Annotated in this window: 48 protein-coding genes, 2 tRNA genes and 2 pseudogenes (2 of these 52 running past the window's edge); 17 read left to right on the forward strand and 35 right to left on the reverse strand. The window is 68.1% G+C overall.

Annotation, left to right across the window (positions count from 1 at the left end):
• Window positions 1-486 carry the 3' portion of a diacylglycerol/lipid kinase family protein gene (locus OV427_RS01480; RefSeq protein WP_267854323.1) on the forward strand. 609 nt of this gene lie to the left of the window's left edge, so the window shows 486 of its 1,095 coding nt (coding positions 610-1,095); its start codon lies beyond the left edge, outside the window; the stop codon is at window positions 484-486.
• A gap of 61 nt (window positions 487-547) precedes the next feature.
• Here OV427_RS01480 and OV427_RS01485 read toward each other — a convergent pair whose 3' ends face one another.
• From OV427_RS01485 to greB, 5 genes are all read right to left on the reverse strand, one after another.
• Window positions 548-1,312: an SAM-dependent methyltransferase gene (locus OV427_RS01485; RefSeq protein WP_267854324.1), complete on the reverse strand. Its 765-nt coding sequence runs from the start codon at window positions 1,310-1,312 to the stop codon at window positions 548-550.
• Between the two features lie 91 nt (window positions 1,313-1,403).
• Window positions 1,404-1,709 (reverse strand): YbeD family protein, encoded by a 306-nt coding sequence (locus OV427_RS01490; protein ID WP_267854325.1) that lies wholly within the window; start codon window positions 1,707-1,709, stop codon window positions 1,404-1,406.
• A gap of 34 nt (window positions 1,710-1,743) precedes the next feature.
• Window positions 1,744-3,063: a PhoH family protein gene (locus OV427_RS01495; protein WP_267854326.1), complete on the reverse strand. Its 1,320-nt coding sequence runs from the start codon at window positions 3,061-3,063 to the stop codon at window positions 1,744-1,746.
• 253 nt (window positions 3,064-3,316) lie between these two features.
• Window positions 3,317-4,267 carry a deacetylase gene (locus OV427_RS01500; protein ID WP_267854327.1) on the reverse strand — a complete coding sequence of 317 codons (951 nt, stop codon included), beginning with the start codon at window positions 4,265-4,267 and terminating at the stop codon, window positions 3,317-3,319.
• Window positions 4,268-4,276: 9 nt separating this feature from the next.
• Entirely contained in the window at window positions 4,277-4,807 is a 531-nt protein-coding gene (gene greB, locus OV427_RS01505; RefSeq protein ID WP_267854328.1) for a transcription elongation factor GreB, read from the reverse strand.
• A 193-nt stretch (window positions 4,808-5,000) separates the two neighbouring features.
• Here greB and OV427_RS01510 point away from each other — a divergent pair.
• The 6 genes from OV427_RS01510 (at window position 5,001) to OV427_RS01535 (ending at window position 11,957) form a co-directional block, all read left to right on the forward strand.
• Window positions 5,001-5,073: transfer RNA gene (locus OV427_RS01510), tRNA-Lys, on the forward strand.
• A 23-nt stretch (window positions 5,074-5,096) separates the two neighbouring features.
• Window positions 5,097-5,169: transfer RNA gene (locus tag OV427_RS01515), tRNA-Glu, on the forward strand.
• Between the two features lie 752 nt (window positions 5,170-5,921).
• Window positions 5,922-7,868, forward strand: a complete 1,947-nt coding sequence (locus OV427_RS01520; RefSeq protein WP_267854329.1) for a RiPP maturation radical SAM C-methyltransferase — start codon at window positions 5,922-5,924, stop codon at window positions 7,866-7,868.
• Between the two features lie 18 nt (window positions 7,869-7,886).
• Window positions 7,887-8,243, forward strand: coding sequence for a hypothetical protein (locus OV427_RS01525; protein ID WP_267854330.1), 357 nt, complete (start codon window positions 7,887-7,889; stop codon window positions 8,241-8,243).
• A gap of 57 nt (window positions 8,244-8,300) precedes the next feature.
• Window positions 8,301-10,541 carry a TOMM precursor leader peptide-binding protein gene (locus OV427_RS01530; protein ID WP_267854331.1) on the forward strand — a complete coding sequence of 747 codons (2,241 nt, stop codon included), beginning with the start codon at window positions 8,301-8,303 and terminating at the stop codon, window positions 10,539-10,541.
• Window positions 10,542-10,565: 24 nt separating this feature from the next.
• Entirely contained in the window at window positions 10,566-11,957 is a 1,392-nt protein-coding gene (locus OV427_RS01535) for a SagB family peptide dehydrogenase (protein WP_267854332.1), read from the forward strand.
• Here OV427_RS01535 and OV427_RS01540 read toward each other — a convergent pair.
• Window positions 11,923-15,855, reverse strand: a complete 3,933-nt coding sequence (locus OV427_RS01540) for a serine/threonine-protein kinase PknK (RefSeq protein ID WP_267854333.1) — start codon at window positions 15,853-15,855, stop codon at window positions 11,923-11,925. The two genes, OV427_RS01535 and OV427_RS01540, sit on opposite strands and share 35 nt — an antisense overlap.
• Before the next feature lie 438 nt (window positions 15,856-16,293).
• Window positions 16,294-16,542, reverse strand: a pseudogene (locus tag OV427_RS01545) (transposase); the annotation flags it as partial.
• Between the two features lie 129 nt (window positions 16,543-16,671).
• Between OV427_RS01545 and OV427_RS50695 the strand changes: the two are divergent.
• A pseudogene (locus OV427_RS50695) lies at window positions 16,672-16,890 on the forward strand (transposase); the annotation flags it as partial.
• 7 nt (window positions 16,891-16,897) lie between these two features.
• Here the strand turns inward: OV427_RS50695 and OV427_RS01550 are convergent.
• On the reverse strand, window positions 16,898-17,287 hold the full coding sequence (locus OV427_RS01550; protein ID WP_324289913.1) for a hypothetical protein: 390 nt from the start codon (window positions 17,285-17,287) through the stop codon (window positions 16,898-16,900).
• A gap of 678 nt (window positions 17,288-17,965) precedes the next feature.
• On the opposite strand from OV427_RS01550, the gene OV427_RS01555 reads away from it, so the two are divergent.
• From OV427_RS01555 to OV427_RS01570, 4 genes are all read left to right on the forward strand, one after another.
• Complete coding sequence (locus OV427_RS01555) at window positions 17,966-19,348, forward strand: M23 family metallopeptidase (RefSeq protein ID WP_267854335.1); 1,383 nt, start codon at window positions 17,966-17,968, stop codon at window positions 19,346-19,348.
• 318 nt (window positions 19,349-19,666) lie between these two features.
• A complete protein-coding gene (locus OV427_RS01560; protein ID WP_267854336.1) occupies window positions 19,667-20,926 on the forward strand; it encodes a phosphatidylserine decarboxylase family protein in 1,260 nt (419 codons plus the stop codon).
• Window positions 20,927-20,988: 62 nt separating this feature from the next.
• Window positions 20,989-22,206: a hypothetical protein gene (locus OV427_RS01565; protein ID WP_267854337.1), complete on the forward strand. Its 1,218-nt coding sequence runs from the start codon at window positions 20,989-20,991 to the stop codon at window positions 22,204-22,206.
• A gap of 174 nt (window positions 22,207-22,380) precedes the next feature.
• The gene (locus OV427_RS01570; RefSeq protein ID WP_267854338.1) at window positions 22,381-22,989 is read left to right on the forward strand and encodes a cysteine hydrolase; all 609 of its coding nucleotides are present in this window, start codon (window positions 22,381-22,383) and stop codon (window positions 22,987-22,989) included.
• 159 nt (window positions 22,990-23,148) lie between these two features.
• Here OV427_RS01570 and OV427_RS01575 read toward each other — a convergent pair whose 3' ends face one another.
• The 14 genes from OV427_RS01575 to OV427_RS01640 form a co-directional block, all read right to left on the reverse strand.
• Window positions 23,149-24,480, reverse strand: coding sequence for a hypothetical protein (locus OV427_RS01575; RefSeq protein ID WP_267854339.1), 1,332 nt, complete (start codon window positions 24,478-24,480; stop codon window positions 23,149-23,151).
• 5 nt (window positions 24,481-24,485) lie between these two features.
• The gene (locus OV427_RS01580; RefSeq protein ID WP_267854340.1) at window positions 24,486-25,229 is read right to left on the reverse strand and encodes an outer membrane lipoprotein-sorting protein; all 744 of its coding nucleotides are present in this window, start codon (window positions 25,227-25,229) and stop codon (window positions 24,486-24,488) included.
• Window positions 25,230-25,248: 19 nt separating this feature from the next.
• A complete protein-coding gene (locus OV427_RS01585) occupies window positions 25,249-26,475 on the reverse strand; it encodes an ABC transporter permease (RefSeq protein ID WP_267854341.1) in 1,227 nt (408 codons plus the stop codon).
• Entirely contained in the window at window positions 26,472-27,221 is a 750-nt protein-coding gene (locus OV427_RS01590; protein ID WP_267854342.1) for an ABC transporter ATP-binding protein, read from the reverse strand. The genes OV427_RS01585 and OV427_RS01590 overlap by 4 nt, the downstream gene beginning before the upstream one ends.
• A gap of 17 nt (window positions 27,222-27,238) precedes the next feature.
• Entirely contained in the window at window positions 27,239-28,483 is a 1,245-nt protein-coding gene (locus OV427_RS01595) for a beta-ketoacyl-[acyl-carrier-protein] synthase family protein (RefSeq protein ID WP_267854343.1), read from the reverse strand.
• A gap of 43 nt (window positions 28,484-28,526) precedes the next feature.
• Window positions 28,527-29,762 (reverse strand): beta-ketoacyl-[acyl-carrier-protein] synthase family protein, encoded by a 1,236-nt coding sequence (locus OV427_RS01600; RefSeq protein WP_267854344.1) that lies wholly within the window; start codon window positions 29,760-29,762, stop codon window positions 28,527-28,529.
• 63 nt (window positions 29,763-29,825) lie between these two features.
• The gene (locus tag OV427_RS01605) at window positions 29,826-30,599 is read right to left on the reverse strand and encodes an SDR family NAD(P)-dependent oxidoreductase (RefSeq protein ID WP_267854345.1); all 774 of its coding nucleotides are present in this window, start codon (window positions 30,597-30,599) and stop codon (window positions 29,826-29,828) included.
• On the reverse strand, window positions 30,596-31,345 hold the full coding sequence (locus tag OV427_RS01610) for an SDR family NAD(P)-dependent oxidoreductase (RefSeq protein ID WP_267854346.1): 750 nt from the start codon (window positions 31,343-31,345) through the stop codon (window positions 30,596-30,598). Before OV427_RS01610 ends, OV427_RS01605 begins: the two co-directional genes overlap by 4 nt.
• On the reverse strand, window positions 31,338-31,766 hold the full coding sequence (locus tag OV427_RS01615; protein ID WP_267854347.1) for a 3-hydroxyacyl-ACP dehydratase FabZ family protein: 429 nt from the start codon (window positions 31,764-31,766) through the stop codon (window positions 31,338-31,340). The genes OV427_RS01610 and OV427_RS01615 overlap by 8 nt, the downstream gene beginning before the upstream one ends.
• A gap of 11 nt (window positions 31,767-31,777) precedes the next feature.
• Window positions 31,778-32,965, reverse strand: coding sequence for a beta-ketoacyl-[acyl-carrier-protein] synthase family protein (locus tag OV427_RS01620; RefSeq protein WP_267854348.1), 1,188 nt, complete (start codon window positions 32,963-32,965; stop codon window positions 31,778-31,780).
• Window positions 32,962-34,167, reverse strand: coding sequence for a beta-ketoacyl-[acyl-carrier-protein] synthase family protein (locus OV427_RS01625; RefSeq protein WP_267854349.1), 1,206 nt, complete (start codon window positions 34,165-34,167; stop codon window positions 32,962-32,964). Before OV427_RS01625 ends, OV427_RS01620 begins: the two co-directional genes overlap by 4 nt.
• Window positions 34,164-34,934, reverse strand: a complete 771-nt coding sequence (locus OV427_RS01630) for an MBL fold metallo-hydrolase (protein ID WP_267854350.1) — start codon at window positions 34,932-34,934, stop codon at window positions 34,164-34,166. Before OV427_RS01630 ends, OV427_RS01625 begins: the two co-directional genes overlap by 4 nt.
• Window positions 34,935-34,954: 20 nt before the next feature.
• Entirely contained in the window at window positions 34,955-35,440 is a 486-nt protein-coding gene (gene fabZ, locus OV427_RS01635) for a 3-hydroxyacyl-ACP dehydratase FabZ (RefSeq protein WP_267854351.1), read from the reverse strand.
• Window positions 35,433-35,744: an acyl carrier protein gene (locus OV427_RS01640; protein ID WP_267854352.1), complete on the reverse strand. Its 312-nt coding sequence runs from the start codon at window positions 35,742-35,744 to the stop codon at window positions 35,433-35,435. Before OV427_RS01640 ends, fabZ begins: the two co-directional genes overlap by 8 nt.
• Window positions 35,745-35,957: 213 nt before the next feature.
• Here OV427_RS01640 and OV427_RS01645 point away from each other — a divergent pair, with 213 nt between their 5' ends.
• The gene (locus OV427_RS01645) at window positions 35,958-37,733 is read left to right on the forward strand and encodes an FAD-dependent oxidoreductase (RefSeq protein ID WP_267854353.1); all 1,776 of its coding nucleotides are present in this window, start codon (window positions 35,958-35,960) and stop codon (window positions 37,731-37,733) included.
• A gap of 43 nt (window positions 37,734-37,776) precedes the next feature.
• Here OV427_RS01645 and OV427_RS01650 read toward each other — a convergent pair whose 3' ends face one another.
• Window positions 37,777-38,700, reverse strand: coding sequence for a hypothetical protein (locus tag OV427_RS01650; RefSeq protein ID WP_267854354.1), 924 nt, complete (start codon window positions 38,698-38,700; stop codon window positions 37,777-37,779).
• 234 nt (window positions 38,701-38,934) lie between these two features.
• Between OV427_RS01650 and OV427_RS01655 the strand changes: the two genes are divergently transcribed.
• Window positions 38,935-40,077: a hypothetical protein gene (locus OV427_RS01655; protein WP_267854355.1), complete on the forward strand. Its 1,143-nt coding sequence runs from the start codon at window positions 38,935-38,937 to the stop codon at window positions 40,075-40,077.
• Between the two features lie 233 nt (window positions 40,078-40,310).
• Window positions 40,311-42,113 carry an acetate/propionate family kinase gene (locus OV427_RS01660; protein ID WP_267854356.1) on the forward strand — a complete coding sequence of 601 codons (1,803 nt, stop codon included), beginning with the start codon at window positions 40,311-40,313 and terminating at the stop codon, window positions 42,111-42,113.
• A gap of 9 nt (window positions 42,114-42,122) precedes the next feature.
• On the opposite strand, the gene OV427_RS01665 is transcribed toward OV427_RS01660, so the two are convergent.
• The gene (locus OV427_RS01665) at window positions 42,123-42,479 is read right to left on the reverse strand and encodes a GFA family protein (RefSeq protein WP_267854357.1); all 357 of its coding nucleotides are present in this window, start codon (window positions 42,477-42,479) and stop codon (window positions 42,123-42,125) included.
• Between the two features lie 175 nt (window positions 42,480-42,654).
• Here OV427_RS01665 and OV427_RS01670 point away from each other — a divergent pair, with 175 nt between their 5' ends.
• A complete protein-coding gene (locus OV427_RS01670) occupies window positions 42,655-43,170 on the forward strand; it encodes a hypothetical protein (protein ID WP_267854358.1) in 516 nt (171 codons plus the stop codon).
• On the opposite strand, the gene OV427_RS01675 is transcribed toward OV427_RS01670, so the two are convergent.
• The 3 genes from OV427_RS01675 to OV427_RS01685 are packed head-to-tail and all read right to left on the reverse strand — an operon-like array spanning window position 43,163 to window position 47,308.
• Complete coding sequence (locus OV427_RS01675) at window positions 43,163-43,948, reverse strand: phosphocholine cytidylyltransferase family protein (protein ID WP_267854359.1); 786 nt, start codon at window positions 43,946-43,948, stop codon at window positions 43,163-43,165. The genes OV427_RS01670 and OV427_RS01675 overlap by 8 nt on opposite strands.
• Window positions 43,945-44,574, reverse strand: a complete 630-nt coding sequence (locus OV427_RS01680) for a gamma-glutamyl-gamma-aminobutyrate hydrolase family protein (RefSeq protein ID WP_267854360.1) — start codon at window positions 44,572-44,574, stop codon at window positions 43,945-43,947. The genes OV427_RS01675 and OV427_RS01680 overlap by 4 nt, the downstream gene beginning before the upstream one ends.
• A complete protein-coding gene (locus OV427_RS01685) occupies window positions 44,567-47,308 on the reverse strand; it encodes a PEP-utilizing enzyme (protein ID WP_267854361.1) in 2,742 nt (913 codons plus the stop codon). Before OV427_RS01685 ends, OV427_RS01680 begins: the two co-directional genes overlap by 8 nt.
• An 86-nt stretch (window positions 47,309-47,394) precedes the next feature.
• Between OV427_RS01685 and OV427_RS01690 the strand changes: the two genes are divergently transcribed.
• Window positions 47,395-48,183: a hypothetical protein gene (locus OV427_RS01690; RefSeq protein WP_267854362.1), complete on the forward strand. Its 789-nt coding sequence runs from the start codon at window positions 47,395-47,397 to the stop codon at window positions 48,181-48,183.
• 5 nt (window positions 48,184-48,188) lie between these two features.
• Here OV427_RS01690 and OV427_RS01695 read toward each other — a convergent pair whose 3' ends face one another.
• From OV427_RS01695 to OV427_RS01730, 8 genes are all read right to left on the reverse strand, one after another.
• Window positions 48,189-49,178 (reverse strand): nucleoside-diphosphate kinase, encoded by a 990-nt coding sequence (locus tag OV427_RS01695; RefSeq protein ID WP_267854363.1) that lies wholly within the window; start codon window positions 49,176-49,178, stop codon window positions 48,189-48,191.
• Window positions 49,175-50,875, reverse strand: a complete 1,701-nt coding sequence (locus OV427_RS01700; protein WP_267854364.1) for an alpha-amylase family glycosyl hydrolase — start codon at window positions 50,873-50,875, stop codon at window positions 49,175-49,177. Before OV427_RS01700 ends, OV427_RS01695 begins: the two co-directional genes overlap by 4 nt.
• The gene (locus tag OV427_RS01705) at window positions 50,872-51,783 is read right to left on the reverse strand and encodes a nucleotidyltransferase domain-containing protein (protein WP_267854365.1); all 912 of its coding nucleotides are present in this window, start codon (window positions 51,781-51,783) and stop codon (window positions 50,872-50,874) included. Before OV427_RS01705 ends, OV427_RS01700 begins: the two co-directional genes overlap by 4 nt.
• Window positions 51,780-53,030: an aminotransferase class I/II-fold pyridoxal phosphate-dependent enzyme gene (locus OV427_RS01710; RefSeq protein ID WP_267854366.1), complete on the reverse strand. Its 1,251-nt coding sequence runs from the start codon at window positions 53,028-53,030 to the stop codon at window positions 51,780-51,782. Before OV427_RS01710 ends, OV427_RS01705 begins: the two co-directional genes overlap by 4 nt.
• Complete coding sequence (locus OV427_RS01715) at window positions 53,017-53,826, reverse strand: ABC transporter permease (RefSeq protein WP_267854367.1); 810 nt, start codon at window positions 53,824-53,826, stop codon at window positions 53,017-53,019. Before OV427_RS01715 ends, OV427_RS01710 begins: the two co-directional genes overlap by 14 nt.
• On the reverse strand, window positions 53,823-54,722 hold the full coding sequence (locus tag OV427_RS01720; protein WP_267854368.1) for an ABC transporter ATP-binding protein: 900 nt from the start codon (window positions 54,720-54,722) through the stop codon (window positions 53,823-53,825). The genes OV427_RS01715 and OV427_RS01720 overlap by 4 nt, the downstream gene beginning before the upstream one ends.
• Before the next feature lie 208 nt (window positions 54,723-54,930).
• Window positions 54,931-56,181 (reverse strand): alpha/beta fold hydrolase, encoded by a 1,251-nt coding sequence (locus tag OV427_RS01725; protein ID WP_267854369.1) that lies wholly within the window; start codon window positions 56,179-56,181, stop codon window positions 54,931-54,933.
• 32 nt (window positions 56,182-56,213) lie between these two features.
• A protein-coding gene (locus OV427_RS01730; protein ID WP_267854370.1) for an NAD(P)-dependent oxidoreductase crosses the window boundary here: on the reverse strand, window positions 56,214-56,863 show its 3' portion. The gene runs 268 nt beyond the window's last position; only the last 650 of its 918 coding nucleotides appear in the window; its start codon lies beyond the right edge, outside the window; it ends in the stop codon at window positions 56,214-56,216.

The following is a 56,863-nucleotide window of genomic DNA, read 5'->3' on the forward strand; positions in this document are numbered from 1 at the left end:
GCGGTGGCCTGCAAGACGGTGCCCCACTACCTCACGAACTCCACCTGGGTGGAGTGCGAAGTCGTGAACGGCCCGTCCAGCGAGGCGTACCGCCTGGGCGCGGACGGCCGCGCGGTGGGTGACGCGCTCGCCCCCGGTGCCACGCTGTTCCGCGGCAAGCTGATGATGGCCGCGGCGGGCACCATGCCCTTCTACGGCTACGGCTTCCGCATGTTCCCCTTCGCCGGCGAGCGCCGCGGCTTCATGCAGCTGCGCCTGGGCCAGGTGAAGCCCGCGCAGGTGCTGGCGAACCTGCCGAAGCTGTGGAACGGCCGCTGGTTCCCGGAAGGGCTCCACGACTTCCACGCCCGCGAGGTGACGATTCGCTTCGCCCGCCCCATGCCCTTCCAGGTGGGCGGCGACGCGGCCGGCTACCGCGACCAGGTGAACCTGTCCGTCGCCCCCGAGTCCATCGAACTGGTGGACTTCAACGGCGCGATGAACTGACGCCAGCGGGACGGCTGCCCGGGTGCCGGCCCCTCGTCTTCCGAGGGGCGCCCCTGCCCTACTACCCGCGGTCTCTCGACGCCGGCGGCTTCTCGCCCGGCTCCTTGCGGCGGCCCACGACGAAGGCATAGCTGACGCTCGCCTTGCCGTTGCTCTCGCGGTGCAGCGCCAGCTCCTCGCGCAGCCCCGCCGCCTGCGCGGCCGCGGGGGCCGACGCCAGCTGCGCCTCGATGTCCCGGTAGTACGCGTCCAGCTCCGAGTCGTGGAGCGTCTCCGCGGACTCGGGCTCGTAGCCGGAGCCCTCCAGCGTCTGGAGCATCTCGCGCGGCAGCAGCAGCGGCCCGCCCACGCGCCGCTCCCAGAAGTCGAGCACCGCCTTGGGGGCGAAGCGCCCCACCCTCGCGGGGAAGGTCAGTCCCAGCCGGCCACGCTTCGCCAGCAACGGCCGCATCCCCGCCAGCGTCGGCCGCAGCGGATACAGCACATGGCCCTGGATGAGGATGGCGTTGAAGCTGCCCTCGGGCAGGCCGAGCGCCTCCAGCGCCACGCGCCGCACCTCGAGCCGGTCGCCCAGCCCCTGCCCCCTCACGCGCTCTCGCAGGGGGGCCAGCAGGGACTCGTCCGTGTCCGCGGCCACCACCGAGCAGCCCAGCTCCCGCACCAGCAGCAGGGGGGCACTGCCGTCCGGGCCGCAGCCGAGCACCAGCACCCGCGCGCCCGGCTCCAACTGGGCCACCTTCGCGAAGCGCCGCGTGGCTTCATCCGAGCCGAAGGCGCGCCGGACTCCTGCGGGGTGGAACAGAGGGAAGGGCTCTGCGGGGGTCATGGGATTCCTCATATACCTGCCCCGTCCGGACTTCCAGCCACGCACCCGCGCTCTGTATCACCCAGGCGCGGGGGCGCGCTGTGAGCTTCACTCAGAGGTAATAGACGACCCGCTCGTCCTGGTGGAGCTGGGCGTAGATGGCGCGCCGGTGTTCCTCGGACAGCAGGTACACCGACACGCTCAGCGAGACGTACTTGCCCTTGGTGCTGGGCTGCTCATGGATGGAGTCCGGGGAGATCTCCGTCCCCATCAGCTTCCGGAACAGCTCCCTCACGTGCTCGGTGAAGCCGGACTCCTGCTTGCCCATCACCTTGAAGGTGTAGACGGTGGGGTACTCGATGAGGGGCTTCTTCTCCTCCTCTGGGGGAGGAGTCTTCTCGGGGCTGTCCTTCGTCATGGCACGTCTCGTCGGGTTACGCGGGCGCAGGCGCTTAGAGCAGGTTGGCGGCAAGCTCGGCCAGGGCGCTGCGCTCACCCTTGGCCATGGTGATGTGCGCCGCGATCTTCTCGCTCTTGAAGCGGTTGACCACGTGCACCAGTCCGTTGTTGGTCGAGTCCACGTACGGGTTGTCGATCTGGAACGGGTCTCCGGTGAGGATGATCTTCGTGTTGTCGCCCACGCGGGTGATGATGGTCTTCACCTCGTGCGGCGTGAGGTTCTGCGCCTCGTCCACGATGATGAACTGGTTGGGCAGGCTGCGGCCGCGGATGTACGTCAGCGGCTCGATCTCCATCAGCCCCAGGTCCAGCAGCTCGTGGTAGCCGCGCCCGGCCTTCTTGTCGGCGCGGCTGAGGTTCATCAGGAACTCCACGTTGTCGAAGATGGGCTGCATCCAGGGGTTGAGCTTCTCCTCGACGCTGCCGGGCAGGTAGCCGATGTCGCGCCCCAGCGGGAAGATGGGCCGGCTCACCAGCAGCTTCTGGTAGAGCCCCTCCTCCGTCACCTTCTGCAGGCCCGCCGCGATGGCGAGCAGCGTCTTGCCCGTACCCGCCTTGCCCACGATGGTGACGAGCTTGATGTCGTCGTTGAGGAGCAGGTCCAGGCAGAAGGTCTGCTCCATGTTGCGAGGGCGCACGCCCCACGTGCCGTCCTTGATGGAGCGCAGCAGCGGGACGAGCTTGCCCTTCGTGCCGTGGAAGCGGCCCATGGCGGTGTGGGACGGGTTCGTCTCGTCCTTGAGCAGCACCACCTGGTTGGGGGAGAGCGTGTCCACGTCGGGCAGCTCCACCTCCGCGCCCTGCTTGTACATCTGGTCCACCAGGTCGCGCGGGACGAGCCGCTCGGTGAAGCCGGTGTACAGCTCGGTGATTTCCACCCGCTCGGCGTCGTAGTCCTCGGCGATGAGGCCGAGCGCGTCCGCGCGGATGCGGAGGTTGGTGTCCTTGGTGATGAAGACGGCCTGCGTCTCAGGCTCCTTCTCCATCAGGTCGATGGCCACCGCGAGGATGCGGTTGTCCATCAGGTTGCTGTCCGCCATGGACAGCGGCAGCTCGCGGTCGGTGAAGTTGACGCGGATCATGCCCCCGTGCGGCAGGGGCACACCCTCCTTCAGCGAGCCCTCCGCGCGGAAGGAGTCGAGGTAGCGGGCCACCAGTCGCGCGTTGCGCCCCAGCTCGGAGAGGTCGCGCTTGAACTGATCGATCTCCTCGATGACGTAGATGGGGATGATGACGTTGTTGTCTTTGAAGCCGTAGATGCTGCGCGGATCGTGGAGGAGGACGTTGGTGTCGAGGATGAAGTTCTTTCGCATCGTGGGTTGCGCGACCTGAAGGTTCGGGTGCGACCGCTCGGGACCGTGCGACGGGGCCTTCTTCGCCCAATATAGACACCGCCCCCGGGGGAAACAGCCAGCTTATCGCCTGGAAGGCCGGCTGTCCGAAACCCCACGCCCGACGCCCGCGAGCCTCGACTCCTGACCACGGCTTCGGGCCCTGGCCATTGAACGTCCGGAGCCCACGCCCCCACTCCCGTCCCGCCACAGGGCTGTAGCGGCCTGTCGCCCTCTAATGCGCGGCGACGGGCGCGAGCGGATCGTAACCGAGCAGCTCCACCACCCGCTCGGGCGGCGGGCCCGGAGGCATGCGCTCCCAGGGGAAGCGCTGCTGGAGCGCCTCCTCGTCCAGGGCGAGCGGCTGCCGGGCGTTGAGTTGCAGCGCGTCGTCCCAGGCCCGCGCGTCGAAGTGGTGGATCAGCCGGCGGCTGAGCGGGGACAACATGGGGGTGGGCATGAAGGGGACGGGACGGGCCCGGGCGTCGCGCATGCAGCCCAGCTCCACGGCCCAGGCGAGCAGCCAGCGGGGGCGCTGCTGCCCGGCCCCCTTCAGGGCGAGGAAGCGCCCCTGGGCGGCGCCGTCCACGAAGAGGAAGCGCCGCTCGTAGACGCAGGCGGCGGCGAAGGTGGCGGGGATGAGGGCCAGGGCCTCGGCGCCGATGCGGCGGGCCATGAGCAGGAGCAGGTCGAGGATCTGCGCGGAGAGGGCCAGGCCGGGGTGGCTCTGCCCGGGCAGCGGGGGCCGGTTCCAGTCGAAGGCGCGGCCCGGGTTCTGGAGGAGCAGCGAGTCCACGTAGAGCAGTGGCGCGGTGGCGAGCGCGTCGTCCAGGCCCACCTCGGCGCCGATGCTCTTGCGCAGGCTGACGTCGGCGACGGGGGCGTAGAAGCGGCGGCTCCAGAGGACGAGGCGGGGGCGGTACGGGTCCTCGCACTGGACGCGCAGCTCCAGCGGGCCCACGCGCTCCTCCACGCGCTGGAGCAGGCCGTAGGCGCGCAGGGCCCGCTCCAGGCCCTCGGGGCTGTAGGTGCCGAAGACGAGGTCCACGCGGGACTGCTTGGAGTCCCCCCCCAGGCCGAGGTCATCCAGGGAGAGGTCATTGTCCTCGGAGACAGCCAGGTCCGCCCCGCTCAGGTGTTGGTAGATGCGGCGGTAGCGGGGGTTGATGGGCTGCGTCCGAGGCATGACGGCCTCCTATTCGTATCGGATGTCCACCACGGTGAGCTCGATCTCACCCCGGGGACGGCGCACCTCGACGGAGTCACCCACGGCCTTGCGCAGCAGCGCCCGGCCGATGGGAGACTCCACGCTGATGCGGCCTCCGGCGGCGTCGATCTCATCGGAGCCGACTATCTGGTACGTGGTCCTCGCTCCGTCCTCGTCCTCCAGGGTGACAGTGGCCCCGAAGTAGATTCGTGCACGGTCGGTCTGTTCAGCGGGCGTGACGATGGTGGCGGTGTCCAGGCGCTTCGTCAGGAAGCGGAGGCGCCGGTCGATTTCCCGCAGGCGCTTCTTCCCGTAGATGTACTCGGCGTTCTCCGAGCGGTCGCCCTGGGCGGCGGCGGCGGAGACCTCGGCGGTGACCTTGGGGCGCTCCTCGTTGAGGAGGTGGACCAGCTCGCGGTGCATGCGCTCGGCGCCCGAGCGGGTGAGGTAGCGGCGGAAGGGGGCCTTCTCCTCGTCGTCCTCGAGGTCATCCATGTCGGGGTGTGCGTCCTGGGACATGCGCCCTGTATAGCGCCGGACGGTGACGGAGGAGTGCGGACGGCGGGCCGGACGTTCACCGGAAGTCGGGGGGCGGGTGTCAGGAAACGGGGCGTGTGCTCGCCAGTGGAAAGCGCTGGGGAGTGCTGGTAGGAAGCGCCTGCCCCGGGGGCTGCCGGGGGTTGTCCGCATGGTTACGAAAAAAGAATAGTGCGAGTCGCTAGCTCAGCTGGTAGAGCACCGGCCTTTTAAGCCGAGGGTCGGGGGTTCGATCCCCCCGCGACTCATGGAGTGGTAGAGAAGTAGAGCCGTCCCCGTCGTCTAGAGGCCCAGGACGCTGGCCTTTCAAGCCGGTAACACGGGTTCGAATCCCGTCGGGGACACTGAAGGCCGAGGCCGGAAGTCGCTGGAGACAGCGACTTCCGGCCTTGGTGTTTTCGGGGTGGGCTTGACCCGGTCTGCGCGCTCCCTCACTGGCGACGTGCCCTCCCTGGCCCCGTGCGTGACGTATCCAGGTGCACGATGGGGACGACGTCCTTCGCTCCACCGCACGTCATCCGCTCCACGCGACAGCAAAGAAGGGGGTGGGCGCAGCCTTTCCATGCCCAGGGTGTATTCGCACCGCAGGCAACGTGTCGCGTCCGCCCGGGTCCCGTAGGGCAACGGCAATGCCGAGCGCTTCCCCCGCCCCCTCAAAGCGCAGCTGCGCATTTCTCCACCGAGGAGTACCTCTGGAGTGCGCAGCTGGACTAGGCCCACCGGACAACGAGCACTGGCTGCTGGAGCGCCACAACTTCCTCTCGCCGAGTCAGGCCCGGCGAGAGCTGATGCAGTCGAAGCAGGCGGCCTGATTACGACCAACCCGGTGTCTCAACAATCCGGTGCGGTACAGGACACCCTTGGCAATCGCGCTCGTGGATGTCGATGCCAATGAGCTCCCATACCTGCTCCCCTTAATATAGTGCATGGCGATTCAGCCCACCTGCATACTACTCGGGTAACGGAGCTCGAACTCTTGTTGTGTTTGGCATGCGCCTCTACAGTTGGGGCGTGGTGGCTGCGCCCTGGTCCCTAGTCTCTGGCCGTGCTCTGGTATTGCTCACCCATGGGTAGATCACGAGGAGGGGTTCCGTACGTGAACATCGAGTCGTTGAACGCGTTGCTGCCGGGTGGGGACGCGTTGATCATCGTTCCTCCCTTCGGGAGCGTATTCCGTCCCTCCCTCGGGGCGCACCAGCTCCAGGCCTGTGGGCGGGAGCGGGGGTTCCGAGTCTCCATCCTCTACGCGAATATCCTTCTCGCCGAGGAGTTGGGCCGGGAACCATACCGTCAATTATGCGAAACGCCCCCCATGACGATGATGGGTGAAAGGTTTTTCGCGCGGGCAGCCCATGGCCTGCCACCTCTTGGGCTGAGGGCGGACCGACCATTCGAGCGACGGCATCTCTTCGGAGGTCCGGACATCCATGAGACCTCATTGAGCCTCCGCGCGGTGCCGTACGAAGCGTCAGGCTTCAACGCCTACGCACTGCCGGACCTCCGCGTGGACACGGACGAACTGAGCCAACTGGAAGAGCGGGCGGGTCCCTGGGCGGATCGCGTGGCTGAACTGGTCGCGCAACTCGACTACCCGGTCGTTGGCTGCACCTCGACGTTCGAGCAGACCAATGCGGGGCTCGCGCTGCTCGGGCGCATCAAGCGCCTGCGCTCCGAGTTGGTAACGCTGATGGGTGGGGCCAACTGCGCGGGAGAGATGGCGGAAGGCATCGCCAGTATCGGGAGTTATGTCGATCACGTGTTCTCCGGTGAGGCGGACGCCGCCTTCCCGGACTTTCTCCAGGCGCTGATGACCGGTGCACGGCCCCGTGAGCGCATCATCAAGGGCGAGCCCTGCCGGAATCTCGAAGCGCTGCCAACGCCTGACTTCGATGACTACTTCGCCCAGCGCGAGCGCATCCTGCCGTTCGCCGACGGACGCACTGACACCGCGCTTCCCTACGAGAGCAGCCGCGGATGCTGGTGGGGCCAGAAGCATCACTGCACCTTCTGCGGGCTCAATGCCGAGGGAATGACGTCTCGCCAGAAATCTCCGGAACGCGTCCTCAGAGATCTCCGGTCACTGGCCACCCGCTACGGCACGCAGCGATTCTCGATGGCCGACAACATCATGCCCTGGTCGTACCGCAAGACACTGATTGCTCGCCTCGAGGAGGAACCCACCCCGCTGCGACTCTTTTACGAGCAGAAAGCAAACCTGTCCCTGCCGGATGTCCGAGCACTCAAGCGGGCCCACCTTGTTGGCATACAACCCGGCATCGAGGCGCTCTCGTCTGCCCTGCTCAAGCGCATGGACAAAGGCGTCCTTGCGCGGCAGAACCTGATGCTCTTGCGCTACACGCGCGCGGTGGGGTTGCGAACGGAGTGGAACCTGCTGTGGGGCTTTCCGGGCGACGAGCCGGAGGCCTACGAGGAAACGCTTGCGCTGATGCCGCTGCTACACCACCTGCAGCCACCATCCGAGTTGAACCACATCAGCATTGACCGATTCAGTCCCTACTACGACCGTTCGCTGTCATACGGTCTATCCAACATGCGCCCTCATCCCGTCTACCGCTGCGTGCTACCCGCGCACACGGACTTCGAAAAGGTGGCGTACCGATTCGTCGCTGACTACCAGAGCGGCTCCTACCGCTGCCTCCCCACCATCGGAGAAATTGCGCGCCAGCTTGAGCAGTGGCGTGCCCGCTGGGCGTTGGACGTGCGCGAGCCCCCCTCTCTTCGCATCATCTCGTTAGGTGAGGATTACATCGTCCGGGACACGCGCGGCCTTCCGGGAACCGAGGAGGTGCAGGTCATTGATCGCACGCAGGCAATCTCCGCGCTGGGAGCGGGCCCCTGGATCGAGCAAGATCCCGCCGCCTGGGCCGTGGAGCGCAAGCTTGGCGTCGTGATGGATGGCTGGTACGTACCGCTGTTGATTGCGAACCCGGAGCTCCTGACGGAGCTCGAGACGCAGGGGCAAGCGGCCCGGGCTCGCATGCGACCCACCAGCAGCGTGGTCCGGGAGCACGTTGCTTTGTAGATGAATGGGAGGCAATACGTGGACGAAGCCGATATCGACACACGCGACAATCGTGTGGCTTATGCGAAACTGATCGCCGAAGTCTGGACGAAGCCCGAGACCGAGCGGTTGTTCAGGGCGGACCCGCGGAGCGCCGCGATCAAGGCAGGGTTGAAGCTGCCGCCAGGCCTCGAGGTCAAGTGGGTGGAGCACGGGGAGGCATTCTTCGTACGCAACGAGGGAGGAAAGACCACACTTGAATTGCTCCTGCGTCAGAAGCCTTCAGACCTCTCGGATAGCGAGATCGATCAGTGGTCTCCATCCGCCGTGGGCGCCTTCTACCCAGGCGGCTCATGCAGCAGCAGCAGCCACCACGGCTCCAGGAATGAACCCTGAAATGGCATGGGCGAGCACCCGGGCTCTGAGGATGGCCCGGAGTGTGTCCATCTAGCGATGCTCAAAAAGCCCAAGTTAAAGGGGTCTTACCGGGTGGAGCCCCTCGACCCGGAAACGGTGGTTTTGGTGGCGGAGGACCGGCACCTGCTCCTACGGGGGCGACTCTACGCGTGGGTGGTGCCAATGCTGGACGGCCGGCGCACGGTAGAGGAACTCTTCCACGAACTGGAGGGCCAGGCCACGGCCGCAGAGGTGCTGTACGTGCTCGGCTTGCTGGAGCGCAAGGGCCTCGTGGCGGAGGCACCCGCGCTCATGGCCCCGGCGGTGCATGCCTTCTGGGACGCGACCGAGGCCGGCGCGAGCGTGGCGGAGCAGCGGCTGCGGGAGCTGGCGGTGTCTGTCTCCCCCGTGGGAGGCGCCTGCACGGAGGCCCTCCATGAGGCGCTCGCGGCGGCGGCGGTACGCATCGCCGAACCGGCCGCGCTCTCGCTCCTGGTGACGGACGACTACTTGCGAGGGGAACTGGAGGCATTCAACCGCGCGGCACTGGCCTCCCGCCGTCCGTGGATGCCCGTCAAGCTGGTGGGGACCCACGCCTGGCTTGGTCCCCTCTTCCGCCCCGGCGAGACTGGCTGCTGGGAGTGCCTCGCCCAGCGGTTGCGTGGCAACCGCACTGCGGAGACCACCCTGCTGCGCCAGCGAGGGGCGCGGGCGCCACTCGACGTGCCACGTGGCGTGCTACCCGTGGGCGAGCGCGCCGCTGCGAACCTCGCCGCTCTTGAGGTGGCCAAGTGGCTCGTTCTTGGCAGGAGTCCACGGCTTGAGGGCAAGGCGTTGACCGTGGATCTGTTGGGGCTGGAGCTGCGGGAGCACGTCCTCGTCCGGCGCCCCCAATGCCATGCGTGTGGTGACCCGGCTCCTCGCGAGCCAAGGCCCCTGGTGCTGCAGTCCCGGCCGAAGCTCTTCACCTCGGACGGCGGATTCCGGGAGCAGTCACCGGAGCAGACCCTCGCCACCTACGAGAGACATGTCAGCCCTCTCTCCGGGGCCGTCCGCGCGCTGGTGCGTCTCTCCCGGAGTGATGTCCCGCAGGTGCACGTCTACAGCTCGGGACCCAATCTCGCGCTGCGCTGTGACGACCTGCGTCACCTGCGGGCCAATCTGCGCAACCAGAGTGGCGGAAAGGCGAAGACGGATGCGCAAGCGCGCGCCAGTGCGCTCTGCGAGGCGCTTGAGCGGTACTCGGGCGCCTTCCATGGTGACGAGCCACGCCGCCGCGCGCGACTGAGGAACCTCGGCGAGGCCGCCATCCACCCCGGCACCTTGCTGGGGTACAGTGCCGCGCAGTACGAGCGCCGCCAGGATTGGAACCGCCTCCCCTGGGCCTTCTACGAGCGGGTTCCCGAGCCGTTCGACGAGTCTGCGGAAATCGACTGGGCCCCGGTCTGGTCGCTCACCCGGCAGGAGCTACGGTATGTGCCTGCGCTGCACTGTTACTACGGCTACCCATGCCCGCCCGGCCAGGGTTTCTGCTTCTCGGACTCCAATGGCTGCGCAGCGGGAAACTCACCCGAGGAGGCCACTCTCCAAGGCTTCCTCGAGATCGTGGAGCGGGATGCCGTGAGCATCTGGTGGTACAACCGGCTGGTGCGGCCCCGGGTGGCGCTGGAGGGCTTCGGAGAGAGCTACCTCCCACAGCTCGAAGCTGCCTACCGCGCCAATGGCCGGGAGCTCTGGGTGCTGGACGTGACGGCGGATCTCGGTATCCCCACGTTCGTCGCGGTGAGCCGGCGTATGCAGGGACCCGAGCAGCTTGTCTATGGTTTCGGCGCGCACCTGGATGCGCGGCTTGGCATTCTCCGGGCCGTCACGGAGGCCAACCAGTTTCTGACCGCCGTGGAGGGGCTGACACGAAGCGCGGCTGGCGGTGATTTGGTGGATGACGCGACGCGCGCATGGCTGGACACCGCCACCCTTGCGAACCAGGCCCACCTCAACTTCGATCCGCGGGCGCCAGCGCTCACTGCAGCGGATTATCCGTGCGTCCAGACGGACAACCTCGCCGAGGACGTGCGGCGCTGCGTGGCCGTGGCGGAGCGTCACGGGCTGGAGACGCTCGTGCTCGATCAAACACGGCCTGATATCGGACTCCCGGTAGTGAAGGTCATCATCCCAGGGATGCGCCACTTCTGGCGGCGGCTAGCCCCAGGCCGACTCTACGATGTGCCAGTGGCGATGGGCTGGCTGCCGGCTTCTCTCCGCGAGGAGCAACTCAACCCCCTTACCATCTTCTTCTGATCGACGATGCAACCGCGCACCCTCATGTCCTTCTCTCAGGGGACGACTCTTGAAGAGGTCCCGGATGGCGCAAGGGCCGTTCGAGGGTCCACTGGCGTCGCTCTCGGCTGCCCGGCCCCGGCTGTGCTCGCGGCACTCCAGCGCCTCGCGCTGGCAGGCGCCAGTGAAGAGGAACTCGCCACGGAGGTCCTGTCCACCGAGGGAGAGTTCGCGCTAGCAGCGTTTTACGTGTGTCTTGAGCGACTCATGGCGGCTGGCCTGATCCGCCACACGCTTTGTCTCGGGGACATCTCCCTAGTGACGGTGGAGCCGCTCACGAGCGGGTACCGATTCGCCGCCCGGCTGCTAGAGCCAGGGGGGCGTTTTCTGCTCTCACGTTTCTCGGCTTCCCGGCGCGATGGGGAGCGGCTCGTCGTCGAGTCCCCCGCCGCGCCCGCGCGTGCCGTCATCCATGATCGCCGAGTGAGTGCGCTCCTCATGGATCTCTCAGCACCGTCTTCTCTTCGAGAGCTGGCGGCGCTACCCACCGCGCTACCCGAGCCGGTACTCGGCTCGTTGCTGGGACTCCTGCTTGAGACGGGCCTCCTCTGTGAGGTGGATGCGGCGGGTGCTGTCGTGGAGCCACCCACGCTCACACACTGGGAGCCGCACGATCTGCTCTTCCACGCTCGCAGCCGGCGCTGCCTGAACCACGGGCCCTACGGCCCCACATACCGGTTTGGATGCCTCATGCCCCTCCCTCCGGCGGTCACACCGCGCTCGCCCGAGGAGGGGCTAGCGCTCTACCGCCCGGACATCGAAGCACTCAAGCGCGCCGATATCCCCTTCACGCGGGTGTTGGAAGAGCGGCGCTCCCGTCAGCCGTACGCAGAGGCGCCGCTCCAGGCTCTGCATCTCGGGGAGCTCCTCTATCGCGCGGCGAGGGTACGGCGACGCTTCGCTGGCGAGATGACCGAGCTAACCAACCGGCCCTATCCCGGCGGGGGGGCCCTCTATGAACTGGAGCTCTATCTGGCTGTTGCCCGGTGCGACGGAATTGAGCCAGGGCTCCACCACTATGATCCTGAGCACCATCGCCTCCACCGCATGTGTGCGCACAGCCCGGAAGTGGCGCAGCTGTTGGCTGAGGCGGGCTTCAGCGCGGGAACGGATGACGTGCAGGTCCTGGTAATCCTCGCTGCGCGCTTCCAGCGGGTGATGTGGAAGTATGAGGCCATGGCGTACGCACTCATCCTCAAGGATGCGGGTGTCCTCCTACAGACGCTCTGCCTGGTCGCGGAGGCAATGGGGCTGGCCGCATGCCCGATTGGCGGAGGCGACGCGGAGCTATTCGCCCGTGCTGCTGGGACGTCCCCCTGGATTGAGGGCTCGGTGGGCGAGCTCATTCTTTGGAGTCGGCCGAACGCTTCACCGTAGATTCCATACCCAGCCACTCCCGGGCGAGGCTCAGCACACGCGCGTGCTCGGGCACCCGCTCCAGAAAGCTTGTATGGAAGAAGTCCTCGTGGAGACGGGCAGCGCGTTCCATGAGTCGCTCCCACGCGGCTCGAAGCACGGCGAGGGCTTCTTCACGCCGACCGCAGGCATCGAGTGCCTCGGCGTAGGTGCGCTGGATGAGGATTTCCCCCTCCTCTACGTGGCCCTGCTGCCGCAGCCGAGCCATGGCAAGCGACGCGTACGACAGCGCCTCCTGCGGCAGGCTGCCCCGCGCGAGAAGGATGTCCGCCAGGCGCCCCTGGGCGATTGCCTGGAACTGGTGAACAATCTCGCAGACTTGAACAGCGCGACGGGCCTCGGCCTCGGCCTGCTCCAGCGCCCCGGCCAGACGGGAATTGGTTGCGAGGCAGATCCATGCGCCCCCCTCCAGCCGGGGACTGTTATGCGCTTCGCAGTATCGGATGGCCTCCAGTTCCTCCGCGCGCGCCTCCTCGTGCTGCCCCATATAGGCAAGGGCAAGCCCCAGGTTCACCTTGGCATTGGCGATGAGGTGGCGCATGCCAATCCGCTCGGCCTCGGGCAGGAGGGCACGAATCAGCTCCACTGCCTCCGGGTACGCGCCGAAATCGATAGAGGTGAACCCCAGAAAGCCGCGCAGCATTGCGGCGTTGCGCAAGTCACCACTGCGCTCGAAGAGCTCGATGGACTCCTCAGCCCATCGCCTGTACACCCCGACGTCGCCGGCCAGCAGCGCCATTCGTGAACGCCCATGGAGCATGTGGGCGCGGATGATCGGCTCGCCGGGGAAGCGCTCCGAGAGCGCTTCTACCCTGGCTCCGAGAGACTTGGCGTGGTCATATTCGCCCACGAAGATGAGCTGGAGAACGGTCTGGGCGAGCGCGATGAGTTGCGGCGCGCTCACCTCTCGAGCCACCTCTCCCTCGAGTTCCGCGGCCAGTTCACACAGTCGGTCGCGGTGCACGAGCCGACTCGCGGCCACCGCCAGCTGTGCCGCCGCAGCGTACCAGTCCGCGCCCCCCCGTGGCAGCACGCGCATCGCCTCGAGCGCCCAGTTCTCGGCCTCGGTGTTCTCCCCACGCCAGGCGTGCGCTTCGGCGCGGATGAGGCTCAAAGTACCGGGGAGCGCCCCAAAGGCATCGTAGGCCGCAGCCCGCTCGGCGCGCTGCAGGGCCGCCCTGAGATCGCTGGCCGCGAGCGCCTGCTCCGCTGCTCGGCAGAACCAGACCGCCGCGCGTTCTGGTTCTCCGCCCCGGTCGAAGTGCTCCGCCAACACGATCGCGTCTCGGTCGCCCATACGTTCCAACCACATGCCCGCCAGCCGGTGGCCGACGACGTGGTCCTCCTTGGTGAGCATCCTGTAGGCCGCCTCACGCACAAGCGCGTGCCGGAATTCGAACTCCTGCTCGTGATGGAAGGTCGCCTCGGGCCGAGGGGTGATCCACTCGGCTTGCTCCAACGCGGCAAGCTGCGCGTCCAGCTGTGCTGGGCTCGAGGTGCCCAGCAGCGCCGCCACGGCCCCGCGCCAGAACACCTGGCCGAAGACGCTCGCCGCCCGCAGGATGAGCCGCGCCTCGGGCGCCAGACTCTCCAGGCGGGTTTGTACCATCGCAAGTACGGTGCCCGGGATGTCGTCCTTGTGACCTGCGGCCACGGCGCGCAGGAGTTCCTCGAGCAGAAAGGCATTCCCCGCTGAACGCTCCCACAGCCGGCGTGCCGTTTCGCGGGGGACCTCGCCGAGGACCTGCTGGACGAGGGACTCGCAGGCGCGCCGGGACAACTCCCCCAGCTGCAGCACGGTGAAGCGCCGATCCCGCCAGATCCCGGGAAAAGCGCTGTGAACTGAGGGGCGGGCCAGACTCACGACCAGCAGAGGTTGGTCCCTCAGCAGCCGGAGCGCTGCGTCCACGTACTCCACCGTGGGCCCATCTCCCCAGTGCAAGTCATCTAGCAGAAGAACGACGGTCTGAGCGCGGCACTCGGCCCCGAGGAATTCCACCCACGCGCGGCGCATCTGGTCCCCGCGCAGCAAGGGATCCCGGCGAGCAGCGCGGAGTTGTTCGCTGGCCTCGTCCGGAAAAGGCGTGCCCACCAGTTCCCCGAGAAACTCGGTCACCCTGCGCTGAGACGCGAGGGGGACATGCCGTGCCACGCGATCCTCCAGCTTCCGGCGTTGCACTTCAGTGGGCTCGCCGTCCACCAAGTGCGCGGTGCCGCGAATGAGCTGCGCCAGCAGTCCGAAGGGAGCGCCAGCCCGCATGGAGTCGCCGCAAGCGCCCCAGAGCGCTACCGACTCGCCCCGGGTCCGGACGCGCTGAATGAACTCCTGGGCCAGGCGGGACTTGCCTACGCCCGCCTCCGCCGTCACGAGAATGGCGCGCGCGACCGGCTCTTCGGCACACTCCTCAAGAGACTCCTCGAGCGCGCGTAGCTCATGCTCGCGGCCCACACAGTTGGTCGGCTTGCCGAGCAGCTTGCGCATATTGACTGATGAGGGCAGCCCTTGAAGTACGTGCTCCCCATCCTCCATGGCCACGTCGATGCGACCCTCGATCAGGTCCGCCGTGAGCGCATCAAGGGCGATGACAGGTGCCGTGCCGCGAGCTGCTGTCCTCCAGAGGAGCGCCGCGGCCCGATCGATGGCCTCGCCCACGGGCTGGGTGCCGGCGAGCCGACCCTGCCCGGTAGCCAAGGCGATGGGCGCGTTGGGGAGCACCTGACGTATGGCGAACGCGCAGCGGGCCGCACGGACTGCTTGGTCAGTAGCCGGGCCCCCGCCCGCCAGCAGGATGATGCGGGTTCCATCAACCAGTTGGGCAACTTGCGCACCGCTCTCGATGAGCGCGGCATCCAGGAGGGGCGCCGTCGACTTCATTGTCCGGGTGGCATCGGCCGGGAGTGACACCGCAGGCAGGGATTCGGTGCGCGCCCTTCCGGCGGGCTCTGCCTCTTGCACGAGGAGCACCGAGACGAGCCGCTGCTCGACATGGGTGAGGGTCGCCGCGCGCGTGGCGGAAAGAGGCGAGCGGGCCAGGAGACTCTGATCGAACGCGGCGAGCATGGCTGCCACGCTCGCGGCGTCCCTGGGACGCTCGGCGGGGTTCTTCGCCAGCAACCGGGCCACCAGGGATTCCAGTGGCAGCGGCACGCCGGGGAACATCTCGCTGAGGCGGGGCACCTCCTCAAGCACCAATTTGGCCAGGATTGCAAGCGGGTGTTCGCCGGAGAACGGCTTCTGTCCGGTCAAGCAGTGGAACAGGACACAGCCCAGGGAGAACAGGTCCGTGCGCGCGTCGACGTCGTGCGAGCCCCGCGCCTGCTCCGGCGACATGTAGCCGGGCGTCCCGAGAATCGCTCCGGTCTGGGTGAGCGGCTGAAGCGTACCGTAGGCTCGCGCCAGACCGAAATCGATGACCTTCAACCCCTCCAGCCTTCCCCCGCTCAGGAAGAGGTTGCTGGGTTTGATGTCGCGGTGAATGAGCCCCTGCGCGTGCACGACCGCGAGCGCCTCCGCGGTTCGCCGGGCAAGGTCGACGCTCTCGACGAGCGACAACCGTTCCCTCTTGAGCCGCTCGCCCAGATCCTCTCCCGCGAGCCATTCCATGACCAGGTACGGCAGGCCCTCGTCCACACCGTGGGCGATGTAACGGACGATGGCTGGGTGGTTGAGATGGGCCAGGGTGTGGGCCTCGCGCATGAAGCGCGCAGGGTCCTGCCCCGCCCTCCCGCCAATCAGCTTCACGGCGACAGGCGCGCCTGTCTCGTTATCTCGTCCGCGATAGACAGTGCCCATGCCCCCCGCGCCGATCTCGAACTCCAGCACGAAACGCTTGGCGATGGTCTCTTGGCGCACCTGCATCGAGGGACATTATGAGCGCTCGGCGAAGAGGGCGTCCATGCCGCTGGAGGGGGCCCTTGCGCGTGGCCCTGAAGTCGGCGCGACTCTGCGACTCCTTTCAGAAGCACGGTTGGCCAGGCAAAAGGAGACTGAGCCTCACTCACCGCAGGTCGGACGCCCCTCTTCCGACCATACGCCCGCTCCCATTTGAGGGGTACGGTAGAAAATGACCCGTCAGCAGACTGCCTCCAGAACTAGAGGGGATTCCTAGTAGATACACGGGACTGACCAAGCCCCCCGTAGACTCGAAGTGCCCGGTGTTATTCGTGACCTCTCGAACGGCGTGTGGGCGTGCCCCGGTTCCGTGGACATGTTGCTCATGCTGCGAGCCTAGGCGTCGAGGCCACTCGCTCGAACTCGACGGGGCTGATGGGTGCACGCAATCGGTCAACGCAACACTTGCTGCAGCCGGGCCAGTTCCCCGCGCTCCGCCGTTGTCAGCGCGCCGGGATTGACCTCGCCCCGGTCTGTCTTCGTCTGATCCACCCACAGCCGCAGCGCCCACTCGGTCAGGTCCAAATCCCGGGCCACCTGAGGGATGGACTCGCCCTCCTCCAGCACCAGCCTCACCGCCCCGGCCTTGAACTCCGCCGAGAACTCGCGGCGCGGCCTACGGGGCCTCCTCTGCTTCTCCTCGGTCGCGGACATCCCGTGCTCCTTCCCTCACATCTCGGGTGTCCACGGAACTGGGCTACTCACACACGAGGCTAATACTACTCGGTCAGTTGTTTTGAATGTGCAGGCGTGATCTACCACTGAGGTATGACGCCCGCCCAGATGCGCAAGCTGGATGGAGAGCTGCGCGAGTACATCAAGAAGTGGCAGATAGCATTGGACCTACTGGACGACGCGTTGGAATGGGGCGTGCGACGCCACGTGGTGCTGGCCGACGCGGGGTACGGCAGCGCCCGGGAGTTTCGGGACGGGGTGTGCGAGCGCAGGTTGCATTACCTAGTCGGGTGCAAGGCGTCCTCAAGGTATGGCCCCTGGCTCGGCTCCCACTTCACCACCCAAGGTGGAGGGGCGGATGGGGCGCCCACGCACCGGCTACGTAGCGGAAGGCGTCGAGCCATGGCCCTTCGATACGTTGGTGCGTCAGCTGCCCCAGGAGAAATGGAAGACGGTGCGCTGGCGCGTAGTCGGCATCGTCGTGAACGTCGGTGAAGGCGCCCTGCCCCGCCTCCTCCAGCACCGCGTTCAACTGTCGGAAAACGCCGCCCTTGCCCGAGTAGAAGGTCCCCAGCTCGTTCAGGCCAGCGCGAAAGGCTCCGTACTTCCACTCGACGTCGCCTACGCGCTGTTGCGTCTTCCCACTGCGCACCCACGCGAGGCAACCGTCAGGCCGGAGCACCGCCACTTCGGTGAAGCGCCACCCTGCCGACCAGCTCGGCACGCGATACCCTCGCCCGAGTCCAGCACCTCGCGCATCATGAAGCCCACCGCCTGTCTGGGTGTCAGCGAGCTACCCGCCACGGGATGCGCGTCGCGCTCCTCCAGCGCCACGTCGCGAAGCAGCACCTCGAAGGCGTCTCTCCGTTGTCCTCGCGGTTGACGGGCTCCTCGGGAGGAATCCTCGGCCCACGGATCCCCAGGCAGCGCTCCGCGTTGCTGGAACGTGTCCCTGCGAGTGGACGACTCAACCCCGGCGCAACCCGTGGCGCAGAGGGCGGCGCAAAGCATCCATAAGCCAGCACGCATTCCTCATCCCCATGCCTCCCTCCAAGAAGGAAGATGGCGTGGATGCTGGCATTGACGTCTGACAAGTCGATGAGGAATCGACAGACCGGCGGAATCTTACAGTGTCATGCCGGCGTGGCCCCTCAGGATTTCCCCTCGGAGTTCCATGACCGCCTGCGGGAAGTGACCCAGTCGTATCAATGTCACTTCCGGCAATGAGTATCCACGCCTCGCTCTATTCGGCGAGAGCCTGTGTGTGCGGTAGGGAAGGCGGCGGTGGCGCGGCGCCTCCACCGACCTCGACGGGCTCTTGGACCATCGCGTATCGCGCTGGAGAAATTCGAGATCATCCAGTAAAACATATTTATCCGCAACAAAACAGACAGGTGCTGCCGTGGACAACTCAGCAACAGGCAATGGCCGGATTCGCCAGGCGCATGTGGAGCAGACGAAGGGCGGAGGGCTGAGCAGGAGAACCCTCATTGGAGGAAGTGGCGCGCTTGCCGCGCTCGCATTCGGCGGCACTTTGGCGGCTCCGAGGACCGCTTTCGCAGCGGGCGGCTACATCTACCCGACCTCGTCGCGGGCGGTCTCCGATTCCTTCGCAGACCACGTGGCCCGGGGATCCGTGAATCCGGGAACCGACTACGTGTGCCCAACCGGAACGCGCGTCGTCGCGGTGAAAGCGGGCACGGTCGTGGGTGTCACGAATACCATCGGCGGTTCCGGAGGCCGCATGGTGTTCATTGACCATCCCGATGGGTCAAAGACGGATTACCTGCACCTTTCTTCAATCCAGGTCTCCCTGGGTGCGCAGGTCGCACAGGGACAACAGATTGCGCTCTCGGGGGGCTCCGGGAACGGCTCGGAAAACGGCTACGGAGCTCATCTGCACCTCGCTCTTCACATCGGTGCCGGTGCGCAGCACGGAACTCGAGGCGGCTCCGTGGACTTCGAGAATTACGTCGGAGAGGGAGGCGCGAGCGCGCCGGGACCGCTCCGGCAGGTCTACTCCACCAACGCGGGTGCAAGTTGGCAGAGCGGCGACACGGGGTTGCTGTTCAATCCCTCTCAGCTTTCTGCCGTCAACATGGGTGGGTCCTGGCCGCAGCTCATGATGACGCAGGAAGGCGTGCTCTATCAGGTCTATGGAACAAGCAGTGGATGGACCTTCGGCAATACCGGTATCGCGAGCAACCCAACCTCGATGAGCGCGGTGAACATGGGCGGCTCCTGGCCGGCCGTGATGAGTATCGAGAACAGCACCCTCTTCCAAACCGTGGGAACGTCTTCGGGGTGGCAGAAGCTCTCCACCGGCCTGACGTTGATCGGCCAGATCTCCGCCGTCAACATGGGCGGTAACTGGCCGACGATCATGTTGGCCCAAGGCGGCGTGCTCTATCACGTCTACGGAACGACGTCCGGATGGAAGGTCGCGTCCACGGGAATTGCAATCAATGGGCAAATCTCGGCCGTCAACATGGGCGGCGGCGTGCCACAGGTGATGGCGATCGAGAACGGGTATCTCTACCAGATCTGGGGCGACGCGGCGGGCTGGCACAAGCAGTCGACCGGCTTGAATCTGATCGGCCAGATCTCGGCGGTTGCAACGGGGGCCACCTGGCCCACCGTCATGCTCGATCAAGGAGGCGCGCTCTATCGCGTGTGGGGGGATACGTCCGGCTGGCACGTCCAGCCAACGGGAATCTCCGGAACGGGCCGTTTCTCGGCGGTTTATATGGGCGGTGGCGTACCGCAGGTGTTGAAGATCGGCTGACCGGCAGAGGGGGCCCCGTCGAGAAGCGGTCCACTGTCTGGGCCTATCCGGCCCCTGGAAGCCGGCCGCCCCCGTCCTCGACAGAGTTCCGACCCGGCGCATTGTGCAATGGACCGGAGCGTTGACTCCGTGGTGCGTCGCCGGAAGAAGCGCCAGCGTCCATCACGGACGCAAGGCGCCCTCCAAGGGCGCGTCTCCCTCGAGGAGCGCCACTGGGGGGCCCGCCTTGCGGCGCTCCTGGCACACACGGTGCAACTGCGCCCCGGCCGCCTGCCTCCACTCCTCACGAGGCCCCTCTCTCATGAAAGGCGCTTGTCCATGAAACGCGTCTCCTATTTCGAGCTTCTCTCAAGGGCAGCGCCCGCCCAGTCGGCGTCGAGGGCCGCGGAGTCGAACCGGCTATTCGCGGAGAGCCATCGCAAGCATCCCAAAGAGCTCGCGCCCTCCGTCCAGGCGCTGGCCGAGTACGTGAAACGCCCGGAGAACGAGTTCCTCCGCATCTACATCGGGAGCATGCTGGACGAGGCCAACCAGAAGAACTCGCTCAACATCAAGACGCCGGCGGACTTCTTCCAGCAGCTCGACAACGCGCTCACCAGCCTTCCGAAATACGATTCGAACTTCATGGCCGCGCTGCCGTTCTACACGGTCCTGCAGCCCTTCATGGAGAACAGCTACGGCTGGGCCTTCTTCACCAACGAGGCGATCCGGCCCTATTTCGCCGACATCCTGAAGGCCTATCATACCAACCTGGAGACGCCCGCCTCTCTCGCCTACCTGAACGACTCCTACGGGAACTGGCTCAGCGCGGATGCCAGGCAGTACCTGAGCCTGGACGAGTACGTCTACAACCCCTGCGAGCCGCACGGCGGATTCAAGTCCTGGAACGAGTTCTTCATTCGCAAGTTCAAGGACTTCGACGCCAGCCGGCCCCTGGCGCCCGATCCCACCGGGAAGGTGGTGATCAGCCCCGTGGACGGGCAGGTCTGGAAGATCTCCAAGCAGGTGCAGCGCGAGGCCACGTTCGACATCAAGGGCGAGCAGTACTACCTCACGGACCTCCTCGCCGAGGATGCGGCCAGCCCCCTGCTGCGGCCCTTCGTCGACGGGCTGGCGGTGCAGATCGTCCTGATGCCTTTCAACTATCACCGGTGGCACTCGCCAGTAACTGGCAAGATCAAGAAGGTGAAGACGGTCCCGGGGTACTTCTTCGCGCAGCCGGCCCCGAACCAGGACTACGCGGCATCGTTCCCCTTCCTGAGCCACGTCAACACCCGGACGATCGTCTTCATCGAACCCTCGAATCCGGACATCGGGGAGGTCGCCGTCATCTTCGTGGGGCTGACGGAGGTGTCCTCGTGCAAGGCGACGGTCAAGGAGGGTGACTCGGTGCAGCGGGGAGACGAGATCGGCCACTTCGCATTCGGCGGATCGACCTGCTGCATCCTGTTCGACCGCTCGAAGATCGCTTCCCTCTCCATCACAGACAATCCCTCGCTGAGCGACGGCGCCAGCGGGTCGGGTGAGAAGCTGGATAACATCGTGATGGTGAGACAGAACATCGCGAGCGCGCTGTAGCGGCACGCTCGGCGTCCCCTCGAAACCGCTTGCATCGGTAACCTTCACCCAGGACGAATCCCATGACCAGATTTGCTTTCCCTGCCATCGTCGGAACGATGGCCATCATCGGCGGGGCATGCTTCGCCACCTCGAACTCGGCGACAAGACCGGACGTGAATCCCAATACGGTGGCGGTCGCGGTTCCAGCGAGAGCCGGGGCGGTGACGGGGACCAACCAGAACTCGGACGAATTCATCTGGCGCCTGCTCGCCGGGTTCGCGGCGCCGGTGAAGCCCACCCAACCTTCGCCGGTGGTGTTCGAGACGTGGGCCTCCGACGCCGACGTCTTCTCGTACACGCCTCACTGGCCGGGTCCGAACGAGCCGAAGAAGTTCCAACGGAGCGTGCTCGAAAGGACGTCGGGCGGGTCGTCGGCGGGTCCCATCGACGTCAGCTGCGCCACCCCCGGAAACGCCGCGGTCGGAGGGTTCCCGACCCACGGCACGCCAACGCCGTGCATCGCCGAGGAGGTGAAGCGGAACCGCCCGCAGTACGACTACATCGTCAACAACAACCTCAATACCCAGGCCGGGCTGAGGGCCGCCTACGCAAAGAGCTTCCAGGTCGTGATGCCGACGGAGGCCATTTCCGTCAAGGGCGACTGGGTTCCCGTGCAGACGCTGCTGCAATGGCTCCCCTCGCTCGGCAGCATCGCCAACATCCAGAAGCTGTACTACACGAACACCTCCGGCGGGGTTGAGTATGCCCTGGTCTCACTGCACGTGAGCAGCCGGCAGAACACGAACTGGGTCTGGGGAACCTTCGAGCATCAGATGAATCCCGGCCGCTGCGATGACATTGGATGCTACGACACGTTCGGTGCGACGAACCCGGCCATCCCCCCGAACCGGACGGCCGTCAACACGCAGTACGGCGCCTGCGAAAAAACGCCCCAGCTCGCGGCCGTAATGGCCCAGGCGGGCCTGTCGGCGGTCTGGAACAACTACTGCCTGAAGTCGACGATGGTGGACTACACCGCCCCCGACGGCACGCCCTACGCGCTGGGCAATTCGGTCATCGAGCGAATCGTGGGGAACGGGACCGTGGCCGCCTCGTCCTGCATCGCCTGCCACGTCTACGCATCCTTCGGGTCTGCCGGCACGACGCTCCCCGGGGCGCAGGCGATGCTCCCCTACAACCCGACCGGCAAGCCCATCCCCGCCGTGCTCGACGGTTCGCTGCAATTCGACTTCATGTGGGGCGTCCTGTTGGCGCCGCCGCCGCCGAAGACGCAATGACGTTCCTCTGAGCGACCGTCGCACCCTTAGAAACCCCTCGCCCACGAGCTGGAGCAGCGAATGCCCGGGTCCTCCGTCGAGAGGGCCAGGCCTTGCCAGGCTTGACGCCTCGTCTGACAAGCTGGCAATCATCTGGCAAGTCCGGAATGGCCCGGACCATCCCCGGAGACAGTCATGTCACTCGACCCTTCGACCACCGCCGTGCTGCTGATTGAGTACCAGAACGAGTTCGCGACCGAGGGTGGGGTGCTGCACCCGGCGGTGAAGGGCGTGATGGCGGAGACGAAGATGTTGGAGAACACCGTCGCGCTGGTGAAGGCCGCGCGGGAGAAGGGCGTGACGGTGATGCACGCGCCCATCACCTTCGCGGAGGGCTACGGCGAGCTGACCCGGCACCCCTACGGCATCCTGAAGGGCGTGGTGGACGGGAAGGCGTTCGTGAAGGGGAGCTGGGGCGCGCAAATCATCGACTCGCTCGCGCCCCAGAAGGGCGACATCGTGGTGGAGGGCAAGCGCGGCCTCGACACCTTCGCCAGCACCAACCTGGACTTCATCCTGCGCAGCAAGGGCATCAAGACGGTGGTGATTGGCGGCTTCCTCACCAACTGCTGCGTCGAGTCCACGATGCGCAGCGCGTACGAGAACGGCTACGACGTCATCACCCTCACGGATTGCGCCGCCGCCACCTCGTCCGAGGAGCACAAGAACGCGCTCAAGTACGACTTCCCGATGTTCTCGCGTCCCATGCCGTCCTCGGAAGTGATTGGCATGCTCAAGACGTAGCGCGACATCCGCTCCGCCGCGATGCACGTGCATCGCGGCGAAGCGGCGCGGTCCGCATTCCCTGCATCCGGTATGGATTTGCGCCGCCCCCTACCCCACGTCGAGTTGGACAGGCAACGCGGTTTGAATTTCGAGCCAGGCGCCGAGGAACGGCAGGCGCTACAGGACATAGCCTTTGGCCCCCACGAGAATCGACCGACTCAGCAATGAGTGGAACTCGGAGCGATTGCTCCCGTGGTTGATGACACCCACCGCGAAGAGCGCCAATCGGCTCCAGACGTTCCATTCGACATAGGCGGACCCCTGCCCGCTGCCGTCCACCAGATTGAGCGAATAACGGAGTTGCCAGGTGGGCCCGCTGTCCGCCTGATTGTTCTGCACTTGCAGGAACAGATAGTGGCGTCCCAGCAGTGCGAGCCCATTGTTGAGCGCGGCCCCCAGCGTCTGGCCAGCCAGGGGCGATGCAGCAGAGGGGGTCGCCAGCGTCTCGGAAGCGCTGGCGGCGATGTCGAAATACCGCGCGCCATCCGCCCACCGGTAGCCTTCATTGTTGCTCAGGTACTCCAGATAGACGGTGTGGCCTGAGTTCAATGTGTAGCCACCCCCGACAAGGGCGGAATAGAAGAGCCGGTGGTCCCCGGCGTAGCGGGGCAGGTATCCGCCCCCCACGGGTGTCGGCAGCGTCTCCGGGTACAGCGCCGAGGTCCCCTGACGCAGCCCCGCTTCCGCGTAGACGAGCAGCGCCTCGCTGACGGTGGCCTGTCCGAACGCGCCGAAGCGGGGACGCTCGTCGGTCCACCGCTTCGAGGCGTTCAGGCTCGCGACGTAGACATCCGCCGTGTAGTCCACCTTCAGCAGCGACAGCGCCTTGAAGCCGTCATCCCGCTCCCACTGCCAGTCCCCGCGCCCGTCGCCGAATTGGTGCATCAGCGACAGGGACAGCGCGGACGTGGGCGACCAGGCCACCTGGGCCACGTCCACGCCGAGCAACTCTCGCAGGGGGTTGCTCCGGCCGTTCTCGAAATAGATGGGATTGCTGGGTGAGCGGAAGTTGGAAGGCCCCCAGGTGAGGACCTCCCTGCCCAGCGACACGACGAGCTCCTGGACCGGATAGGCCGTCACGCCCCCCTGGTTCACCCAGACGTCGAGCCGCGTCTCCGGGCCAGCACCTCCGTACCGCCGCCACTCGAAGCGGGCACGGGGCTTCAAGCTCAGCACGAAGGTGTCCGTGGTGAGCTTCAAATCGAGCCGCCCCTCCACCTCCGTCTGACCTTCCGGAAGGTTGGCGATGAGGTTGCCTGGATTGAGCAGGCTGTTTTCCCGCAGCCCTCGCTCGCTGTCGTAGGCCAGCACCTGGAGGCTGGCGGAACCCTTGTCCCGCAGCTCCTGGATGGCGCTTGCCTCGACAGTCGCTCCAATCCCCACCGTCAGCAGGGCCGCGAGCAGGGGCAGACCCGGCATGGCGGTGACTGTGATTCGTCTCGCACTCATCCTGCTCAGTTCCCAAGCCGATTGACGTCGAACTCCGCCCGGGCCAGTTCCGTCACCTGCACGTCGGAGTACACCAGCGTCGTCCTGGCGGCCGTGAGCGCGTCTTGAATGCTCATCTTGCTCACGAAGGGAAACGTCTTTCCTTCGTGGGTGAGCTGATTGCCGTACTCGAAGGTGGCGGACTTCAGCAGCTTCCCGGAGAGAGAGAAGAAGTCCGCCTTCACCCCCACCAGCCGCTGCTTGGAAACCCAGTAGGTGATGCGGTCATACGTGCAGAACGTGTTGACGGCTGTCAATTCCAACTTGTAGCTGGCTTCGCCGTTGATTTCCTCCTCGCCGAGCAGCTTGCCCTGGTAGTCAACGGCATAGTTCGTTGAAGCAATGTCGCCCTGCGAGGCCTGACCCGAGAGTTTCTGCCTTGGTGAGATGGGAATCGGCTTGCGGAGACCCGGACGGCTCATCCACATGTTCCGGTCCACCTGCAGCAGCTTGGAGCCCTTGAAGCGCACGGGCTCCCGCGTCTCCGCGAGGCTGGCGGTGGCATTGGCCTTCAGGGTGAGCAACCGCTCGGGCTCTGCGTCCGCACCGTTGCTGGGCATGATGCGGACCGTCCAGCGGATGCCGGGAAGCCCGCCGCCACGGGCGCGGTCCGAGGACTTGAGGATCTCTGCCGCATCCGGCGCGGCGGCCCGCGCGGAGCCCGCGAGCAAGAGCAGCAGCCCCGCGATGAGAAAGCGTGCGTTCTTCATGGTGGTGTCTCCCGCGCGGTCAGACATGGCCCAAAGAGTCGATGATCAGCTTGCGAGCGGCGGTACGCGCCGGGAAGAAGGCCGCGGCGATGCCGAGCACCGAGAGCATGACGAACGTCCTCGCCATCCGGGGCACGTCGAGGTCGACCATGAGACTGACCACGTTGGACGAGTTCGGCGGCGTGTAGGTGATGCCCGCGCTGTTGACGGCGAGTCGAACCAGCAACGTCAAGAGCACGCCCCCGGCGCACCCGAGCACCACGAGAATGAATGCCTCCGTGGTGAAGAGTCGCAGAATGCCTGAGCGGCGCAGGCCCATGGCCCGCAGTGTGCCGACTTCCCGGGTCCGCTCCACCACCGTCATGCTCATGGAGTTGATGATGCTCATGACCACCACGATGAAGACGTTGCTGAAGATGAAGGCGAAGATCATGTCGAACAGCCGCTTGACCTGCGAGTAGAAGCTCGAAAGCTCCAGCCACGTCTTGAGCTCCACGTCGAAGCCCGCCTGCTTGAGCTGGGCCGTGAGCTCCGTCCGGGCCTGCTCGGTGAACTCCTTGTCATCCAGCAGCACGATGAGCCGCTCGGCTCCATCGAAGTCATACAGTGACTTCGCCAGGTCGAAGGGCAGATACAGGAACTTGTCGTTGGTGCCGATGTTGCCCGTGTTGAAGGAGTCCACGATGTCCACGTCCAGCGCGTTGGCCTGCCCCGTCACCGTGCTGACCAGCAGCGCGGCCGAGTCCCCGGGCTTCAGGTTGAGAATCCTTCCAAGGTCCTGAGCCGTCGCCACCCCGATGGGGTTGTCCGCCTTCAAGTCTCCGGAGAGCTTGCGCTGGAAGTCCCCCTGGAGCTTCTTCACGTCCGCGGGAACCATTCCCTCGCCAATGAAGACGGTGGTCGCCGCACCGTTGGACACCATGCCGCTGAGGGACAGGCGCGGCGTCACGAGCACCGTGTGCGGGTATTGTCGGATGATGGGCTCCACCCGAGCCAGCTCCTCCTTCGAGAACATGTATTGAGCCGGATGGAGCCTGCCTTCGGTGCGAAGGCCGCTCTTCATCACCGTCAGATGCCCCAGCAACTCTCCGTGGATGGCCTGTCTGGCCAACCCGCTATACACATACTTGATGTATCCCGCGAAGAGACTGATGGAAGCGAAGCCAAAGCCCACCGAGATGAGGGTGACAAGGCTGCGACGGTGATGCTTCAGGATGTTCCGGAACCCGATGGTGAAGTAGTTCATCGAACAGTCTCGTCCGCTTGGAGCAGGCCGTCCTTGAGCAGGAGCTTTCGGTCGACCAGGTCCAGGAGACGCGGATCATGGGTGGTGAAGATGAAGGTGACACGCTTGGAGCGGTTGAGCTCACGCATGAGCTTGACCACCATGTAGCTGTTCTCCGAGTCCAGGTTGGCCGTGGGCTCATCCGCCACGACGATGGAGGGGGCGGTGACGAGCGCGCGGGCAATCGCCACGCGCTGGCGCTGACCGCCGCTCATCTTGTCCGGACGCGCGCTCGACTGATTCTCCAGGCCCACGTCCTTGAGCGCCTGGCTGGCACGCTCGCGCACCTCGGAGGCACCCACGCCCTGGATTTGCAGCGGCACCATGACGTTCTCCAGGGCGCTGAGCACGGGGATGAGATTGAAGCCCTGGAAGACGAAGCCGACCTTGCGGCTGCGCAGGTCCGCGAGCGCGTTGTCCGACAGCTTCCCGATGGGCACTCCTTCCAGTGACACCTCGCCGGAGGTGGGAGCGTCCACCAATCCCAGGATGTTCATCAGGCTGGACTTGCCGCTGCCCGATGGTCCCCAGACCGCCACGAACTCACCCCGGTGGATGCGCAGCGAGACGCCTCTGAGTGCCTCGACCTTCGCTTCCCCCAGCACGTAGTCGCGCCTGATTTCACTCAGGGCCAGGAGCACCTCCTGTCCCGCCGTGCTCGTCGCCGCCATGACCGCCTTGCTCGCGGCCCCTTCCAGGTTGGCCATCTCAGTCTTTCCCAATGTCAGAGCGCTCGGACCAACGCCGCTCCGGCGCTGCCCCCGAACGAGTAGGAGTGTGCCAGGGCCGCCCGGACCGGCCGGGGTGCCTGGGGTTGTCGCACCAGATTGAGCCCGAACTCCGGCTGCTCGGTGCCGACCTGTAGAGGCAGCCCGCCACCGCGGACGGCGCCGATACAGGCCAGGAGGTTGAACATGTCACTGGCGGCTTCCGCCTCGCCCGTGAGGGCCTTCAGGCTGCTCAGCGGAACGGTGCCCGCCGCGGCTCCCAGCACCGTTCGGAGGGCGGCCACTTCCGCCCTGTCCAACGACTGCGTGGAGTTGCTCGCGGCGGCGATGTAGTCCACCGCCTCGGGGGAAACCGCCGCGCCGCGGAGCGCCTGACTCATCGCGGAGGCCAGTCCCCTGCCCTCCGGGTGATGGGTGCCGAAGCCGTGCCCGTCATGCGCCACGCCCAGCCCCGCGATTTCCGCCAGGGGAGTGGCTCCCCGCGCCCGCGCGGAGGCGAGCGTCTCCAGCACCACCACTGCCGCGCCCTCCCCCATGATGAAGCCATCCCGCCGCGAGTCGAAAGGACGACTCACATTGGAATCGCTCAGCACGCCAATGTCATTCATGTCGTAGTGGGTGGCGGCGGTGATGAGGTCGAACGTACTCGCGATGATGGCATCGGCCCGTCCGCTGCGCAGGGCCTGCGCCGCCAGGGCGAGCACCTGGAATCCGCAGGCGTTTCCCGCGCTGATAGCATAGTTGGTGCCACGCCAGCCCCAGCGGATGCTGAGTGCGCTGGCCACCGCGTTCGTGACCGTCTCCTGGAAGAGCAGTGGCTGGACGAAGCGTGGCTCGCTGGTGATGATCCGGTGCCAGATTTCCTGGCTGACCTCCGCATTCGCCCGGTATGTCCCCAGGAACACGCCCACCCGCTCCGGATTCCACGTGGAGGGGCCATGGCCCGCCATCTGGAGCGCCTCCTCCGTGGCGAGCATCGTGTATTGCGTCCCCCGAGGCGCACGCCGGAGGTTGTTGGAGCCCGTCAGCGCGGCCAGGCTCCCCTGCGGGACACGAGCCCCGTGCGTGCAGGCGCACCCGGCGGTATCGAAGTCCTCGATGGGGCGGATGGCGCTGCGCCCCTCGGCGAGTGCGCCCAGCAGGGCGGGGACACCTGCCCCGTAAGGGGACACCGCTCCCATGCCGGTGATGACAATCCGCATGTTCTCTGCTTCGTCCGTCACTCGCGTGGAGCCAGTCATGAGCGTCCCCTTTCTTCTCCGGTGGAGATTCGTGCGTGATACATCAGCCCTCCCAGCGCCGGAAGACCATCGCGGCGTTGTTGCCCCCAAAGCCAAACGCATTGGTGAGGACCGCTTCCAGCTTCGCGGGCCGGCTGCGATGGGGCACGTAGTCCAGGTCGCACTCCGGATCTGGCGTGTCCAGGTGCAGCGTGGGCGGCAGGAAGCCCTCGTTCAGCGCCACCACCGCCGCTGCGGCCTCCATGGCCCCGCTCGAGCCCAGACTGTGGCCGACCATCGCCTTGATGGAGCTGACCGGGACCTGACTCCGCTCGCCGAAGACGTGCTTGATGGCGCGCGTCTCGATGACGTCATTGGCCGGAGTGCCCGTGCCGTGCGCCTTGATGTAGCCGATCTGCTCGGGCCTCATGCCGGCGCTCTCCAGGGCCGCCTGCATGGCTCGCGCCGGGCCACGTCCCGTCTCATCGGGCCGGGTCATGTGGTAGGCGTCCGTGGAGCCGCCGTACCCGGCGAGCTCCGCCAGGATGTGCGCCCCACGACGCGTCGCATGCGCCTCGCTCTCCAGCACCCAGAGCGAAGCGGACTCCCCCAGGAGTGTCCCGTCGCGGTCCTTGCTGAAGGGGCGCAGCTTGTCGCTCGCCAGTGAGCGCAGGACGCCGAAGCCGGCCTGGGGCATCTCACTGAGCGGATCCACTCCGCCCGCGAGCATCACCTCGGTATGGCCCGAGCGAATCGCATCCACCGCCACCCCGAGCGCATGCAGGCCCGCGCTGCACGCGGTGGACATGACCAGACTGAGCCCCGCCAGCCTGTAGTGGCTGGCCACCTGGTCGCTCATCGCGCTGATGAAGCTGTCGAGCACCAGGGCCCGCCACGGATCTTTCGGACCCGCACGACCGCGTCGGTAGGGGTGGTGGAGCGCGGCGTAGCCCTCCTTCGTCGCCGGCATCCCTCCCAGATTGGTTCCGAGCACCACGCCGATTTTCGAGCGGTCCTCGACGGCCAGGTCCAGCCCGGAGGCCGCCAGCCCCTGCGCCGCCGCCACGCGAATCATCCGGGTGCCGCGACTGAGGTAGGGCAGCTCCTCGGTGCTGAAATGAGCCGAGAAGTCGAGGTTCTTCAGCTCCCCGGCGGACTGACAGCGGTGCTTGCTGGCATCGAAATGGGTGACCGGGGCAATGCCATCGCGCCCCGAGCGCAGCCCCTCGGAAAACTCCGCCAGGTTGTTGCCGATGGGCGTGAGAACGCCAATTCCGGTGACGACGACCCTGTTGCTCATCCTGTTCCTCTCAGCGGTTGTTGCGCGAATCCTCGAAAACACCGGCCCCGTGCTGGCGGCGCGCTACATCACCAACCCACCATTCACGCGCAGCACGTCGCCGACCACGTAGGCGCTCTCCGGCGAGGCCAGGAAGAGCGTGGCGTTGGCGACGTCCTCCACCGTCCCGAGCCTGCGGATGGGCGTGGCCTGGATGAACCCCTCGCGGACACCCGGACGCTTCATCAGCCCCTCCACCATCTCCGTCTCCACGAAGCCCGGTGCCACGCAGTTCACCCGGATGCCATGCGGCCCGAGCTCCCCCGCCAACGTCTGGGTCAACCCGATCAAGGCCCCCTTGGAGGCCGCATACGGCACCTGTCCCGCGCGACCCCGGATTCCGGCGGTGGAGGACATGTTGATGATGGCGCCACGCCCCTGCTTCATCATGGGGCCGATGACCGCCTGACAGCAGGCGAGCGCGCCGTAGAGGTTGACGTCCAACGTCTCGCGCCAGGCCGCGGCCTGCATCATCATCAGATGCCCATCCCGGCTGATGCCGGCGTTGTTCACGAGCACATCGATGCGGCCGAAGTGGGAGAGCGCCGCGTCCCGGAGCTGTCCGGGCACGTCGGGGTTCGCGACGGAGCCGGGCACCAGCACGCAGCGCCGCCCCTTCGCCTCCACCTCCGCGGCGGCCTGTTGCGCGGCCTCCGTGTTGCTCCCGTAGTTGAGGACGATGTCCGCTCCCTCGGAGGCGAAGGCGAGGGCAATGGCCCTGCCAATGCCACGCGAGCCCCCGGTGATGATGACCGCCTGCTGCTGGAAACGCTGGCGTGCTGCCTGGGATTCACTCACCACAGACCTCCGGTGGCTGACAGGCGCTGTCCCGTCGTGAGATTCGCCGCGCTCGAGACCAGGAAGAGCGCGGCCTCTGCGATTTCCTCCGCGCTCCCGGGTCTCCCCAGGGGACCCAGCTCGCCGTCGAGCCGCTCGCGCTGCGCGGGGGGAAGTTGCTCGGCCTCTTCCGCGAGGAGGTGGACCGCCAGGGTGTTCACGGAGATTCCGTGCCGCGCCACTTCGTTCGCCAACGAGCGGGTCATCGCGGAGAGGCCTTCGGCGGCCACCCGGCTCGCGCCTCCGTGAGCGACATCCAGGAGGTTGAGGATTCGCCCCGAGCGCTTGCGCATCATCGGACGGATGACCTCCTTGCAGAACCAGGCCGTGCCGCTCAACTGGCGCTCGATCAATGTCTTCCACTGCGCCGCGGCCAGGTCGCGCAGCCTGCCGGGCTCGCGGCTCAAGGACGCGTTGACGAGCAGGTCGAGGCCTCCCAGCTCCGTGGTGACGCGACGGACCACCGCGCCCACCGCCTGGGGATCCGAAAGCTCACAGGCCATGGCGAGCTCCGCACCGAGCGCCCTGGCGAGTGCCGTCGCCTCCGCCTCGTGCTCCGGCAGGAACACCAGGGCCAGACGCGCACCCGCCCTGCCGAGGCGTCGCGCAATGGCACTGGCGATGGGCTGTCCCGCGCCGGTGACAATCACCACCTGCTGGTGGAGCAAACCCTCGACGAACGGCGTGACTGTTTCCGCGCTACTCATTGGGCCCTGAACCTCTCTGGGAAAGCACCATGAAGCCGCTTGCGACCGGCACCGCTCCAATCCAGGCCTTGACCTCGACCCGGACCGTGGTCCGCCACCGCTTGAGAATGCTGGCTTCCATCCGCAGCACACTGGCGGCCGGAATGGCTGTATGAAATGTCATTGCCTCGATACCGCCGAGATACCAGACCGACGCGGCCTCGCCGTCTCGCCCGCGCAGGAGCAGGATGGCCACCTGCCCCAGTGCATCCACCAGCAGGCAGGAGGGCAGCGTGGGCTGCGCGTCTCCGAAGCGCTCGAGCAGCACCTCGTTGGCGGAGACCTGCTTGAGCGCCCTGCCAAAGCCCGGGGAGAGCTCCTCCACGGAGTCGACCAGGAGCATGGGAAACCGGTGAGGCGTTCCCCCATAGATGCGAGCCATGGAGTGCTCACTCATGGGTGGCACCTGCGCAACACCACGGCCAGGGCACTGCCCTCTCCCCCCAGGGCGGTGACCAGCACCCACTCGGGCTCGAGGCGCCGCGCCGCACCGGATATCAGGTTGAGCTGACATCCAGGCGTGGGGTGTGTCCTTCCCGCAATGCCTGGCACCCAGCCGGTGTCTACGGCCAGCGCGCCCAGCAGGACGGCCAGCGTCCCCGCTGCGCTGAAAGTCTCTCCGAGGACCGCCTTGGGACAGGTCACCGGAATCCGTGCCGCGTGGGCACCGAGGGCCTCGTGCAGCCCGCGGTACTCCCAGCCGTCGAAGTCCCTGTGGCCGTTCGCGCCGGAGAAGACAGCTCCCAGTTGTTCGGGCTCGATTCGGGCGGTGCGCACCGCGTCCCTCACCGCGCGGGCCAGTGTGCGGGCCTGCTCCGTGAGCGGGCCACCCCGGTGCCCGGTGCCCGTCAGCTCTGCATAGACGTGCGCGCCGCGCTTCCGGGCCTGCGTGAGTTCCTCCAGCACGAGCGTGCACGCCGCCTCGCTGACGCGCATCCCGTCCGATTCCTCGGTGAAGGGTTGCGCCGCTCCCCGGCGGCGGAGCCATCCCTGGAGCGACAGTCCCTCGATGAGCCTCGAGCTGAGCGTGTCCGCACTGCCCACCACCATCCGCTCGGCCTGGCCCGCTTCGATTTGCTGGCAGCCGAAGCGAATCGCCTCCAGGCCCGCGGCCCACCCCGAGCACAAGGTCGCGTTGGGTCCGCGAAGGTCGTGCACCATGGAGATGTAGCCCGTGGCCGCGTTGGTGACCGTGTTCTGGAACACCAGCGGGTTTCCGTAACGAGCGCCCCGCTCCAGGATGCCCGCCAGATACTCCTCGTTGGTGGGCAGGCAGCCGTAGCCCGAGCCGAACGCGATGCCTGTCTGGTGCGGCTCCCCGGGCGCGGCCTCGAGCCCGGAATCCTCGATGGCGAGGGTGGTGGCGGCGAGCGAGATTCGCCCGAGCCGGTCCATGTGCCGCACCTGGGCGGGCTGCTTCTCGAACGCCGCATCTGGAATCCGCTCCAGCGCGGATACGGAGGGCTCCGGTGTGCCGGCAGGCTCGGCGTCGCCTCGCGGGAAGAGCTCCCAGAGGGCCGCGTGGCCAGCGGCCCGTGGGCATACCGCGCCGAGTCCACTGATGACGATGTTCCGGCTCATCGGACCACCCTCCCCGCTTCCGGCAGGCGGCGGGCGACGAGGGCGACATTCGCCCCGCCGAACGCGGACTTGGTGCTCATCAGGACGTCGATGCGCCGGGCGCGCCCCTCGCCTCGCACCACGTCGACGTCGCACCTCGGATCCAACTCCTCGCACTGGAGTGTGGGAGGGATGAAGTCGCGCTCCATGCCCAGCACGGAGCCGATGAGCTCCAGCACGCCCGATGCCCCCAGGGTATGACCGAAGTAGGGCTTGAGGGAGTTGACCGGCAGCGACGCGGTCCGCTCGCCGAAGACGCGGCGCAGGGCATGACACTCCGCGGGGTCATTGGCCGGCGTACCGGTGCCATGGAGGTTGACGAAGTCGATCTGGTCCGTCGTCAGGCCTGATTGTCGCAACGCGAGGGTCATCGCCTGCTGCAGCCCCCGGCCCTCCGGGTGGGGGCTGGTGGGGTGGTGGGCATCACCGGCCGTTCCCCAGCCGCACAGCTCCGCGTGGATTCGCGCGCCCCGCTGGAGTGCGTGGTGCAGCTCCTCGAGCACGAGGATTCCCGCTCCTTCTCCCAGCACCATCCCATTGCGTCGGTGGTCGAACGGACGGCACACGGTGGGTGTCATGGCGCGCAGGACGGAGAAGCCACTGAAGCTGAGTTGCGTCAGCGCGTCCGCGCCCCCCGCCAGCATCACCGGGGCCCGGCCATGGCGGATTTCGTCCAGGGCGCGGCCGATGGCGAGGCTGCTGGAGACGCAGGCCATCGTCACGGTGGAAAGGACGCCGCCCAGTCCGAACCGGGCCGCGACGTTGCGGGCAATGGAGGAAAAGGGGAGCTCCCCGAAGAGCGTCCGGCGAGTCGCCTCGCTTCCGGAGCGCATGAACCGTTCGAGGGAGAGCGCCGGTCCGCGGCTCGTGCCGAGCATCACCCCCGCCTCCTCTCTCCAGCCCGCCTGTGATTCGAGGCCGCTGTCCCGGAGGGCCTGCTCCGCGGCATGGAGGGCCAGCTGTGACACCCGGTCCACCCCCTCGGCGGAGAATCCAGGCAGGTCCACCTCTCCCGCGGAGTACGCCCGTCCCTCGATGCCGAACTGGCGGGACTCGCGGACGCCACTGCGACGCTCCAACAGGGCTTGCGCGAGCTCTCTGGAGGACAGCGCATTGGCCGCGGTCACCCCGAGGCCCGTGATGACGACCCGATGTGTGCTCACGAGGTGGCCTCCAGGGGCACATGTGCTGCTCTGTCCACCAGACCGTCATGGCCTGGAATGATGTGGCGGTACTCGCTCAGGAGCTTCCTGCGTGTATGGCTATAGAGCTCGACGTCCTGGGCCAGCTGGAGTTCCCGCTCGGCATTCTCCAGCAAGGTCTTGCGGGTGAAGAGTGCATCCCCCGCGACGAGGATCTTCCTCGGCGCGTCCTCGCTCCCTGTCTGGGCACGGTGCGCGACGACGGAGATGTGGCCGTGGGTATGCCCCGGAGTGGGGAGCACCTCGACCTCCTCGGTGAGCCAATGACTGCCATCGACGGGGACGAAGCGTGAATCCTGCTCGAGCACCCGGTTGTAGAACTCGATGTTTCGAGTCACCTCGCGCACGATGGACCGGACGTAGAAGTCCTTCACCGTCTGGTAGTTCTCGCGCAGCAGCGCCGAGGTAGTCGCCTTCCCGGGAGTGCCATCCTGGTGATAGGCCCTGATGAAATGCGCGTTCTCGATGAAGTCCTTGGCGCCCACGATGTATCGCGCATTTCGAAACAGCAGATGGTTGCCGCAGTGGTCGTAATGCAGGTGGGTGGCGACGACCACGTCCACGTCATCAGGGGTCAGCCCCCGCTCCTTGAGTGCCAGCACCAGCCGGTCCGCGTCGTCGCGCAGGCCGCTGTCCACCAGGATGTTCCGCTTCTGGGATTGCACGAGGGTGACCGTGGATCGCAGCCGCGGAAATCCACTTCCCTGGATGAGCACATTCAAGAGCATGGTGAGGTGTTTCCTTGCGACTAGGAGCCCAGCATCAGTTCGCCGTCAGCGACGAGTTCTTCGCCCACCCGTGCTTCGACCTTCACCTGATGGACGGTGCCGAGGCTCTTGAGGTGCGTGGCCCGAACGCGGAGCTGATCTCCAGGGACCACCGGGCGGCGGAAGCGCATCCGCTGGATGTTCGCCATCACCCCCGGGCGTGCTGGCTTCGAGGGTGTCTGTTCCGCCCCCTCCGCCTCGGGGAGACCCCGGGTGCGAAGCATGACGCCTGCCACCTGGGCCATGGACTCGACAATCAACACGCCCGGCATGATGGGGTGCTCGGGAAAGTGCCCCTGGAAGAAGGGCTCGTTCGCCGTGACGCACTTGATTCCCTCGGCGAACACGCCGGGCTCCAGGCTGTCGATCCGGTCGACCATGAGCATCGGATAGCGATGCGGCAGGAGCTTGAGGAGCTCCTGGATACCGAGCCCGGACGACGGCGCTTCCGCCTGCGCGCTATGCACCTGCGGCCTTCCTTCCGCCTTCGGAGATCAACCGGCTGACCAGCGCCGCGAGCGTATTGATGGAGCGGAACTCCTTCGCGACGCTGTCGTCCGCGATGATGACGCCCCACTTCTCCTCGATGCCGACCACGATTTCCAACGCCTCGACGCTGTCGAGTCCCAGGCCGCCAGCCTCACCACCCTGCGAGTCACCACCGAACAGCGGTGCCCCATCCGGGATGGTCGCGGGGTCGATGCTCAGCCGCAGGCGGTCCACGATCATGGCCTTCAAGCCGTCCTTCAGTTCTTCGATACCGGATTGCATCAGCATCTCCTCATGTTGAAAACCCAACGTACAGAGGTCCTCTGACATCAGGTGCTCAACTGGGTGAATGTGACGCCAGGTTCAACTTCTCGAAATCCAAGACAGACCATCCGCAGCTCATCGAGGGTTGAGGGGCGCATCCGGGCGAAGGCTCAGGTGGATGCCCGGGCTCGTGTCACTCGCGCGTCCCGTGCCCATGCATTGGGCACGGTCATGAATCCTCCTCCCCTGCCCCCGAACCTCGAGTCGCGCCGCTCTCAGATGTTCCCCGTCCTGGACGCCCGGGACCGCGAGCGCATGCAGCGCTTCGGTGAGGTCCGGCACTTCCGTGATGGGGAGTGCCTCGTCGCAGCCGGGCAGCCGAGCCCCGGGATGCTCGTGCTCGCCCAGGGCCGCGTGGCCATCTCCCGGCGCGATGGCCTGGGACACTCGATTCCCATCGTGGAGGAGGGCCCGGGACAGTTCCTCGGCGAGGTGGCCCAACTCTCCGGACGCCCCGCGCTCGTCGACGCTCACGCGGTGGGCGAAGTGGAGGCGCTGGTCATCCCCCCGCACGGGCTGCGGGCGCTACTCGTGGCAGAGGCGGACCTCGGTGAGCGCATCATGCGCGCCCTCATCCTGCGCCGCGTGGGCCTGATCGAGACAGGTGCCGGTGGGCCCGTCCTGGTGGGTCCACCCGAGAGCGCGGGTAGGGTTCGCCTGGAGGGTTTCCTCTCGCGCAATGGCCACCCGTACCGCGCGCTGGACCCGGCGCAGGGCGGCGAGGCGACCTCGCTGCTCGAGCGCTACTCGCCCCGCGCGGAGGAATTCCCGCTCGTGGTGTGCCCCGATGGCTCGGTCCTGAAGAACCCCTCGGAGCGCACCATCGCCCGAGCGCTCGGCCTGCTCCCGGAGGGGGCCTTCGAGACGCTCTATGACGTCGCCGTGGTGGGCGCGGGTCCCGCGGGGCTCGCCACCGCCGTGTACGCGGCCTCCGAGGGGCTGCGGGTGCTCGTCCTGGATCAGCGGGCCTTCGGGGGGCAGGCAGGCGCGAGCTCGCGCATCGAGAACTATCTGGGCTTCCCCACCGGCATCACCGGCCAGGCGCTCACCGGGCGCGCCTTCGTGCAGGCGCAGAAATTCGGCGTGGAGATGGCCATCCCGGCGGAGGTCGCCTCCCTGCGCTGCGTGGCCTCCGGCGCGCCACTCACGCTCGAGCTGACCGACGGGTGGAAGGTGCGCACGCGGACCGTGGTGGTGGCCAGCGGCGCACGCTACCGCCGTCCCGCGCTCGCGAACCTCGACCAGTTCGAGGGCCGTGGGGTCTTCTACTGGGCCAGCCCCATCGAGGCGCGCATGTGCGACGGCGAGGAGGTCGTGCTCGTCGGCGGTGGCAACTCCGCGGGCCAGGCGGCCGTGTTCCTCGCGGGCCACGCGCGTCGGGTCCGCGTGCTCGTGCGCGGCCGGGCGCTCGCCGCGAGCATGTCCAGCTACCTCGTCGAGCGCCTGGCCGCGTCCCCTCGCATCGAGCTGATGATGGAGACGGAGATGGTGGGGCTGGAGGGCTCGGACGAGCGCGGCCTGCAGCGCGTGCGCTGGCGGCACCGGCCTGGCGGGCGGGAGGAGGAGCACGACGTGCGCCACCTCTTCCTCTTCATCGGGGCGGACCCGGCCACGGAGTGGCTCGCGGGCTGCGGTGTGGCGCTGGATGCGAAGGGATTCGTGCGCACGGGCGCGGCGCTCGGCGAGAAGCCTCTCCAGGCGGAAACCTGGGAGGACACCGGGCGGGCGCCGTTCGCGTTCGAGACGAGCCTGCCCGGCGTGTTCGCCATCGGCGACGTGCGCTCGGACTCCGTCAAGCGAGTCGGCGCGGCCATCGGCGAGGGCTCGGCCGTGGTGGCGCAGCTGCATGCCTACCTGGCCTCCGCCGCCACGTCTGAATCCGGGCGCGCCAGCACGCGCGGGCCGTCCGGGACGGTGCACCCGGACGAGGGGTTGCAGCATGCGTGAAGGGCACCGTGTTTGGATTGCCTGGCACAGGGGGGACTTCGCGCTACTTCGGCCGCAGCGTGAACGCCGCCACGCGCTGCGCGGTGCCGAGCGGATCGAGTGCGGCGGTGATGTTGAGATTGAGTCCGGGAAAGCCTGGCTGGACTCCCTGCCACGCGGACGCGACGGCGTCCCCGACGGAGAAGTGGATCGCCCGGTCCTTGATCGCCTTGGTGATCTCCTCCACCGTGCAGTCGTCCTTGAGTGTCACGGTCCCACCCTGCGCGCGGATGTCCTCCACGAGCTTCAGGGTGTTGGTCCGCGACGGCCCCAGGTTCACGACGCACATCATCTGGACGTCCGGCCACTTCTTCACGGTGTCGATGAACTGCGCGCGCGAGCCGCCGACGAGTCCCTTCAGGTCGTACTCGCCACGGCCTGAGTACAGGATGTTCGTGAACAGCAACTCCGTGGGACTGGTCCACTCCACGGCGGGGGCGGTGGGGTCGGCGCTGAGGTTCGCCTGCCCCGAGAGCGCGACGTCGAAGCGGTCTTCCTTGAGCGCGGCATACAACGCATCGAGTCGGGCCCGCTCCGGATCTCCGGACGCAGTGACTTCGATGCGGACCCACTCGGCGCGCAGCCCCTTTCCGGGCGCGTAGCCGGAGTAATAGCTGCGGATGATGGCGGTCAACTGGTTGCCCAGCTCCCATTCCAGTCCGGTCAGCTCGCCATTCGCGCCGTGATAGACGTACGGAGGACCCTCGGCATAGCCGAAGCGCAGGACCCCTCTCGTGAGGACCCGGGACAGCGTCCCCAACTCCACGTCCACCCAGCCTCCCGTCTCGCTCGCCGGGATGAACTTCGGTTCGACGCCGAGATACGAGCGATACAGGTCCCGGTAGTCACGCGGGTTGGCGAAATAGGCCGTGAGCGCGGCATTGAAAACGCTGTTGAGCTGCGAGCGATTGCCGTTTGGAGAAATCATTGTCATGCGAGCGTAGCCCGTGCCGTGACGACGGAGCAATGCGGGGACTGGCGAGGACTACGCCGTGGGCTCGAAGCTCGATGCCCTTCAGGGCCGCCTCGTCGAGCACCGGCTGGAGCTGGGCCTCGGCGGGCAGCCCACGCAGCGCTCCGACCGGGAGGACCAGCCCCGTGCCCGACGACGGCCGCGGCCCCCCGTTGGCAGTGCGCCCATCCGTCTTGCTAGGCTCGGGGGATGGGGAGGAGTCGGAAGATCGAGCTGTCGTGGCGATGTAGTACCTGCCAGCACGTGAATCTGGGCCGGCACACGGCCTGCCAGAACTGCGGCGACCCCAAGGACGCGTCGGAGAAGTACGAGATGCCGTCGAACACCGTGGCCGCCGCGACGGTGACGGATCCGAAGTTGTTGCGGCTGGCGAACGCGGGCGCCAACTGGCGCTGTGCGTACTGCGGGAGCGACCAACGCAGCCTCGACGGCCATTGCAACCGCTGTGGCGCAAGCCCCCAGCCTCCAGCGGCAACCGTGGCCCAGGCTGGCGCTCCGCCCCCACAGCAGCAGGTGTCGATGCGGGTGTGGCGCTCCCTCTCCGCACTGCGCACGCGGTGGTTGGGGATTCCCCGGTGGCTCTGGCTGCTTGCGGCCGTGGTGTTGCTGGCCGGCGGCGTATGGTGGCTGACGGCCCCCCGGGTGCTCTCGGTACGGGTCCAGGGCGTCACGTGGGCGCACCTGGTGCACGTGGAGCGCAAGAGCCTGTACCACCGCGAGGGCTTCGCGGAGGCCCGGCCCTCGGACGCGTTCAACATCCGGAAGCGCGGAGAGCGATTCCACCACACCGAGAAGGTGTTGGATGGCTACGACACCGAGTCCTACACCGAGCAGGTCGAGTGCGGGCAGGACTGCACGTCCACTCCGGAGAGCTGCCAGGAGGTGTGCACGGACGACGGCAACGGCTTCGCCTCGTGCTCGCAGTCGTGCTCGGGGGGAGGGCAGAGTTGCACGACACGCTATTGCCCGGAGATGCGCACGCGCGAGGTGCCGCGCTACCGCGACGAGCCGCGCACGAGCATGTGGTACGCGTGGGACGTCTGGGAGTGGCATTGGAACCGGACGGCGCAGGCGACGGGAGAATCCCTCGAGATGCGCTGGCCCGGTCCCGACGAGGTGCGGCTCCGCCAGGGGTTGGCGCCCGGTGAGGACGAGCGCGAGCGTCGCGAGGCGAACTACATGGTGCTGTTCGCGGACGAGGAGGGCCGGTCGCTGACCTACAAGGCCAGGGACCCGGAGGACCTGGCCCGCTACTCCGTGGGCACCACGTACTCGATGCGAGAGATGCGCCGGGGCTCCAGCGAGGTCCAGCCCCTGCCCGAGGGAGGATAGTCGACAGGCGTGTTTGGCATTGTTGCACCTGGCGTGGCACCCGGCCTGGAGGCCAGGGAGAAGACGCTGGCGGTGCTCGTCCCTGGACACTCTTCGCGGCGTGAGCGGGCCAAAGGCAGCGCAAAGGGTGGCGCACCACCAGACGCCTGCCATGGCGGCCGTGCCGGGAGGACCGGTTTCTGCTCCTGGCCCCTCCCGGCAGGGGGCGGCAGCCGTGATACCTTCGCCCGACCATGAAGGTACTCGTCGTCAACGTCGGCTCGACCTCTGTCAAATACAACCTCTATGAGATGGACACCGAGGCCCGTCTCGCCGCGGGACGCGTCGAGCGCGTGGGCACCGCGGAGGCCCTGCACGTCCACGAAGCGGGCAGCGCCCCGGTCGACGGGCGGGCCATCCAGGACGCGCTGCGCGCCATTCTCGCCCATCTGACGCGCGCCGGCGGCCCCCTGCCTGACGCGAGCGCGCTCGCGGCGGTGGGCCACCGCGTCGTCCACGGGGGCGAGCGGCTCATCGCCCCGACGCCGGTCGACGCCAAGGCCGAGGCCATCATCGAGGAGTGCGCACGCTACGCCCCGCTCCACAACCCGGCGAACCTCGCTGGCATCCGCTCGGCCCGTGAGGTCTTCCCCTCGGTGCCACACGTCGCGGTCTTCGACACCGCGTTCCACGCGCAGCTTCCGCCCCAGGCCTACACGTACGCCGTTCCGCACGAGCTCTATCTGTCCAAGGGCGTGCGCCGCTATGGCTTCCATGGCCCGAGCCACCAGTTCATGGCCCTGTCCGCGGCCGAGCACCTCAAGACGGACCTGTCGCGGCTCAAGCTCATCACCTGCCACCTCGGAGGCGGCGCCAGCATCGCCGCCATCGAGCGCGGTGTCTCGGTGGAGACCTCCATGGGCATGACGCCGCTGGAAGGGCTCGTCATGGGCACGCGCGCCGGAGACCTGGACCCTGCCGTGCCGCTGCTGCTGGCGAAGGATGGCCTGTCGCCGGAGCAGATAGACACCCTGCTCAACCGCCAGTCGGGCCTCGCGGGCCTGTCCGGCGTCAGCGCCGACTTCCGTGACGTGCAGCAGGCCGCGGAGGCCGGCAACCCGCGCGCGCGCCTCGCCATCGACGTGTTCGTCCACCGCATCCGCAAGTACATCGGCGCGTACGCCGCCGTGCTGGGCGGGGCGGATGCGCTCGTGTTCACCGGCGGCATCGGTGAGAACTCCGCGCTGGTGCGCAGCCGCGTGTGCGAGGGGCTGCTCTTCATGGGCGTCTCCCTCGACGAGCGGGCCAATGAGACCCAGCGCCCCGCGGACCATGGGGGCATCGTGGAGGTCTCCGCACCGCGCGCCCCCACGCAGGTGCTGGTGGTGCGCACCGACGAGGAGCGGATGATTGCCCGCGAGGTGATGCGCTGCCTGGTGGGGCCCACGGCCACCCTTCGCAGCGTGCGCGCACGGCCGATTCCCGTGGGCGTCAGCGTGCGCCACGTCCACCTCAGCCGCGCCGACTGCGACGCGCTCTTCGGCCCGGGGTATGAGCTGACGAACAAGCGCGACGTCACGCAACCCGGGCAGTACGTCACCCGGGAGACCGTGGACCTGGTCGGCCCCAAGGGAGAAATCCAGCGCGTCGCCATCATCAACCCGCTGCGCAAGCAGACCCAGGTGGAGCTGGCGCGGACCGACGCCTTCACGCTCGGCGTGACACCGCCCCTGCGCGAGAGCGGCAAGCTCGAAGGGACGCCCGGAATCACCCTGCGCGGCCCGGCGGGCACCGTCACCATCCTGAGCGGCGTCATCCTCGCGCTCCGGCACGTGCACATGAGCCCCGAGGAGGCGCGCACGTTCGGAGTCCAGGACCGCAACGTCATCCAGGTGCGCGTCGAGGGCGAGCGCGAGATGACGATGGGAGACGTCCTCGTCCGCGTCCATCCCGACTTCCGTCTCGACATGCACGTCGACACCGACGAGGCGAACGCCGCGGGGTTGACCAGCGACAGCGTCGTCGCGTTCAGCGGCGTACAGGCGGGTACGTCCTGAGAGTGGGCGTCAGTCGCGGTACAGCTCGGTGCCGGCACCGTCGAGGTGCCGCACGCGCACTCTCGATAGAAGCTCGAGCGGCATGAGCCGCGCGTTGACGCCCATCCGGTCGCGCGCCGGGTCCAGCGCCGCCCAGTGCGAGACACAGCCGCAGTGGGCGCAACGATGGAAGGCAATCTTCTGCTCGCCCCACTGGTAGGTGTCCTGGGCAGACCCTTCCGTGCGAACGCGGACCTGCTGGAGCGAGTAGTACGCCCACAGCACGCCGTAACGTCGACAGATGGAGCAGTTGCAGTCGGTGACCTGGGTGGGCTCGGTCTGCACTTCAATCGACACGCGACCGCAGTGACATGTGGCGAGAATCATCATTGGCTCCATACGGAAGAGTCGGCGGCTGCGTCTTGCAGGCTGTCCGCTTCGAGCCGAGAGCTTAGCGACGGAGACCGCGACGTGTCCGGTCCCCGGGTGTGGGTCCCCCTGTAGTAGAACTCCCGCGCAACCCTGTCAGCCCGCGCGGCTGATGCACGCGTAAAGGCCGTCCATGGCATCCCTGAAACAGCTGGCGTTCCGGATGGCGCGGTCCCCCGCCTCGGGCTCCCTGGTCCGCTTCGGCTTCGCGCACGTGGACCGGCTCCTGCCGCTCACCACCCTGGACCGCTCGGAGCTCGCCGCCCTCTACCGCCACCCGCGTCCCTGCTACGGAAGCTTCCACCACCTCGCCGTTCCCCTGCGCGCCGTGCCGGATGTCTTCGCCCTTGCCCACCCTCGCCATGCCGGGCTGCGCGCCAACCTCTTCGCGCTCATCGCCAGCGCCCAGCGCAGGGCTGCCTCTTCAGTGCTCGTCAACGCGGGCCCCCGGCAGGACGTCGGACAGGTGCACTTCCACCTCACGGACGGCTCGCCCTTCAGCGACGCCGTGCGCTCGGAGCGCCTCACCTGGCCGGACTGGGACGAGGCCATCCGCGCACTGGCCTCCGTCCCCGACATCCTCGATCGCTACAGCGCCGGAATGTCCCTGCTGCAGGACGCGGGAGACCCCCGCGTGCGCCTCATCTGACGCTGCCGCGCGGCGCCGCCGTGGGGGACCAGAAGCCCGCCAGCGCACCCGAAGCGTGGGCCTCGGTGTAGCGGCGCAGGTCCTCTCCGTTGTCCACCTCCAGCCAGCCAGACGCGATGGGCACGGCGTGAATCGCCATGCCCTCGGAGATGAGGTCCTGGAGGAAGGCCGTCATCGAGGTGTTCCAGTACCGGGCGTCCTCGGCCACGCGGCGGTCGAAGCGCTCATAGAGTGAGTGCAGGACGCCGGGCCCGAAGCGCAACAGCCCGAGGTACTGCCCCTGCACCTGCTCCACCGAGCGCACCCGCGAGCCGATGTCGATGATGCGCTCGCCTTCCAGACGCAGCGACTCGCAGTCCGTCGTGGGGTCCTCCATCCGCAATTCCCAGAGGCGGCGCCACTGCGTGTCGATGGCGACGTCGAGGTCGTGCGACGCGGCCAGCATCGCGGCGAGCACCTCGCGCGAGAAGACGATGTCTCCATAGGCGACGATGACCGGCTCGCTCCGGGACAGCACGGGCAGGCTGAAGCGCAGCGTGGCAACCATGTTGCCGGTGGTGTAGGCCGGGTTCACCACCACGCGCACGTCGCGCCCCTCTTGAATCTGCTCGGGGTACGCGCCAGCCATCACCGTGACGTCGACACCGAAGTGCCGGTACACGGCCAGCTGGTGGTCGAGCAACGGCGCTCCCGCCAGCTCCACGAGACACTTCGGACGATTCGCCGCCAGCGGACCCATGCGGGTTCCCAGCCCCGCGGCCAGAATGATTGCTCTCACAGGAAGGACGCCTCCATGTATTCGAGGACTGCCGGAAGGTGACGGGGCTCGCGCTCGGGGTGCCAGAGAACGCCGAGCGAGCGCCGCTCCGCGCTCGCGAAGGCCTCCACGACGCCGTCCTCCGAGCGCGCGACGATGTCCCACCCCTCGGGGATGGAGCCCGCCTCCACGCCCCAGTGGTGGAAGCTCGCCACGTCCGCCGGGCCCCTCCACGCGTCGGCGAGCGGGCCCCTCAGCGCGTGGCGCACGCGCACGTGGGACTCGACGCGCACCAGCCGCATCCCCGCGGCCAGCGCAAGCATCTGCGCGCCCCGGCACACGCCGAGCAGCGGAGTGCCCGTCCGGGCGGCGAGCGCCATCAGGACCGACTCCGTCTCGTCCCGCGCGGGGACGCGGTCCTGTCCCGTCCCCGGCGCGTCGTTGCCGCCGGTGAGGAGGACGAGCCCCGGGCGGAGGGCCTCGAACTGCGCGGCGGCCGCGGCGGCCACGTTCACCGCGGGGAACGGCATCCAGCCCGCCTCCCACAGACACTCGGCCCAGGATGCCTCCAGCGCATCTCGTGTCTCCGGCCGATCCGGGACGCAGTCACGGCGCTGGGTGACGAGGACGGCGCGGCGCTCACTCATGGACGAGCCTGCGCCCACCGCAGTCCAGCGTCATCACCCGCCCGCTCGCCAGCCGCCGGAGCTGCTCGCGGCCCACGCCGATGGCGGCGGGCAATTGCAGCTCGGTGCAGCGCACCGCCATGTGCGAGTTCGCGCCGCCATACGCCGTGACGATGCCGGCCACGCCGAGCGCGAGCAGGCCGTCATAGCCGGGGTCCGCGCGCTCCAGCAGCACGATGGTGCCGCGCACGCGCTCCGCATCCGGCAGCCCGTCCGCGACCAACACCGGCGCGCGCACGCACGCCTTCGTCACGAACAGGGGCTGCTCGTCGCTGCTCACGTGGAAGAGCAGGTGGTACGTGCGGATGAGGACGTCCGGCAGCTCGATGAGGTTGATGTCGGCGGCGTGCTCGCGGGCCTCGTCGATGGCGTCGCGGCACCGGGGCCGCGCCTCGGCCGCTGGCAGCCCCATGGCGGCCTCCACCTGCTCCAGCGACAGGTGCGCGAGGTCGTCCCGGCCCAGTCCCAGCGGCTCTCCCCAGTCGGCGATGTGCTCGAGCACCGCGCTGAGCGTGCGGGTGAACACGTGCTTGCCGTACTCCCGGCCGGAGACCGCCGCGCCGAGGTGCCCGAGAAACTCGTGGCTCGACAGCTCGAGCCCCGCGCCCCGGAGGCCCGCACCGATGCGCTCCAGGAGGCTTGGTGAGAGCGGCTCCTCGTGCCTGGCCAGCTCCTCGGTGCCCGAGATGAGCGGGCCGAAGTAGCGCTCGGGGTCCGCGGCATAGCGGGGCGTGCGCAGGTCGTAGGTGCCCGGGCGCAGGTGGCCGAACTCTGCGACGAGCGCCTCCAGGCTCAGCTCACCCCTCCGCACACGGAGCGCGTCCGCTTGCAGCTGCCCGGCCACCGTCCGGATGCGCTGGAGCACCTGACGCTGCTCTCCCGCGTCCAGCACGCCCTCGCGCACGAAGCTCTTGAGCAGCGCCGTCACCACGAACGCCGTGCGCGCCAGGTGCGCGAACGGGAGGGTGCCCAGCTCCCGCAGGCGCTCGAGGACGGGGCCGAGCCCACCTCCGAAGCCCGGCGCGAGCGGGGCGGCGCGCAGTTGCTCCACCCGCTCCAGCCAGGCGGGAAGGCCGCGGAGCCCGTTGAGCGTGAGGGCCCGCAGCGCCACGGCCAGCGCCTCCAGCTCCCCCTCCTCCACGTCGGACAGGTAGAGCCTCCGGAGCCGCTCGCGCAGGCCGAGGCTCGCGCACGTGTCGGCGATGTCGAACTCCACCTTGTCGTGCAGCTGGGGGTCCTCGGCGAGCCGGGCGAGCTGGGAGGAGACGAGGCTTGCCGCCACGTGCGCGGGCGTGACGGCCGGGATGAAGGAATTGAGGGAGGCCCGCACGTCCACGTAGGCATGCCCGGCGAAGTCCCGCAGGAGGGGTACGCCCCGCAGGTCCCGGTAGCCGTACTGCGCGCGCTGCTCCGCCCAGGTCCGGTCGGTGATGAGCCTGCCGTAGAGGGAGCGGGCCAGCGGCAGCGGGCGCCGACCAATCATCTCGGCGGGGTTCCAATCCGTCATCGTGCTGTAGACGGTCCCTTCGCCGACGACGGGCCCCCGGGGCGGGACGAGCTTCTGGTGCGCCGTGCAGGCATCGGCGAGGAGCCTCGCGCGGCGGACCTCGCTCCCCTCGGGGAGCCCTGTCCTGCGGGTGATGGGTCGCACCTGGAAGAGGTGGAAGTCACTGCCCGCCAGCGCGAACTCGAGGTCCAGCGTCTCCACGCCGGTGAGCTTCACCAGCTCGCGGCCCACCGTGACGACGCGGCGGAGCGAGCCCGGGAGCAGGCCCTTGGGGACGCCGTGCTCCACGTACGCGGAGGAGGGATTCTCCAGGGCCCCGGAGGTAATCTGGTCCGTGCGCCCGCTGTGACGGTCCGACGCCACCACCCAGTAGGACGCAAGCGTCTCCGGGTGCCGCGTCATCAGCACGCCGCTCTCGTCCACGGGGTGGACGTAGTCCTGGAGGAAGACCTTCTCGGACTCCGCCCCCCGGCCGTACGAGCCGAACACGTCCGAGATGGCGCGGCCGAGCGCCTCGGCGTCGCCCGCGTCCACGTCGAGCACCGAGAGGAAGCGCCCCGCATTCGACTCCGCCCACGCGTCCTCCGCCGAGCAGGAGGAGCGCACGACGACACGTGCGGTGCCGAAGCGCTCCCGCACGCGCCAGAGCACGCCGCCACGGTCCACCGCCCACTCCTGGCCCCGCACGATGAGCGGCCGGGAGATGCGCCACGGCCCGTGCAGCTCCGAGAGGATGTCGAGCGTGCGCGCCTTGTCACCCAGCAGGAGCCGGCCCACCGGGGCGAGCGGCTCGCTCGTGGCCTCGTCCTCGCGGAGCTCGAGGCGCACCACATCTCCCGAATTCCCGAGGCGCACCGCCACCGCGTCCAGGTCCCACCCCTCCAGCTCCCGGCGCACTGCCTGGGTCCGCCCGAGGATGAAGCGGCACTCGCCGCGCCAGGTGGCGATGACGGCGGAGGCGCCCCGCAGCGGCACGTGGAGCGCGCGCGGCCGCAAGAGCACCGTCCCCTTGAAGGCGAGCGTCAGCGGCGCACCGCCAAACGCCTCCGCGAGCGTGTCCAGGGTGCGCTCGGCCCAGGCGCGCATGGAGGCGTGCGCCGGTCCGATGGCGAGCACCCGGCAGTCGCGGATGCCTCCGGTAGGGAGGTCGAGGCGAAGCGTGGCGGTGTCGGATTCCCGGAGTGTCACGAGCAACCTCGCGCGAGCGGACGTGGAGCGCGCCGCGAGTGCGGCCTCACATTGCCGCCCCTGTCCACGTGTGGTGGATTCGATGCATGAGAACCTTCGCCACGGATGAGCGGCTCGCGTACCGCCGGGCGGGCAACGAGCTTCAGCCCCGCCCCTCCGAGGACCATGTCCTCTCCTACGAGTACCGGCTGATGCAGCTGCCGCTGGCTCGGCCCGACCACCCGGAGGTGGTGCCATACGACGTCAAGGCCGGCTACGACTGGATGGGCACCTACCGCGCGCCCCGCATCTCGCTGGTGGGCTTCGTGGACTTCGGCGCCTTCGCCCAGAGTCCCCAGTTCAACCGCTTCATGAATGCCGTCGCCATGACGGCCGCGGCACGCAAGATTGCGTGGGACATCGTCGAGCGGCGCAAGTACAGACACCACTTCACCATCTGCAACGGCCTCCACGAGCGGATGCCCGCGCAGGACATCGTCCCCTTCGTGAAGCAGCGGCTGGAGGGCTTCCCGCGCTTCCGCATCCAGGTGAAGGGCGGCTGGTTCTGGGGCAAGAAGAACGGCCGGATGTACTTCCCCGTCTACCCGGAGCTGACGGACGGCCCCAACCCGGTGGACCACCTCACTGCCATCCAGACGCGCCTGGAGCACTCGCTCCACCCCGGCTTCTACATCGGCTGTCTGCAGCTGACGGACCACCTGCGCTTCAACTCCGAGCTGGATGTGCACGAGGCGGACGAGCTGTTCAGCGTGCTCCAGCGCTTCCGCGAGACTGTCATCGTGGAGCTGGAGGTGAACGAGCTCACCATCCTGCGCACGCACGACGACCTCATCCTCAAGAGCCGCGCCATCGAGCGCGTGCCGCTGGCGGGTTGAGGGGCTCATTCGAACTCCTGGAGCGCGCTGCGCAGGAGCACGCGCTCGTAGGCGTTGCGGACCAGGGCCCCCACCGGCCCGATGAGCTGCGTGAGGTCCGTCTCGCGGTACAGCCCGGGCTGGTGGAGCAACTCCAGCACCGCGGCGGCGAGCGCCGGCTCCACGCGGTAGTCGAACAGCCCCGGCCGACGCGGGTGTGAGCGCCCCGCACGGACCGCCTCCTCCACCAGCGCCGCCTCGTCGGCCACGACGCGCAGGTACAGCTCGCGGGACGCTGCGTGCTCGGCGCGGTGCGCCGCGAGCTGGCCCGCGGCCTCGCGCCACAGCCGGGGCAGGCCCTCGGGGAAGGGGGCAATGAGCTCCACCTCCTCGGCGAGGCGCAGGCGCAGGTGGACGAGGAACTCCGCGGGCGAGGGTCGCCAGGCTCTTCCCACCAGGGCGCCCGGCAGTTGCTGGGAGGGAGACATGGCGCGCCGGGTGGGACGCCCGGCTGACTCGAGGAGCAGGCGCAGCTCGCGCGGGTCGAAGGCCGTGGCGGCCTCTTCAATCGTCGCTCGCGCGTCGTCCGAGGAGTGCATGAGACTCAGCGCGCGCGTGGGCGCATGCAGCCGGCTGCGCAGGTGGTGCGGTGAGCGCTTGCGCGGGTCCGCGGACCCCTTGAGCGCCTTGAACGCCGCGGAGGCCGACCGCCCCGGGGTGTGCAGCAGCAGCGCGTAGGAGGGCTCGAGCAGGTAGACCTCGCTCGGCACGGCCCACGTCTTGTCGAGCGCGATGGGCCGGTTGGGGCTGTACACCGCCTCGATGCTGCTCTGCGTGTACTGCACGAAGCGCCGGTCCACCGTGCGGAAGCCCTCGCTCGCGAGGAAGGCGAGCGCCTCCTCCGCGAGCCCGAGCCCGAGGGCGTACGGGTCGAAGAACGTGAAGACGAGCTCCTCGCTCGCAGGACGCGAGGCGAAGGCCTCGACGAGGCCGGATACGCTGGCGAGGTTTCTCATGCGAGGTCTCCGCTGCCGGGTTCCACCAGCCACACCGCCTCGGCCGGCGCGAGCACGACGTCTCCCCTGCCCTGACGGCCTCCAAGCAGCTCCCTCCATTCACGCAGCGGCGAGCGAACGGTCGCGGGCTCGGCACCGAGATTCACGAGCACGTGCAGGGGCTGGCGCGCATGGCCCCGCGTCAGCTGGAGGACGTGGGAGGCCGCCATCCGCGCCTCGCAGCCTCCGTCCTCCCGGAGCGCGGGCAGCGCGTCGCGCAGGCGGATGAGGCCGAGGAGGGACTTCAGGATGCGCGCATGCACCGGCTGCCGGATGAGCGCGCGGAGCGCCCCATACGGGTAGCGGTACCGGTTCGCGGCGCGGGGGTTGGAGGACTCGACACCCACCGCGTCCGGCAGCCCGAAGAGCGTGGGAAAATAGAGCGAGGGCGTGGCTGGTAGCGCGAACAGGAGCGCGTGCGCGGCGAGGTAACGCTCGACGTCGAGGCCCGCCTCGGTGGAGAAGATGCGGTGCAGGGAGCTGTTGAGCTCGTACGGCTGCGGCTCGCCCCGCACGTCCGCGTGGGACACCCAGACGCGGCTCCGCTCCAGCCGCTCCAGCACCCGCCGCAGGGTGCGCGCGTCCAGCGGCGGGTCCATGGGGCGCAGGTGCACGCCGTCATGCGTCTGGAGGAAGGCATACCCGTCACAGCGGTGCGCGTCGGACGCGGACGCGTTCACCCAATCCACCAGCGGCCCGCCCTCGCCAACGAGCGCGGCGGCGAACACCAGCAGCGGCACCGCGAGGTGGTTGTCGTGCTGCGCCAGCTCCGCGCCCAGGTAGCACCGCTCGCCGGAGCGGTGGTCGGTCTCCGCGAGGAGGCGCACCGACGGGTCCACCAGGTCCGCCACCGCGCGCAGCACGCGCACCAGCACCTTCGCCTCCGGCTCGTGTGGCCCGCCGGGCACGCGCTTCCACACGTGGGGAATGGCATCCAGGCGGACGACGCGCGCGCCTGCCGCCACAAGCCGCAGGAGCGTCCGCGCCATGGAGGAGAGGACATCCGGCGAGCGGTAGTTGAGGTCCACCTGCGAGCGCCCGTACGTGCACCACGCCCATACGGGGCCGGTCGCCGTGTCGAAGCGCTGGAGGAGGGAGGAGGTGCGCACCCGCGTGCCCCACTCGAGGGCCCGCGGCTCGGAGAACAGGTGGAAATCCTCCCTGCTCCCCTCCCCTCGCAGCACGCCCTGGAACCCCGGGTGCGCGGTGGACACGTGGTTCATCACCAGGTCGAGCATCAGCCCACCACTCGCCTCCGACAGGCGCTCCAGGTCTTCCCACGCGCCGAAGCGGGGGTGCACGGCCTGGTGGTCCACCACCGCGAAGCCGTCATCCCCGTCCGACACGAAGGGCGGCAGCACGTGCAGCAGGGCCGGGCCCACGCCACCCACCTCCTCGTCGAGGAAGCGCATCAGCGCCTGGAGCGGGGCCATGCCGCCGTCCAGCACGTGGTCGGGGTACACGGCGATGACGGCGGCTCTCTCGCTGCCCACGACACGCCCGGGCAGGCGACGCGCGCGGACGCCGTCCGCCACCGCCGCCAGCTCCCGGGCGAGTGTGGCCGCGCGCTCCTCGCCATGGAGTTGGGCAAGCGCGTCCCGCAGCCGCGCCATCGGAGGGGCGCGGACCGGAACGGCCGGGATGCTGGAGGAGGTCATGCCTCTTGCTCGAGCACGTAGCCAATCTTGCCCTGCATGAACTCCACCGCGCGTGCCAGCTCCGGCTCGGTCGACAGACGCGCGGCGATGCGCTTGTGGAGCGCCTCGATGCGCTTGAGGCAGTCCCCGACCGGCCCCGTCGCGCAGTCCGCGAGGATGGCGAGCCCCTCGGCCAGCAGGCCCCGGTCCACCTCGCCCGCGGTGGCCATCGCCTTGCGCGACTCGACGATGAGCCACTTGCGCGACGCGCTGGAGATTCCGAGCGCCGCGAGGATGGAGACGAGCGCCTCCTCCACGGAGATGCGCGCCACGTGCCGGCTGGACTCCTCGCTGAAGGCGTGGTGGCTGATGGCGTCCTCCAGGTACTCGTGGACCTCCATGAAGTGACGCACGGCGAGGTAGGTGGGCAGCAGCTCCACGAGGAACTCGTCCCGCCAGCTCGCCACGAGGCCCGGGTTGAGCAGGGGCAGGCCGGTGCGCAGGCGCTGGAGGAAGCGCAGCTCCGGGCCGTCGATGATGGGGATGAACTTGAGCTCGGACGGCTTGTAGAGCGCCGGCGCGATGGCGGTCATCCACGTCATGATTTCGGCGACGCGGTGGCGCTCGGCCAGCTCGATGTTGACCTCGATGCCATCGCAGTACTGGAGCGCCTCGCTGAAGCGGCTGTTCTTGAAGCGCACGCCCTCCCTGCTCGTGACGAGCGACGTGCGGTGCGGCATGAGCACCATCAGGTCGACGTCCGAGCTGGGAGTACCGTTGCCGGCCGCGAGCGAGCCCGTGAGCAGGACGCCGCACGCGGCGGGGTCGCTGACGAGCTCCGAGAGAATGCCCTCGAGGTCCACGCCGTGGGCGCGGAGCGTCTCCGCGGTGAGCGGCTGGCCGCTGGCGAGCTGATGTGTGCGCTTCATGATGCCACCTTCCCCCGTCCCTCCTGGGACAGCTGCAGGTCCGAGAAAACGTCCGCGCACGCGTCGGCGACGGTGCGCACCATCTGCTCCTCATGGGTCCGCATCACGCTCAGGCGGAGCAGCCCCCTGCCGGCCGGCACGGCCGGGGAGACGACCGGGTTGGCGTAGATGCCCCGGTTCCAGAGCAGGCGCCACGCCTGGAGCGTGTCGAAGTCCGCGCCCACCTCCACGCTGACGATGGGGCCATCGGAGGGGATGGGACGAATCCCGCGCGCCTGGAGCGCCTCGCGCAGCGTCCGCACCCGCTCCTTCAGCTCGCGCACCAGGCCCGGCTCCGCCTGGAGGATGCGCAGGGCCGCGAGGGCCGAGGCCACCGAGCCCGGAGAGTTGGAGGCGGTGAAGAGGAAGGGCCGCGTGCCGAAGCGCAGGGCCTCAATCTGGTCCGCGTCGCCGATGATGGCGCCGCCGCAGGAGCCCAGGCTCTTGGAGAAGGTGATGGTGATGAAGTCCGCGCTCTCGACGACGCCCTCGTCCTCCACGGTGCCGAGCCCTCGCGTGCCCACCGTCCCGAGCCCGTGGGCCTCGTCCACGATGAGCGCCAGCCGCGTGGCCCGGCACACCTCGAGGAACCTGCGCAGCGGGGCCCTGTCTCCGCGCATGGAGTAGACGCCTTCGACGACGCAGATGCCGGGGTGGGTGTCCTCCGCCGCCTGGGCCAGGAGGTCCTCGGCGTCGTTGTGGCCGAAGCGCTTCATGTGGGCTCGCGCCAGTGCCACGCCGTCCAGGACGGAGGCGTGCATCTCCTCGTCCACCCAGGCGCGGTCATGGCGGCCGAGCAACGCGCTCATCAGGCCCAGGTTGGCGCCGTAGCCGGTGGAGAACACCAGGGCGCCGGTGCGGCCGTAGAAGCGCCGCAGCGCCTCCTCCAGCTCTTCATGGAGCGCGAGGTTGCCGTTGAGCAGCCGCGAGCCCGTCACGCCCGCGCCCCAGCGGGCGGTGGCCTCCTGGGCGGCGGAAATGACGCGGGCGTCATTGGCGAGCCCCAGGTAGTTGTTGGAGCCGAAGTTGAGAATCTCCCGGCCCTCCATGCGGGTGATGGGACCGGTGGCGGACTCCACCCTGGTGAAGTACGGCAGCCGGCCAATGCGCCTGCCGAGGCGGGCCTGGGCCACGCGCGGGTCGCCGAGCAGCCGGCTGATGATGGGAGCCGGAGGGCGGTCCGGCGTGGCCTGGTCAGGTGGTGTCATGTTTCTGGTCCCGGAAGTCGAACGCCAGGCTCGCGGCGGCCGCGCACACGGCGGTGAAGGTGAGGATGACGGCGGTGCTCTGGAGCACGACGCTCCAGCGGCCCTGGCCGAAGGTGGCCTCGTTGAGCGCGCGCAGGGCCCAGAAGTGCGGGGTGGCGTAGCCTAGCGTGCGCGACCACGCCGGCAGCGCGTCCGTGACGACGATGGCGCCGCCCACCGCGCTGAACGTCACGAGCACGAGGTAGGAGAGATTGGAGAGCGTGGCGGTACTGCGCGTGACGGCGAAGAGGAGGAACCCCAGGGCCGAACCGCTCACCACCAGCGCCGCGCCCGTGAGCGCCACCTGCGGGAAGCTGCCTTGCAGTGGCAGGCCGAGGAACGCCGCCGCGAAGCCCGTGAAGAGCAGCAACTGCACGAACGACATCGCGCACGCGGGCAGCACCTTGCCCAGGGCGAACGCGAGCTTCGAGGGGCGGATCAGCGCCTGCCGGCCGTTCGTGTGGTACCAGAAGTCCCGGTAGAACGCGTGGCCCGAGTAGGTCACCACCATGTAGCTGAACATCACCGCGAAGCCGATGGTGGCCCGGCCCATGGCGCCCGGCGCCGCCTCCAGCCCCGAGACGCCAGGGCCGAGGATGGCGGACAGGGCGGCGGGCAGGATGAAGATGAAAACCATCGCCGTGCGCTCGCGCCAGAGGACGCGCCACTCGGTCAACGCGTAGCCCGCCACCACATTGACGAACCCGGCCACCGCCTGGGTGGCGGAACTCCTATTGGACGCCCCGTTCGGACTCATCGCTGCTCGGTCCCTTCGGCGAAGGAGCTGAGCGAAGGGTCCCTCAGGAGGATGTCGCGAAGCCGGTTGCCGGACAGGCGCAGCTCGGACAGGCGGACATCGGAAGGAAGCTCGCCGAGCTTCGTCCGGACCTCGTCCAGGCGGCCCGTGGCAAGCATGAGCTCCCACGAGGTGCTCTCGGGCCGGGACGCGGAGCGCTCTGCCTGGAGCAACAGCGTGCGGGCCTGGCTCGACAGCACGGCGCCCAGCTCGCCCAGGTCCCGCGTCGTCCCCTCCCGCAGCAGCACCAGCTCCGTGGACAGTTCCTCGATGTCTTCGGGGTAGTGCGCGGTGATGAGCACCGCGGCGCCTTCCTCACGCCACCCGCGCACCCGCCTGACGACGAGCTGGCGGGCCTCGAAGTCGAGCGCGACGGTCGGCTCGTCGAGCAGCCGGATGGGCGGGCCGTGGACGAAGCTCGCCGCCAGGTGCACGAGACGCCGCTGCCCACCCGACAGGTGATGCACCCGCGTGCGGGCAATGGGGCCGAGCACGAACTCCTCGATGGCTCGGGCGATGGCGGCCTTCGCCTCCACGCGCCCCAGCAGGAGGGAGGCCAGGTGCCCGACATTCTCCTCCACCGTCAGCATGGGATAGAGCGCGAGGGCCTGCGTCGCGTAACCGATGGCGCGGCGCGCGGGCAGAGCCCCCACGTCGAGCCGGAGCGAGCCCCCGGCCGTGCCCCGCAGCGTGCGCGTGAGGGCGCCCAGCAGCGTCGTCTTGCCCGCGCCATTGGCGCCGAGCAACCCCACGGAAGCTCCCGCCCTCAAGCAAAGGGACGCGTTGCGGAGCACTTGCGCTCCACGGGTGTAGGCGAAGGACAAGCCCTCCGCACAGAGCAGGACTGAACCGTGCATGACGCTCACGAGGTACCAGGAGCCCCTGACACAAACAGGACTCCCAATGAAAACGATGATTTCGAGATGACCGGCATAAAGCGGGAACCCTTGAAGAGGCTCTACCGCGCCGATCTGACATCCAGCATGCGGGCAGCACCCGCCAGGCCGGACCGCGTCACGGTCGGCGGCCGGGGGTGCGCACAGGAATCGCGAAGCTCGAACTGCGTCAGCGCGAGGCAGGCCCCGTGCCGGGCGGCGTGGGGCCTGGCAGGGAGGAGGCGGCGGGAGCCGGCACCGGCCTGAGCGCAGCCAGCGGCAGCACGTCCTGCACGAGGTGGAGGAGCACGCGCCCGGGCTCCTCCACCATCATCATGTGGGCGGAGTTCTCGAACCAGACGAGGTGCTTGCCCGGCGCGCGCACCCGCGTCAGCCAGTCGGCCGTGACCTGTGAGGGGGTGGTCGTGTCATGCCGCCCCGCGAAGATGACGAGCGGGCAGTCGAAGCGGGTGACCTGCGTGTAGTCGAACCGCGCCAGCTCCGGCAGCAACTGCGGCAGCGAGAGCTGCGAGCCCAGTTCGATGGCCGCCACGTCCGCCGCGGAGTAGTCGGGTGAGAGGTCCGCCAGGTTCAGGTAGTGGCCGATGTCGTCGCGGCCATGCACCAGGCCGCCGAACGTATTGGACCACTTGCGCTCGATGCCGATCTTCTCGAGGGGCAGCGACCCGTCCTTCTCCGGGTAGGGAGCAATCGCCCGCAGCTCCTGGAGGGCGACCAGGTCGTGGGCGGCCTCGGCCGCGGCGAGCGTGAGGGCGTAGCTGACGCGCTCGTTCTCCTGGCCGCTGATGACCTGCCCCATCCCCACATAGGCGAACAATAGCTCGGGATGACGGTGGGCGAGCCCCAGACCGACGAGGCTCCCCCAGGAGTGCCCGAGAACGAAGACCTTCTCCTTGCCGTAGCGGCGCCGAAGGTACTGGACGACCTCCACGGCGTCCTCGGTGATGCGGTCGAGGGAGAGCGTGGGACCAATGCGGGCGGGGTCGTTGGCGTTGTACGTCTTGCCGCTGCCGCGCTGGTCCCACTGCACCACGGTGAAGAAGTCCTCCCAGCCGCCCTGGAAGGCCCAGCTCGTCGGAAGCTCCGGGGAGGCAGGCCCGCCGTGAATCATCAGCAGGATGGGATTGCGCCGGTCACGCCCCCGGACCGAAATCCACTGCTTCGTCTCCCCCACCGGAATCTCGAGCAGTTCCTCCACCCCATCGCGCGACGCAATCTTCCGCGCGTCCGCGATGATTGCCCGTGCATCTATCGCCCGTGGGCCAGCGCGGGCCTCGACAGGTGGAGGCGCCTCGTCGGGCGTGCGGGCCCGCGCTGGCGGCGGGGAGGCGGCGCAAGCGACACCGAGGGCGAGGCCGCAGACCGCGAGACACTGTGTGAGCACGGCGAGTCGGCGGCGCAAGCTCGAAGCGAGCGGCATTTCAGGGGCCCTCCATGAGACGGTCGTAAGCGTCAGTCCTGGGTCAGGGTCCGGAACACGGCCGGCAACTCCTGATTCCCCAGGTCCACGCTGACGGCTCGCTTGTAGTTTTCGAGCAACTCCTTCGGGAAGCGTGCGCTGATGCGGGCGTCCTGGCTCAGCCGGACGATGTGCTCGATTGCGGCGACGTGGGTGTTGAGACTGCACTGGTCGCCCGAGAAGTCATTCTTCTCGATCATCCCCTGCGCGGCGTCGGCGGTGACGGAAATCAGGCCGAGGAAGGAGTTCTTCTGCGCGAAGAAGGCCTTCGGGTCGAGGCCTTCCGCCTTGCACATGGCCGCGGCATGGAGGAACGCCAGGGAGCCGCCGTAATAGGCCTCGAGAATCGCGCAGTCGAGCGTCGCGGCAGCGCCAATCTTCTCGTCGACGTACACGGAGTTCTTCGCAACCGCCTGGAGGGTCTCGGCGTGCCGGTCGAAGACGGCGCGCGACCCGGCGTAGTAGACCGTCGCGTAATCGGTGGCGACGAAGCTCGGGTAGGCGAGAATCGCGGCATCCAGGTAGTCCACGCCGTTCGCCTGGGCCCACGCCAGCCCCTCGCGAGCGTCCGCGGGTGAGCCGCTGGTGAGTTGAACGAGAGTCGCTCCAGCCAGTGCCGCTGCGACGCCCTTCGCCGAGAGCA

Origin of the sequence: Pyxidicoccus sp. MSG2 (assembly GCF_026626705.1) — a bacterium.
In the GTDB taxonomy this organism is placed as follows: Bacteria; Myxococcota; Myxococcia; order Myxococcales; family Myxococcaceae; genus Myxococcus.

Bases quoted from the DNA above. Each gene is read 5' to 3' on its own strand.
- OV427_RS01530 (WP_267854331.1), top strand. From the start codon at position 8,301: ATGCTCAAAAAGCCCAAGTTAAAGGGGTCTTACCGGGTGGAGCCCCTC.
- OV427_RS01670 (WP_267854358.1), top strand. From the start codon at position 42,655: ATGGCATCCCTGAAACAGCTGGCGTTCCGGATGGCGCGGTCCCCCGCC.
- OV427_RS01595 (WP_267854343.1), bottom strand. From the start codon at position 28,483: ATGACTGGCTCCACGCGAGTGACGGACGAAGCAGAGAACATGCGGATT.
- OV427_RS01640 (WP_267854352.1), bottom strand. From the start codon at position 35,744: ATGCAATCCGGTATCGAAGAACTGAAGGACGGCTTGAAGGCCATGATC.
- OV427_RS01710 (WP_267854366.1), bottom strand. From the start codon at position 53,030: ATGACACCACCTGACCAGGCCACGCCGGACCGCCCTCCGGCTCCCATC.
- OV427_RS01600 (WP_267854344.1), bottom strand. From the start codon at position 29,762: ATGAGCAACAGGGTCGTCGTCACCGGAATTGGCGTTCTCACGCCCATC.
- OV427_RS01580 (WP_267854340.1), bottom strand. From the start codon at position 25,229: ATGAAGAACGCACGCTTTCTCATCGCGGGGCTGCTGCTCTTGCTCGCG.
- OV427_RS01630 (WP_267854350.1), bottom strand. From the start codon at position 34,934: ATGCTCTTGAATGTGCTCATCCAGGGAAGTGGATTTCCGCGGCTGCGA.
- OV427_RS01585 (WP_267854341.1), bottom strand. From the start codon at position 26,475: ATGAACTACTTCACCATCGGGTTCCGGAACATCCTGAAGCATCACCGT.
- OV427_RS01705 (WP_267854365.1), bottom strand. From the start codon at position 51,783: ATGAAGCGCACACATCAGCTCGCCAGCGGCCAGCCGCTCACCGCGGAG.
- OV427_RS01535 (WP_267854332.1), top strand. From the start codon at position 10,566: ATGTCCTTCTCTCAGGGGACGACTCTTGAAGAGGTCCCGGATGGCGCA.
- OV427_RS01690 (WP_267854362.1), top strand. From the start codon at position 47,395: ATGAGAACCTTCGCCACGGATGAGCGGCTCGCGTACCGCCGGGCGGGC.
- OV427_RS01665 (WP_267854357.1), bottom strand. From the start codon at position 42,479: ATGATTCTCGCCACATGTCACTGCGGTCGCGTGTCGATTGAAGTGCAG.
- OV427_RS01490 (WP_267854325.1), bottom strand. From the start codon at position 1,709: ATGACGAAGGACAGCCCCGAGAAGACTCCTCCCCCAGAGGAGGAGAAG.
- OV427_RS01680 (WP_267854360.1), bottom strand. From the start codon at position 44,574: ATGAGTGAGCGCCGCGCCGTCCTCGTCACCCAGCGCCGTGACTGCGTC.
- OV427_RS01655 (WP_267854355.1), top strand. From the start codon at position 38,935: ATGGGGAGGAGTCGGAAGATCGAGCTGTCGTGGCGATGTAGTACCTGC.
- OV427_RS01610 (WP_267854346.1), bottom strand. From the start codon at position 31,345: ATGAGTAGCGCGGAAACAGTCACGCCGTTCGTCGAGGGTTTGCTCCAC.
- OV427_RS01570 (WP_267854338.1), top strand. From the start codon at position 22,381: ATGTCACTCGACCCTTCGACCACCGCCGTGCTGCTGATTGAGTACCAG.
- greB (WP_267854328.1), bottom strand. From the start codon at position 4,807: ATGTCCCAGGACGCACACCCCGACATGGATGACCTCGAGGACGACGAG.
- OV427_RS01715 (WP_267854367.1), bottom strand. From the start codon at position 53,826: ATGAGTCCGAACGGGGCGTCCAATAGGAGTTCCGCCACCCAGGCGGTG.
- OV427_RS01575 (WP_267854339.1), bottom strand. From the start codon at position 24,480: ATGAGTGCGAGACGAATCACAGTCACCGCCATGCCGGGTCTGCCCCTG.
- OV427_RS01495 (WP_267854326.1), bottom strand. From the start codon at position 3,063: ATGCGAAAGAACTTCATCCTCGACACCAACGTCCTCCTCCACGATCCG.
- OV427_RS01695 (WP_267854363.1), bottom strand. From the start codon at position 49,178: ATGAGAAACCTCGCCAGCGTATCCGGCCTCGTCGAGGCCTTCGCCTCG.
- OV427_RS01700 (WP_267854364.1), bottom strand. From the start codon at position 50,875: ATGACCTCCTCCAGCATCCCGGCCGTTCCGGTCCGCGCCCCTCCGATG.
- OV427_RS01645 (WP_267854353.1), top strand. From the start codon at position 35,958: ATGAATCCTCCTCCCCTGCCCCCGAACCTCGAGTCGCGCCGCTCTCAG.
- OV427_RS01560 (WP_267854336.1), top strand. From the start codon at position 19,667: ATGAAACGCGTCTCCTATTTCGAGCTTCTCTCAAGGGCAGCGCCCGCC.
- OV427_RS01650 (WP_267854354.1), bottom strand. From the start codon at position 38,700: ATGATTTCTCCAAACGGCAATCGCTCGCAGCTCAACAGCGTTTTCAAT.
- OV427_RS01565 (WP_267854337.1), top strand. From the start codon at position 20,989: ATGACCAGATTTGCTTTCCCTGCCATCGTCGGAACGATGGCCATCATC.
- OV427_RS01660 (WP_267854356.1), top strand. From the start codon at position 40,311: ATGAAGGTACTCGTCGTCAACGTCGGCTCGACCTCTGTCAAATACAAC.
- OV427_RS01720 (WP_267854368.1), bottom strand. From the start codon at position 54,722: ATGCACGGTTCAGTCCTGCTCTGTGCGGAGGGCTTGTCCTTCGCCTAC.
- OV427_RS01500 (WP_267854327.1), bottom strand. From the start codon at position 4,267: ATGCCTCGGACGCAGCCCATCAACCCCCGCTACCGCCGCATCTACCAA.
- OV427_RS01540 (WP_267854333.1), bottom strand. From the start codon at position 15,855: ATGCAGGTGCGCCAAGAGACCATCGCCAAGCGTTTCGTGCTGGAGTTC.
- OV427_RS01485 (WP_267854324.1), bottom strand. From the start codon at position 1,312: ATGACCCCCGCAGAGCCCTTCCCTCTGTTCCACCCCGCAGGAGTCCGG.
- OV427_RS01615 (WP_267854347.1), bottom strand. From the start codon at position 31,766: ATGGCTCGCATCTATGGGGGAACGCCTCACCGGTTTCCCATGCTCCTG.
- OV427_RS01590 (WP_267854342.1), bottom strand. From the start codon at position 27,221: ATGGCCAACCTGGAAGGGGCCGCGAGCAAGGCGGTCATGGCGGCGACG.
- OV427_RS01725 (WP_267854369.1), bottom strand. From the start codon at position 56,181: ATGCCGCTCGCTTCGAGCTTGCGCCGCCGACTCGCCGTGCTCACACAG.
- OV427_RS01620 (WP_267854348.1), bottom strand. From the start codon at position 32,965: ATGAGCCGGAACATCGTCATCAGTGGACTCGGCGCGGTATGCCCACGG.